At 50.7% G+C, this 55,999-nt stretch carries 53 protein-coding genes, 1 other RNA gene and 2 pseudogenes (2 of these 56 only partly in view); 31 read left to right on the top strand and 25 right to left on the bottom strand.

The annotated features are described in order from the left end of the window. The 3 genes from ACTHTA_RS08395 to ACTHTA_RS08385 all read left to right on the top strand — a co-directional run. Positions 1-640, top strand: the 3' portion of a protein-coding gene (locus ACTHTA_RS08395) for a thiamine ABC transporter substrate-binding protein (RefSeq protein WP_308888015.1). 362 nt of this gene lie to the left of the window's left edge; the window shows 640 of its 1,002 coding nt (coding positions 363-1,002); its start codon lies beyond the left edge, outside the window; its stop codon occupies positions 638-640. A gap of 113 nt (positions 641-753) precedes the next feature. Next, entirely contained in the window at positions 754-1,599 is an 846-nt protein-coding gene (locus ACTHTA_RS08390) for a mechanosensitive ion channel family protein (protein ID WP_308888016.1), read from the top strand. A gap of 75 nt (positions 1,600-1,674) precedes the next feature. After that, positions 1,675-2,142, top strand: a complete 468-nt coding sequence (locus tag ACTHTA_RS08385) for a CinA family protein (protein ID WP_440346559.1) — start codon at positions 1,675-1,677, stop codon at positions 2,140-2,142. 82 nt (positions 2,143-2,224) lie between these two features. Here the strand turns inward: ACTHTA_RS08385 and efeB are convergent, their stop codons facing one another. The 3 genes from efeB to efeU all read right to left on the bottom strand — a co-directional run bounded on the left by efeB (position 2,225) and on the right by efeU (position 5,629). Next, positions 2,225-3,490: an iron uptake transporter deferrochelatase/peroxidase subunit gene (gene efeB / locus ACTHTA_RS08380; protein ID WP_440364531.1), complete on the bottom strand. Its 1,266-nt coding sequence runs from the start codon at positions 3,488-3,490 to the stop codon at positions 2,225-2,227. A gap of 135 nt (positions 3,491-3,625) precedes the next feature. Beyond that, positions 3,626-4,792, bottom strand: coding sequence for an iron uptake system protein EfeO (gene efeO, locus ACTHTA_RS08375; RefSeq protein ID WP_049333129.1), 1,167 nt, complete (start codon positions 4,790-4,792; stop codon positions 3,626-3,628). A 12-nt stretch (positions 4,793-4,804) separates the two neighbouring features. Continuing rightward, entirely contained in the window at positions 4,805-5,629 is an 825-nt protein-coding gene (efeU, locus tag ACTHTA_RS08370) for an iron uptake transporter permease EfeU (protein ID WP_049349150.1), read from the bottom strand. Between the two features lie 381 nt (positions 5,630-6,010). Between efeU and ACTHTA_RS08365 the strand changes: the two genes are divergently transcribed. The 3 genes from ACTHTA_RS08365 to ACTHTA_RS08355 all read left to right on the top strand — a co-directional run bounded on the left by ACTHTA_RS08365 (position 6,011) and on the right by ACTHTA_RS08355 (position 8,030). Next, positions 6,011-7,186 (top strand): cytochrome-c peroxidase, encoded by a 1,176-nt coding sequence (locus ACTHTA_RS08365; RefSeq protein WP_440375758.1) that lies wholly within the window; start codon positions 6,011-6,013, stop codon positions 7,184-7,186. Between the two features lie 139 nt (positions 7,187-7,325). Then, positions 7,326-7,655, top strand: coding sequence for an FKBP-type peptidyl-prolyl cis-trans isomerase (locus ACTHTA_RS08360; protein WP_137041372.1), 330 nt, complete (start codon positions 7,326-7,328; stop codon positions 7,653-7,655). A gap of 126 nt (positions 7,656-7,781) precedes the next feature. Beyond that, a complete protein-coding gene (locus tag ACTHTA_RS08355) occupies positions 7,782-8,030 on the top strand; it encodes a BolA family protein (RefSeq protein WP_003686612.1) in 249 nt (82 codons plus the stop codon). A gap of 145 nt (positions 8,031-8,175) precedes the next feature. Here the strand turns inward: ACTHTA_RS08355 and ACTHTA_RS08350 are convergent, their stop codons facing one another. Both ACTHTA_RS08350 and bioH read right to left on the bottom strand, forming a co-directional pair. Further along, a complete protein-coding gene (locus ACTHTA_RS08350; protein WP_440364576.1) occupies positions 8,176-8,970 on the bottom strand; it encodes a class I SAM-dependent methyltransferase in 795 nt (264 codons plus the stop codon). Positions 8,971-9,025: 55 nt separating this feature from the next. Further along, positions 9,026-9,772, bottom strand: a complete 747-nt coding sequence (bioH, locus tag ACTHTA_RS08345) for a pimeloyl-ACP methyl ester esterase BioH (RefSeq protein ID WP_313971305.1) — start codon at positions 9,770-9,772, stop codon at positions 9,026-9,028. On the opposite strand from bioH, the gene ACTHTA_RS08340 reads away from it, so the two are divergent. The 7 genes from ACTHTA_RS08340 (at position 9,771) to rnpB (ending at position 13,890) form a co-directional block, all read left to right on the top strand. Then, positions 9,771-10,487, top strand: a complete 717-nt coding sequence (locus ACTHTA_RS08340) for a ComF family protein (RefSeq protein WP_308888021.1) — start codon at positions 9,771-9,773, stop codon at positions 10,485-10,487. The genes bioH and ACTHTA_RS08340 overlap by 2 nt on opposite strands. A 64-nt stretch (positions 10,488-10,551) precedes the next feature. Next, a complete protein-coding gene (trmL, locus tag ACTHTA_RS08335) occupies positions 10,552-11,016 on the top strand; it encodes a tRNA (uridine(34)/cytosine(34)/5-carboxymethylaminomethyluridine(34)-2'-O)-methyltransferase TrmL (protein ID WP_070461542.1) in 465 nt (154 codons plus the stop codon). A 48-nt stretch (positions 11,017-11,064) separates the two neighbouring features. Further along, the gene (locus ACTHTA_RS08330) at positions 11,065-11,784 is read left to right on the top strand and encodes a septal ring lytic transglycosylase RlpA family protein (protein WP_308888022.1); all 720 of its coding nucleotides are present in this window, start codon (positions 11,065-11,067) and stop codon (positions 11,782-11,784) included. Positions 11,785-11,882: 98 nt separating this feature from the next. Then, complete coding sequence (gene ruvA, locus ACTHTA_RS08325) at positions 11,883-12,467, top strand: Holliday junction branch migration protein RuvA (protein WP_063068624.1); 585 nt, start codon at positions 11,883-11,885, stop codon at positions 12,465-12,467. Between the two features lie 13 nt (positions 12,468-12,480). After that, entirely contained in the window at positions 12,481-12,714 is a 234-nt protein-coding gene (locus tag ACTHTA_RS08320; RefSeq protein ID WP_137041378.1) for a methionine-binding protein, read from the top strand. Between the two features lie 54 nt (positions 12,715-12,768). Next, the gene (locus tag ACTHTA_RS08315; protein ID WP_440364575.1) at positions 12,769-13,476 is read left to right on the top strand and encodes a hypothetical protein; all 708 of its coding nucleotides are present in this window, start codon (positions 12,769-12,771) and stop codon (positions 13,474-13,476) included. A 52-nt stretch (positions 13,477-13,528) separates the two neighbouring features. Continuing rightward, positions 13,529-13,890: RNase P RNA component class A (gene rnpB, locus ACTHTA_RS08310), an RNA gene on the top strand. Positions 13,891-13,997: 107 nt separating this feature from the next. On the opposite strand, the gene mltA is transcribed toward rnpB, so the two are convergent. Both mltA and ACTHTA_RS08300 read right to left on the bottom strand, forming a co-directional pair. Continuing rightward, the gene (mltA, locus tag ACTHTA_RS08305) at positions 13,998-15,320 is read right to left on the bottom strand and encodes a murein transglycosylase A (protein ID WP_070631519.1); all 1,323 of its coding nucleotides are present in this window, start codon (positions 15,318-15,320) and stop codon (positions 13,998-14,000) included. Between the two features lie 89 nt (positions 15,321-15,409). Beyond that, complete coding sequence (locus ACTHTA_RS08300; protein WP_313971303.1) at positions 15,410-15,997, bottom strand: RDD family protein; 588 nt, start codon at positions 15,995-15,997, stop codon at positions 15,410-15,412. Positions 15,998-16,239: 242 nt separating this feature from the next. Here ACTHTA_RS08300 and asd point away from each other — a divergent pair, with 242 nt between their 5' ends. Then, a complete protein-coding gene (gene asd, locus ACTHTA_RS08295) occupies positions 16,240-17,355 on the top strand; it encodes an aspartate-semialdehyde dehydrogenase (protein WP_440364386.1) in 1,116 nt (371 codons plus the stop codon). An 89-nt stretch (positions 17,356-17,444) separates the two neighbouring features. On the opposite strand, the gene ACTHTA_RS08290 is transcribed toward asd, so the two are convergent. Next, a complete protein-coding gene (locus ACTHTA_RS08290; RefSeq protein WP_313971282.1) occupies positions 17,445-18,242 on the bottom strand; it encodes a factor H-binding protein in 798 nt (265 codons plus the stop codon). 196 nt (positions 18,243-18,438) lie between these two features. On the opposite strand from ACTHTA_RS08290, the gene ACTHTA_RS08285 reads away from it, so the two are divergent. Beyond that, entirely contained in the window at positions 18,439-18,921 is a 483-nt protein-coding gene (locus ACTHTA_RS08285; protein WP_313971280.1) for a dihydrofolate reductase, read from the top strand. Between the two features lie 80 nt (positions 18,922-19,001). Here the strand turns inward: ACTHTA_RS08285 and ACTHTA_RS08280 are convergent, their stop codons facing one another. After that, on the bottom strand, positions 19,002-19,268 hold the full coding sequence (locus ACTHTA_RS08280; RefSeq protein ID WP_003686685.1) for a DUF3079 domain-containing protein: 267 nt from the start codon (positions 19,266-19,268) through the stop codon (positions 19,002-19,004). Between the two features lie 167 nt (positions 19,269-19,435). Between ACTHTA_RS08280 and ACTHTA_RS08275 the strand changes: the two genes are divergently transcribed. Further along, positions 19,436-19,891 (top strand): GNAT family N-acetyltransferase, encoded by a 456-nt coding sequence (locus ACTHTA_RS08275; protein WP_308187071.1) that lies wholly within the window; start codon positions 19,436-19,438, stop codon positions 19,889-19,891. A gap of 70 nt (positions 19,892-19,961) precedes the next feature. Here ACTHTA_RS08275 and dinG read toward each other — a convergent pair whose 3' ends face one another. After that, positions 19,962-22,112, bottom strand: coding sequence for an ATP-dependent DNA helicase DinG (gene dinG / locus ACTHTA_RS08270; protein ID WP_313971279.1), 2,151 nt, complete (start codon positions 22,110-22,112; stop codon positions 19,962-19,964). A 164-nt stretch (positions 22,113-22,276) separates the two neighbouring features. Continuing rightward, positions 22,277-22,495, bottom strand: coding sequence for a DUF2061 domain-containing protein (locus tag ACTHTA_RS08265; RefSeq protein WP_154953779.1), 219 nt, complete (start codon positions 22,493-22,495; stop codon positions 22,277-22,279). 128 nt (positions 22,496-22,623) lie between these two features. Here ACTHTA_RS08265 and ACTHTA_RS08260 point away from each other — a divergent pair, with 128 nt between their 5' ends. Further along, a complete protein-coding gene (locus ACTHTA_RS08260; RefSeq protein ID WP_308888030.1) occupies positions 22,624-23,574 on the top strand; it encodes a D-2-hydroxyacid dehydrogenase in 951 nt (316 codons plus the stop codon). A gap of 258 nt (positions 23,575-23,832) precedes the next feature. Here the strand turns inward: ACTHTA_RS08260 and gnd are convergent, their stop codons facing one another. Beyond that, the gene (gene gnd / locus ACTHTA_RS08255; protein ID WP_308888031.1) at positions 23,833-25,281 is read right to left on the bottom strand and encodes a decarboxylating NADP(+)-dependent phosphogluconate dehydrogenase; all 1,449 of its coding nucleotides are present in this window, start codon (positions 25,279-25,281) and stop codon (positions 23,833-23,835) included. A 478-nt stretch (positions 25,282-25,759) separates the two neighbouring features. On the opposite strand from gnd, the pseudogene ggt reads away from it, so the two are divergent. After that, positions 25,760-27,528: pseudogene (gene ggt / locus ACTHTA_RS08250) on the top strand (gamma-glutamyltransferase). 236 nt (positions 27,529-27,764) lie between these two features. Here the strand turns inward: ggt and lpxC are convergent. Beyond that, positions 27,765-28,679, bottom strand: a complete 915-nt coding sequence (gene lpxC, locus ACTHTA_RS08245) for a UDP-3-O-acyl-N-acetylglucosamine deacetylase (protein ID WP_308888032.1) — start codon at positions 28,677-28,679, stop codon at positions 27,765-27,767. Between the two features lie 650 nt (positions 28,680-29,329). On the opposite strand from lpxC, the gene gap reads away from it, so the two are divergent. Further along, on the top strand, positions 29,330-30,334 hold the full coding sequence (gene gap, locus ACTHTA_RS08240; RefSeq protein WP_003682356.1) for a type I glyceraldehyde-3-phosphate dehydrogenase: 1,005 nt from the start codon (positions 29,330-29,332) through the stop codon (positions 30,332-30,334). A gap of 95 nt (positions 30,335-30,429) precedes the next feature. On the opposite strand, the gene tsaA is transcribed toward gap, so the two are convergent. Continuing rightward, on the bottom strand, positions 30,430-31,104 hold the full coding sequence (gene tsaA / locus ACTHTA_RS08235) for a tRNA (N6-threonylcarbamoyladenosine(37)-N6)-methyltransferase TrmO (RefSeq protein ID WP_308888034.1): 675 nt from the start codon (positions 31,102-31,104) through the stop codon (positions 30,430-30,432). Positions 31,105-31,274: 170 nt separating this feature from the next. On the opposite strand from tsaA, the gene ACTHTA_RS08230 reads away from it, so the two are divergent. The 5 genes from ACTHTA_RS08230 to ACTHTA_RS08210 all read left to right on the top strand — a co-directional run bounded on the left by ACTHTA_RS08230 (position 31,275) and on the right by ACTHTA_RS08210 (position 35,475). Then, a complete protein-coding gene (locus tag ACTHTA_RS08230; protein WP_308888035.1) occupies positions 31,275-31,910 on the top strand; it encodes a nicotinamidase in 636 nt (211 codons plus the stop codon). A gap of 46 nt (positions 31,911-31,956) precedes the next feature. Further along, on the top strand, positions 31,957-32,925 hold the full coding sequence (waaC, locus tag ACTHTA_RS08225) for a lipopolysaccharide heptosyltransferase I (protein ID WP_308888036.1): 969 nt from the start codon (positions 31,957-31,959) through the stop codon (positions 32,923-32,925). A gap of 184 nt (positions 32,926-33,109) precedes the next feature. Beyond that, positions 33,110-33,859, top strand: a complete 750-nt coding sequence (locus tag ACTHTA_RS08220) for an electron transfer flavoprotein subunit beta/FixA family protein (protein WP_308888038.1) — start codon at positions 33,110-33,112, stop codon at positions 33,857-33,859. A 10-nt stretch (positions 33,860-33,869) separates the two neighbouring features. Next, positions 33,870-34,802, top strand: a complete 933-nt coding sequence (locus tag ACTHTA_RS08215; RefSeq protein WP_308888039.1) for an electron transfer flavoprotein subunit alpha/FixB family protein — start codon at positions 33,870-33,872, stop codon at positions 34,800-34,802. Positions 34,803-34,863: 61 nt separating this feature from the next. Next, on the top strand, positions 34,864-35,475 hold the full coding sequence (locus ACTHTA_RS08210; protein WP_308888040.1) for an IMPACT family protein: 612 nt from the start codon (positions 34,864-34,866) through the stop codon (positions 35,473-35,475). 54 nt (positions 35,476-35,529) lie between these two features. On the opposite strand, the gene ACTHTA_RS08205 is transcribed toward ACTHTA_RS08210, so the two are convergent. Beyond that, positions 35,530-35,841 carry a DUF4298 domain-containing protein gene (locus ACTHTA_RS08205; RefSeq protein WP_003747758.1) on the bottom strand — a complete coding sequence of 104 codons (312 nt, stop codon included), beginning with the start codon at positions 35,839-35,841 and terminating at the stop codon, positions 35,530-35,532. A gap of 139 nt (positions 35,842-35,980) precedes the next feature. Here ACTHTA_RS08205 and purD point away from each other — a divergent pair, with 139 nt between their 5' ends. Together purD and ACTHTA_RS08195 are read left to right on the top strand one after the other, a co-directional pair. Continuing rightward, entirely contained in the window at positions 35,981-37,252 is a 1,272-nt protein-coding gene (gene purD, locus ACTHTA_RS08200) for a phosphoribosylamine--glycine ligase (protein WP_440375757.1), read from the top strand. A 71-nt stretch (positions 37,253-37,323) separates the two neighbouring features. After that, positions 37,324-37,893 carry an L-threonylcarbamoyladenylate synthase gene (locus ACTHTA_RS08195; RefSeq protein WP_314590675.1) on the top strand — a complete coding sequence of 190 codons (570 nt, stop codon included), beginning with the start codon at positions 37,324-37,326 and terminating at the stop codon, positions 37,891-37,893. Positions 37,894-38,226: 333 nt separating this feature from the next. Here ACTHTA_RS08195 and ACTHTA_RS08190 read toward each other — a convergent pair whose 3' ends face one another. Next, on the bottom strand, positions 38,227-38,667 hold the full coding sequence (locus ACTHTA_RS08190) for a surface-adhesin E family protein (protein WP_440364635.1): 441 nt from the start codon (positions 38,665-38,667) through the stop codon (positions 38,227-38,229). Between the two features lie 210 nt (positions 38,668-38,877). On the opposite strand from ACTHTA_RS08190, the gene purB reads away from it, so the two are divergent. Further along, positions 38,878-40,248 (top strand): adenylosuccinate lyase, encoded by a 1,371-nt coding sequence (purB, locus tag ACTHTA_RS08185; RefSeq protein ID WP_070749732.1) that lies wholly within the window; start codon positions 38,878-38,880, stop codon positions 40,246-40,248. A 622-nt stretch (positions 40,249-40,870) separates the two neighbouring features. Here the strand turns inward: purB and msrAB are convergent. Next, positions 40,871-42,439 carry a bifunctional peptide-methionine (S)-S-oxide reductase MsrA/peptide-methionine (R)-S-oxide reductase MsrB gene (gene msrAB, locus ACTHTA_RS08180; protein ID WP_308888046.1) on the bottom strand — a complete coding sequence of 523 codons (1,569 nt, stop codon included), beginning with the start codon at positions 42,437-42,439 and terminating at the stop codon, positions 40,871-40,873. Positions 42,440-42,584: 145 nt separating this feature from the next. On the opposite strand from msrAB, the gene ftsY reads away from it, so the two are divergent. Then, positions 42,585-44,117, top strand: a complete 1,533-nt coding sequence (ftsY, locus tag ACTHTA_RS08175) for a signal recognition particle-docking protein FtsY (protein WP_308888048.1) — start codon at positions 42,585-42,587, stop codon at positions 44,115-44,117. Between the two features lie 175 nt (positions 44,118-44,292). On the opposite strand, the gene ACTHTA_RS08170 is transcribed toward ftsY, so the two are convergent. The 3 genes from ACTHTA_RS08170 to ACTHTA_RS08160 form a co-directional block, all read right to left on the bottom strand. Next, positions 44,293-45,519 carry an MFS transporter gene (locus ACTHTA_RS08170; RefSeq protein ID WP_308888534.1) on the bottom strand — a complete coding sequence of 409 codons (1,227 nt, stop codon included), beginning with the start codon at positions 45,517-45,519 and terminating at the stop codon, positions 44,293-44,295. Positions 45,520-45,635: 116 nt separating this feature from the next. Beyond that, entirely contained in the window at positions 45,636-46,034 is a 399-nt protein-coding gene (locus ACTHTA_RS08165) for an extensin (RefSeq protein ID WP_283114150.1), read from the bottom strand. 329 nt (positions 46,035-46,363) lie between these two features. Next, entirely contained in the window at positions 46,364-48,409 is a 2,046-nt protein-coding gene (locus ACTHTA_RS08160) for a TonB-dependent receptor (RefSeq protein WP_308887753.1), read from the bottom strand. A gap of 401 nt (positions 48,410-48,810) precedes the next feature. On the opposite strand from ACTHTA_RS08160, the gene ACTHTA_RS08155 reads away from it, so the two are divergent. Continuing rightward, the gene (locus ACTHTA_RS08155) at positions 48,811-49,479 is read left to right on the top strand and encodes a TetR/AcrR family transcriptional regulator (RefSeq protein WP_308887755.1); all 669 of its coding nucleotides are present in this window, start codon (positions 48,811-48,813) and stop codon (positions 49,477-49,479) included. A 58-nt stretch (positions 49,480-49,537) separates the two neighbouring features. Continuing rightward, positions 49,538-50,197 (top strand): annotated as a pseudogene (locus ACTHTA_RS08150) (IS5 family transposase); the annotation flags it as partial. A gap of 214 nt (positions 50,198-50,411) precedes the next feature. On the opposite strand, the gene ACTHTA_RS08145 reads toward ACTHTA_RS08150, so the two are convergent. The 5 genes from ACTHTA_RS08145 to ACTHTA_RS08125 all read right to left on the bottom strand — a co-directional run bounded on the left by ACTHTA_RS08145 (position 50,412) and on the right by ACTHTA_RS08125 (position 55,257). Continuing rightward, positions 50,412-51,308, bottom strand: coding sequence for a polyprenyl synthetase family protein (locus tag ACTHTA_RS08145; protein ID WP_308887757.1), 897 nt, complete (start codon positions 51,306-51,308; stop codon positions 50,412-50,414). Continuing rightward, a complete protein-coding gene (locus ACTHTA_RS08140; protein WP_308887758.1) occupies positions 51,292-51,519 on the bottom strand; it encodes an exodeoxyribonuclease VII small subunit in 228 nt (75 codons plus the stop codon). The genes ACTHTA_RS08145 and ACTHTA_RS08140 overlap by 17 nt, the downstream gene beginning before the upstream one ends. Before the next feature lie 135 nt (positions 51,520-51,654). Beyond that, the gene (locus tag ACTHTA_RS08135; protein WP_308887759.1) at positions 51,655-53,511 is read right to left on the bottom strand and encodes a ribonuclease catalytic domain-containing protein; all 1,857 of its coding nucleotides are present in this window, start codon (positions 53,509-53,511) and stop codon (positions 51,655-51,657) included. Positions 53,512-53,619: 108 nt separating this feature from the next. Continuing rightward, positions 53,620-54,540 carry a patatin-like phospholipase family protein gene (locus ACTHTA_RS08130; RefSeq protein ID WP_049352487.1) on the bottom strand — a complete coding sequence of 307 codons (921 nt, stop codon included), beginning with the start codon at positions 54,538-54,540 and terminating at the stop codon, positions 53,620-53,622. 99 nt (positions 54,541-54,639) lie between these two features. Then, complete coding sequence (locus ACTHTA_RS08125) at positions 54,640-55,257, bottom strand: tellurite resistance TerB family protein (RefSeq protein WP_049328449.1); 618 nt, start codon at positions 55,255-55,257, stop codon at positions 54,640-54,642. A gap of 151 nt (positions 55,258-55,408) precedes the next feature. Between ACTHTA_RS08125 and rsgA the strand changes: the two genes are divergently transcribed. Next, positions 55,409-55,999 carry the 5' portion of a ribosome small subunit-dependent GTPase A gene (rsgA, locus tag ACTHTA_RS08120; protein WP_308887760.1) on the top strand. The gene runs 276 nt beyond the window's last position, so only the first 591 of its 867 coding nucleotides appear in the window; the start codon lies at positions 55,409-55,411; its stop codon lies off the right edge, out of view.

Raw genomic sequence — 55,999 nt, 5'->3', positions numbered from 1 at the left:
CTACGACAAAAAATGGTTTGAACAGAAAAAACTGCCCCTGCCGCAAACACTGCAAGACCTGACCAAACCGGAATATAAAAACCTTCTGGTGACCCCGTCTCCCGCCACATCCTCGCCCGGCCTCTCCTTCCTCTTGGCCAACATCGGCGGCATGGGTGAAGAAGGCGCGTTCAAATGGTGGGCACAAATGCGCCAAAACGGTGTGAAAGTTGCCAAAGGCTGGAGCGAAGCCTACTACACCGACTTTACCCAAAACGGCGGCGCCTATCCCCTCGTGGTCAGCTATGCCACCAGCCCGGCGGCCGAAGTCCACTACTCCAAAGGCAAATACAGCACTCCGCCCACCGGCAACCTCTTCCTCAAAGGCGGCACATTCCGCCAAGTTGAAGGCGCGGCCGTTTTGAAAGGCGCAAAACAGCCCGAGCTGGCGGCCAAACTGGTGAGCTGGCTGCAAAGCGGCGAAGTGCAAAAAGCCCTGCCTGCCGAAATGTGGGTCTATCCGGCTGCCAAAAACACGCCGCTGCCCAAAGTATTCGAGTTTGCCCAAACCCCAAAACACAGCGATTCCCCCAATCGCGCCGACATCAACACCAAACAAAAACAATGGGTGAGCCGTTGGAGCAAAACCGTTTTACGTTAAGCTGAAAAAGATTTAAGAAAGATTAAAGGCCGTCTGAAAAAACAAATCATTAGTTTTTCAGACGGCCTTGTTTTACAATAACCTTTTAAACAACTTCACACGCACACACAATTATGAATTTCGATCTTCAAGTCCTCTCCTCCTTCTCCGGTTGGGAACAACTCGCCCAAACTGGCATGTCTTTCGGCATGAACCTGCTGGCCGCCTTGGCCATCTTCTTTATCGGCCGCTGGATCGCCACGCGCGTGGTGACACTGATGAAAGCCGCGTTGACACGCGCCAAAGTCGATAAAACGCTGGTTAGCTTCCTCGGCAACGTTGCCAACATCGGCCTGCTGATCCTCGTTATCATCGCCGCACTGGGCAAACTCGGCATCCCGACCACTTCCGTTACCGCCTTGATCGGTGGCGCAGGCTTGGCCGTGGCTTTGTCTTTGAAAGACCAACTGTCCAACTTCGCTGCCGGCGCGCTGATTATCCTGTTCCGCCCGTTTAAAGTCGGCGACTTTATCCGCGTCAACGGTTTTGAAGGCATCGTCCGCGAAATCAAAATGGTGCAGACCTCTTTGAGTACGCCGGACAACGAAGAAGTCGTCCTGCCCAACAGCGTGGTCATGACCAATAGCATTACTAACCGCTCCTCCCTACCCCTGTGCCGCGCCCAAGTCGTTGTCGGTGTCGACTACGCCTGCGACTTGAAAGCCGCCAAAGCCGCCGTATTGAGAGCGGCAACCGAGCATCCATTATGTGTTCAAACCAAAGAACGACCTGCCGTCGTATACATTACCAACCTCGCTGCCAGCGCTATCGAAATCACGCTTTGGGCATGGACGAACGAAGCGGATTTGGCCTTATTCCGATTCGGTTTGAACGAGCAGGTCGTCGAAAACCTGCGCGAAGCCAACATCAACATCCCATTCCCACAATGTGATGTCCACCTCATTCAGCCGAAAGACTGATTTCAACTTTCAGGCCGTCTGAAACCCGGCGGATCGAACACCCGCCCCATTCCACCCTTTCCATAAGGAGCCGCCATGTCCCATCTGCAAACCATCGCCGAACACCTGACCAGCCGCCGTCAAACCGTTACCTGCGCCGAGTCCTGCACCGGCGGCCTGCTTGCAGGTGCGCTGACCTCCCTCTCCGGCAGCTCGCAATGGTTTCATCAAAGCTTCGTCACATACAGCAACCAAGCCAAACAGGAGCGTCTCGGCGTCATGCCCGATACCTTGCTGAAACACGGCGCGGTCAGCCGCGAGACCGTCTATGAAATGGCACGCGGCGCAAAGGCCGTCGCGCAGGCAGATTACGCCTTGAGTATTTCCGGCATCGCCGGCCCTAGCGGCGGCAGCGCGGCCAAACCGGTCGGCACAGTCTGGTTCGGCCTGGCCACGCCCGAAGGTTCGTTTGAGCAAACCGCGCTTTTCACAGGCGACCGCGAAGCAATAAGGGCGCAAGCCGTCGAATACGCATTGGCTTTCTTGGCGGAACATTTGGTTTGATAGAAAAAACTCAGGCCGTCTGAAATCTGGAAATCAGGTTTCAGACGGCCTTTTTATTTATCTATTCAAACCATCGGCGGATTTATACGCCCAAAAGCTCTTTGCCGAGGAAGCTGCCTTTTTCGACACCCGGCAGGACGAAGAAATAGCCGCCGCCAAACGGGCTGATGTATTCCTCCAGCGGCTCGCCGTTGAGCAGGTTTTGCACGAAGATGAAGCCGTCGGCAAGGTTGGCCTGATAGCAGATGAACACCAAGCCGACATCGAGCTGGCCGTTGGCGGCGAGGCCGCGCGAGTAGTTGAAGGCGCGGCGGTAGAGCAGGTGTTTTTTCATGAACTCAGGATCGCGCGGATTGGCAATGCGCATATGGCTGTCTTTGGGCGTGATTTTGCCGTCGGGGTCTTTGGCGAAATCGGCGGTGTCGCCCTCTTTTTTACCGTCCATGGGCGCGCCGCTGTATTTGCGTCGGCCGAAAATATCGGTTTGTTCCTGCATCGGGGTGCGGTCCCAAAACTCGACAAAGTGGCGGATGAGGCGGACGGCCTGATAACTGCCGTTTTTCGCCCATGCCGGTTCGTCCAAGCTGTTGGCGGCAACGCCTGTCCACAGGACTTGATCGGCAACTTTGGGATCTTCGACTTTTGGATTGCCGGAGCCGTCGCGGAAACCTAAAAGGTTGCGCGCGGCAATGGCGCCGGGTTCGGCTTTAGGGAGCCAACCGTCTATGCTCCAACGGATCACGGCAAACTGGGCGGTATTTTTGATGATGTCGCGCAGGGCGGCTTGGCAGGTTTCGGGGGAAAACGCGCAAATTTGCAGGCTGAGGTCGCCGTCGCACCACGATTTTTGGAGTTTGTCGTTGGGGAAGTCGCGCATTTCCTGCAAGTGTTTCGGCTTTTTGTCTTTGAGGCCGAAGCGGTCGTCAAAGAGGCTGCTGCCGACGCCGACGGTAACCGTCAGTCCGTCGGGGCGGAATTGTTTGCCGAGGATGCCGCTGCCCGCAGGCGGAAGTTTGTCGTCGCCGTCTTGGTATTCGCCGCCTTGGGTGAGGAATTCGATGCGGGCGGTCAGGACGCGGAATAGGTTTTCAAGTTGTTTGGCGTCTTTGGCGGTAACGTCAAAGGCACACATAATGCCGAAGAGCTGGTGTGGCGTAACGATGCCTGCCTGATGCTCGCCATAACACGGATAGGCCAGCTCGGAATGTTGATTGTTTTGGGTTTCGGCGGCGGCTTCGCCTTGTTTTTTACCGGCAAAATAACCGGCAACGCCGATGGCACCGGCGGCAAGGGCAGTTTTGAAAAGGGTTCGTTTTTCGGGTTGTGCCGGTTGTTTGTTTTGGCTCATGGTCTGCTCCTTGGCAGGGAACGGAAAGATTGCAATCGTGTGAAGTAAGGTCGGTTTTCAAGCATATTTTGTGTGGGCGACAATAAGATTCAGACGGCCTTTCAATATCCAAAGGCCGTCTGAAAACGCGTTATCTTATTTCAAACCCAAAATGCCGCGCAGTTTGGCCAAATCTTCTGCCAAGGCATTAATCGGCGCCTGCAGGGCTTTGCGGTCTTCTTCGCTCAGTTTGTCGTACAGCTCGAAGCCGTCTTGTTTTTTGTATTTCGCCAAAATGTCTTCAACCTGTTTGAAGTTGGCATCGGTTTTTTCCAACAACGCTTTGTCTTTGGCTTCGATCAGCGGACGGAACAAATCAACGATTTTTTTGGAGCCTTCCACATTGGCTTGGAAGTCGCTCAAGTCGGTATGGCTGTAACGGTCTTCTTCGCCGCTGATTTTGCTGCCGGCCACTTCTTCAATCAGTTCGGACGCGCCGCCGACCACTTTGCCTGGAGGGAATGCCAATGCGTCGATTTCTTTTTGCAGGGCTTCAACATCGGTCATCAGTTTCGCTGCAATTTCCTTCACGCCGGATACGTCTTTTTCTACCCAAAGGGCGTGTTCGATACGGTGGAAGCCTGTAAACCCGGCATCTTTCGCACCGTCTTTAAAGTCGTCTTCACGCGCATCGATGACGGGGTCGAGTTCGCTGAAAAGCTCGGCAATCGGTTCGATACGTTCGTAATGGACGCGGGTGGCGGCAAACAGGGATTTGGCCTTTTCAATGTCGCCGGCTTTAACGGCTTCGGTAAAGGTTTTGGTTTTCGCCACCAGCTCTTTAACCTCGCCTTGAACGTAAGCTTTATAGTCGGCGAGCGGTTGGGACAGTTTTTCCAAATCCGCTTCGTTGGCAGTGTCTTTGAAGCCGCTGTCGGTAACAATCAGCTTACCGCGCGGATTGGTCAACAGGCCGCAAGTCATTTCATATTCGCCCGGCAGCAGGGTAACGGTCATTTTGTCGGATAAACCCGGGGCGATGTTTTCACGCTCGTCCACCACCATCACGCCTTTCAGGATTTCCCATTCCAGCTTGCGGCCACTGTCGTTTTTGATGTTGAACACGACTTGGCCGCTGGGGACGGTCAATTCCATCGGTTCGCAGGCAGTATCGTTCACGCCGATATTGACCGAACCGTCGGCATTGGCGGCAGCGGATGCGCCTGAAGCGGCAGGCGCGGCTTTTTCGGCTTCAGGCGGCTGACACGCGGTCAAACCCAGAGCCAACATTACGGACAAAGCAGTCAGATTGAATTTTTTCATTTTCATTCCTTTTTATTTAGTTAACGTTTTTGCCGGCGCGCTGCCGCGCAAAAACCAAATCATGACGGGAACCAGATACAGCAGCCAAATCAGGACTTCGCCTTCGGTCGGGTGGTCGGTATAGCCGAAGAAACCGCCGAGCAGCACGCCTAAAGGGCTGTCTTCATGCAAATATTTCGATGTGTCGAAAGCGATGTCCTGCATCACATTCCATACGCCGGCCTCATGCAGCGCGCGAAACGAACCGGCCAACAGACCGGCTGCCACCACAATCAGAAACGCGCCCGTCCAACGGAAAAACTTCGCCAAGTTAAGGCGCATACCGCCCTGATAAATCAGCGTACCGATGACAACCGCCGCCAACAGCCCCAACACTGCGCCTATCGGCATAGACCACGTCGGACTTTGCTGGAACACGGCCAGCAGGAAAAACACGCTCTCCAAACCTTCGCGCGCCACGGCCAAAAACGCCATGCCGACCAAGGCCCAACCCTGGCCGCTGCCGCGGTTCAAGGCCGTCTGAACCGAATCCTGCAGATGCTGTTTCATCGAACGCGCGGCCTTTTTCATCCATAAAATCATGTACGTCAGCATCGCCACGGCCACCAGGCCGATGACGCCGACCACCAATTCCTGTTCTTTCTGCGGAATCTCGCCCGTTGCCGAATGGATGCCGTAACCGATGCCCAAACACATGACCGAAGCCAAAAACACGCCCAGCCAAACCTTCGGCATCAGCTCGCTGTGTCCCGACTGTTTCAAAAAACTGGCAACAATACCGACGATCAGGGCGGCTTCGATGCCCTCGCGCAGCATAATCAATAAAGCAATCAGCATAAAAAACTCTAAAGTGAAACGTTTATTTGTTAACGCATTTATAACGCTTTATGTTTAATAACGCAAATTATTTTTATTTTTTAATAACCCCATATTTATTAAGATTTTTTAAAATAGAATAACGGACGTAATCAATAAAAACTAAAAGGCCGTCTGAATTTTATTTTTTCAGACGGCCTTAATTTATCTAAGCAATTGTAAATAAATAATAAAAAAGTTCCATAGTATAAATTTCCCTATCAGTGATATTTTCAAAATTTATCAAATTTAAAAGGTTGATTTACAAAAAAAATTAAAACCGCCTTATCTTTTATAGTTGGCATACTGCTGGTGCAATCAGCAATCCATGACATAACAAACGCATAACAAAGGAACCCTCCTATGCCACGTTTAAAACTCCACCAAATCGCTTTGGCTTTGGCCGTTTCTGCCGCGTTGACCGCCTGCGGTGAGAAAACGGCTCAAACAACCGAAACCCCTCAAGCAGCTTCTGCCGCGAGCGCTGCCGATACTGCCGCAAGCACCGCCGCCGTTTCGGCCCCTCAAAATTCCGCCGATATTTCTGCCGAAGACAAAGCCCTGTTGGAACGCGCGCAAGCTACGTTCAAACCTTTGCCTGACTTAGCCGAAATGCAAAAAGTCCGTCCGTTTACCGAAGAACAGGTCAAACTCGGCCAACAACTTTGGTACGAAAACCGCCTGTCCAAAGGCAACACCGTCAGCTGTAACTCTTGCCACAACTTGGCAACTGCTGGCGTAGACAACATGCCGACCAGTGCGGGCCACAAAAGCCAATTCGGCGCCCGTAACTCCCCAACTGCTCTGAATGCCGCCTTGTTGGGCAGCCAATTCTGGGACGGCCGTGCAGCCGATGTGGAAGAACAAGCCGGCGGCCCATTGCTCAACCCTGTTGAAATGGCCAACGCGACCGAAGCCGATGCCGCCGCCAAAATTGCCGGTATCCCTGAATACCAAGAAAAATTCAAAGCCGCATTCCCTGAAGACGGCGCGGTTTCCTTCAAAAACATCACCACCGCATTGGGCGCGTTTGAACGTACCCTGCTGACCCCGACCCGTTGGGACGACTACCTGAAAGGCAACGTATCTGCCCTGAGCGAACAAGAACGCAAAGGCGTACGCGCATTTATAGACAACGGCTGTATCGCTTGTCACAGCGGCGTCAACTTGGGCGGTACCATGTTCCAAAAATTCGGTTTGGTGGATGGTCCTTACTGGAAACACATCGACGATCCTAAACACGACAAAGGCCGTGCGGACGTAACCAAAAAAGCCGAAGACGAATTCTTCTTCCGTGTTCCCGGCTTGAGAAACGTTGAACGCACCTATCCATACTTCCACAACGGCAGCGTTTGGGAATTGGATAAAGCCGTCAACATCATGGCGAAAGCCCAATTGGGTAAAACTCTGGCTCCGGAAGAAACTGAAAACATCGTTGCCTTCTTGAAAGCCCTCTCCGGCAATGTTCCTGAATCTGCCCGAACCATGCCTGAGCTGCCTGTATCCACCGATGTCAAATCCCGACCTGACAACAAATAAGGTTTAGCACAAAACAAAGGCCGTCTGAAAATCCGTTTCAGACGGCCTTTTTGTTGCCGGGCATATAATCGGCTTTGTTTCACGATTCCACACAATATGGTAATCTTGAGCCAATTTTCACCATACATCCGAAAGGAACATCATGAGCCTGATTATTGAAGACTTGCAAGAAGGCCACGGCAAAGAAGCCGTCAAAGGCAAAGAAATCACCGTACATTACACTGGTTGGCTGGAAGACGGTACCAAATTCGACTCCAGCCTCGACCGCCGTCAACCGCTGACCATCACGCTGGGCGTCGGTCAAGTGATTAAAGGTTGGGACGAAGGCTTCGGCGGCATGAAAGAAGGCGGCAAACGCAAGCTGACCATTCCTTCCGAAATGGGCTACGGCGAACGCGGTGCCGGCGGCGTGATTCCTCCGCACGCAACCTTGATTTTTGAAGTCGAGCTGCTGAAAGTGTACGAATAAGCATTTGACGCTTCAAAAGACCGAGGCCGTCTGAAACCCGAAGTTTGGTTTTTCAGACGGCCTGTTTTCATCAAGATTCGGTATAATGCCCTCTTTTACAAGCAAACCATTTCCCAAGGAACCCCCATGCTTTTACCCGAACAAGTCAAAACCCTGATTGAAGGCGTTACCCCTTGCGAACACGTCGAAGTTGAAGGCGACGGCCATCACTTCTTCGCCGTCATCGTTTCCTCCTCATTTGAAGGCAAAGCCCGCCTCGCCCGCCACCGCCTGATTAAAGACGGCCTCAAGCCGCAACTCGAAAGCAACGAATTGCACGCGCTGTCGATTTCCGTTGCCGCCACTCCGGCCGAATGGGCGGCCAAACAGGCTTAATTTGGAATCAAACAAAAGGCCGTCTGAAAACTTTTCAGACGGCCTTTTTCATACATATTAATCAGCGCAGGCAATCGATACAAACGCCAAACCGCATTCGACAACACACAATCTCGGTGTCAACCTTACCGGCACGACCGCCAAACTAGCCCTGCCGTTTCGGGAAAAACTGCACCACGTTCTCCCCTTGCGGCAACACCAATTTTTTCACGGCATGACCGTACACGGTTTCAAGCGTGATGTTCAGACGGCCTTCGTTGGCAAAAATCTTATCCACACATTCCTTGGCCGCTTGCGGATTGCTGAATTTCAACGCATTCCACAATCCCAAGGTTTCCATGTCCTGCCAAAACGTCCCGGCTTTTTTATAGCTCAACTCAAGCTTGGCCGTGTCGGTTACCGGATCGTAAAAGCCGTTGTCGGCGAGCATATCGCCCAAGTCGTGCATATCAATCAGCATGGGCGCTTCGCATTCGATGCCTTCATGGTTCAGACGGCCTGTCAGCTCGGTCAGGCTGTCGCGGCCAAAGTGCGTGAAAAACAATAATCCGTCGGTTTTCAAAGCAGCGGCCCAGTTTTTCAATACCGGCAAAATATCGTCGGCGCGGCTGAGGCTGAGGTTGGCCCACAACATATCGGCAGATGCTTCGGGCAACGGCGCGGTCAGGGCTTGGCAATGCTGCGGGATGGTTTTGCCGGTCAGCTTCTGCCAAAAACCGCCTTTGCGCGCGGCGGCGGCGGTTTTCAAAAAATCAGCATTCGGATCGTATTCTTCAAACACGGCGTCGGGATAACGCGCGGCCAGCAGGCTGCGGCTGATGTCGGCATCGGCACCAATCAGCATGATGCGTTTGGGTGCATTGCGGACCAGCTGCAGGCGCTCGTCGGTGTCTTGGGCGAGATGGCGGTGAATCTGCCAGCGTTTGTCTTGTTCGGTCATGGTGGGTCGTGTCAGCGGGCTTTGCCCGACAATGTTTTTATGGTTGAAGGCTGTTTCAGACGGCCTTTTCGACAAAATTGCGGTAGATTTCGGCAAATTCGTCGGCATGGCTTAAAAAGGGCGCGTGTGCGGCTTTGTCGATAAGGACCAGCTCGCTATTGCTCAAATGGCGGTGCAAATATTCGCCCATGCGCGGCGGCGTGATCGCGTCTTTCTGTCCAAACACCAGCAATGACGGCGTTTGAATAAGCGGCAACAGCGGACGCGCGTCGGCATGGTTGACCGCTTCAAGCGCGGCCTGTAAGGCGGAAGGCGTGCCGCAACGCGCCAAATCGGGCAACACCCGGTTTAAGATTTCGCCTGAATGGGGCGTGTGCAGCAGTTGCAGTTGTAGAAACTGTTTAATATGTTTGGCATAATCCTGCTGGAATGCGCCGACCATCTTGCCCAGGGCAGGTTGCGCCAAGCCTTCGGGATAATCCGTGTCGGCAGTCAATCGGGCAAAACTTGCCGTCAGGCAGAGCGATTGGATTTTGTCGGGATAAAGCGCGGTCAGATACAGGGCAACCAGTCCGCCCAGCGACCAGCCGAGAATGTGTGCCGGCGTGTCGATTTGTCCGGCGAAGGCTTCGGCAACGGCGGCAATATCAAACGGTTCGGCAAAAGGCGCATCGCCGTGTCCGGGCAAATCAAGCGCGTGGACGTCCCAATTGGCAGGCAGGCGCGGTATCAAATCGTCGAATACATGGCGGTTCGCCGCCCAACCGTGTATCAGATAAACTTTTTTGGCGGAGTGTGGCATGAATGTTCTTTCTTGGTGGCGCAGTTTGAAACAGCTCAATGCGCAACGTTGCGTATTATGCCACGATTCCGTTTCAGACGGCCTTTGCCGAGGCTGCGCAAACGATTTGACGGAATATTTTATCGACGCGGCACAAAGCTGCCCTTTGTGTTTCCGCCATGTTGCGGGCGGGGCAGTGTGCGGCAGTTGTCAGAAAAAGCCGCCCGCATTTGATAGAATGTGGGCCTCGCTGTATTACGAACCGCCCGTCAGCAGCATGATACGCGAGCTGAAACACTTGGCCGATTTGGGCATGAGCCGACCGTTGGCGGATTTGATGTGCCAAAACGCACCGGACTGGCTGACGATGGAACACTTCGATTTCGTCCTGCCCATGCCTTTGAGCAAAGAGCGGCGGCTCAAGCGCGGATTCAACCAAAGCGAGGCGTTGACGGATATTTTGGCAAAACGCTACGGCTGGACGCTGCTGCCGCGCCACGCGGTTTTCAGACGGCATGGCAAGCCGCAAAGTACACTGAAAAGCGACGAACGTCTGCGAAATATCAAGAATGCATTTGAAATCGAAGCCGAATTACCGAAGGCGTGTAATATTCTGTTAATTGATGATGTCTTCACCACCGGCTCGACTTTAAACGAATTGGCGAAAACGCTGAAAAAATCAGGTGCAGGTAAGATTTTTTGCTGGAGTTTGGCGCGTCCGCCAATGAAAAAATAGCTTAAAGTTTTTGACACCCATGGAACATTTCGGCATTATGCCACTCTATAAGTGATTGATTTATATGTTTACCATAGTTTTGTACCAACCCGAAATCCCGCCCAATACGGGCAATATTATCCGCCTGTGCGCCAATACCGGTGCTGATTTGCACTTGGTCAAACCGCTTGGTTTCCCTCTGGATTCGTCCAAAATGAAACGCGCGGGTTTGGATTATCACGAGTTTGCCAAACTGACGGTACATGAGAATTTCGATGATTGCCTCAAGGCACTCGAAGGCCGCCGCATTTTCGCGCTGACCACCAAAGGCTCCACCCGCCCCGACGAAGTTTCCTTCCGCGAAGGCGACGTGTTGCTGTTTGGTCCCGAAACACGCGGCCTGCCTGCCGAAGTTCTCGACAGCCTGCCTGCCGGACAAAAAATCCGCCTGCCGATGATGCCCGACAGCAGGAGCATGAATCTTTCCAATACCGTCGCCGTCATTCTGTTTGAAGCATGGCGACAAAACGGTTTTGCCGGCGGCGTATAACAGGCCGTCTGAAACCGCTGCGTTATCAACTCAAGAACGGAACCCGTTTTGACTTTTACTAAAAAAACCCTCCTTTCCTTAGCCGCCGCCACCATCGGCGTCCTTTCCATCAATGCCGCCATCGCCGACAGCGTGGTCCGAGTCGAAAAACTGCATCCTTCTGCCAACCGCAGTTACAAAGTTGCCGGCAAACGCTACACGCCGCTGACCAAAGTTTCCTCTTTCAGCCAAACCGGCAAAGCCTCATGGTACGGCAACCAATTCCACGGCCGTAAAACTTCCAGCGGCGAGCGTTACAATATGAACGCCCTCTCCGCCGCCCACAAAACCCTCCCTATTCCCAGCTACGCACGCGTGACCAATATGCAAAACGGCAAAAGCGTCATCGTCCGTGTCAACGACCGCGGCCCTTTCCACGGCAACCGCGTCATCGATGTTTCCAAAGCCGCCGCCCAACAGTTAGGTTTCATCAACCAAGGCTCGGCTAACGTCAAAGTTGAACAAATCATCCCCGGCCAAACCGCCGCTCAAACCATTATTTCCCCAAACAACAAAGAATTTTTTGTTGATTTGAAATCCTTCGGTACCCAACGCGAAGCACAGGCTTATTTGAACCAAGCCGCACAAAGCCTGCCGTCAGACAGCAAAGTCATGCTTGAAAAACGCAACTACGAATACGTTGTCAAAATGGGTCCGTTCAGTAGCCAAGAACGTGCCGCCGAAGCAGGCGAACGCGCCCGTCATATGAACCTGGCATCCGCCATCTGATTTCGTCCGCGTTACCGCTGAAGTTTGATACAATACAAGGCCGTCTGAAACCCGATTGCAAGGTTTCAGACGGCCTTTTTTAATCACAGGGGAACACCATGATCAGCAGGCTCACAGGCAAATTGATTGAGAAAAATCCGCCGCAGGTCGTTATCGACGTCAACGGCGTCGGTTATGAAGCCGACGTTTCCATGCAGACTTTCTACAACCTGCCCTCCGTTGGCGAAACCGTCCATCTTTACACCCAGCTTGTCGTCCGCGAAGACGCGCATTTGCTGTTTGGTTTCGCCTCAGCCGAGGAACGCGCCACCTTCCGCCAACTGGTCAAAGTCAGCGGCATCGGTGCCAAAACCGCATTGGGCATTTTATCGGCCATGAATGCCGACGAGCTGGCGCAAGCCATCGCCGAAGAAGACGTCAAACGTCTCTCCTCCGCCCCCGGCATCGGCAAGAAAACCGCCGAACGCATGGTGTTGGAACTGCGCGGCAAACTTGTATCCCATACCGTTTCAGACGGCCTGTTTGCCCCTGATGCCGTTGCCGACGAAAGCCAAGACATCATCAACACCCTGCTTGCCCTCGGCTACAACGAACGCGAAGCCAAAGCCGCCACTAAAGGCATTCCCAAAGGTACGGAAGTCGGCGAAGGCGTGCGCCTGGCCTTGAAAAACCTGCTCAAATAAGGCCGTCTGAAACATGAAGGCATTGGCACTGAGCGTCACCCTCTTGCTGAGCGCGTGCGTCTATACCGAGACTCCGTATGGGCGCACCGCCGTCTTGGACCTGCCCGTCCACTCGCAAACCACCATCAACAAAACCGTGACCATCAACGCCCCGCCGGGAACGACCGTTATTTACCAAGACAGCCAGCCCGTTCACAACCATCCGGCTTATCCCGTCTATCCGCGCCGGGTTTATCATTATCGATAAACAACGCTGACCGTTTGAAACCATATGTTCAGACAGCCTGTTGAGAGACCAACCATGAAATACATCCTTCCCCTGCTTTTATTCCTAAGCGCCTGCACACCGGACACCAAGACCACAGATGCCGCATCCTCCCCAAAAACACACGGCTTCGCACACCGCCTGACCGAAGGCGAAAAACTGCTGACCCAAGCCCTCATCAAACAAGACCTCGCCGCCTACTTCAAACACGAAACCGGCGGCGCATTTGCCGAACAAGCCCCCTTATTCTCGGCCCAACAACTTGCCGAACAGAAAAACATCCCCCAAAACGATGCCATCGGCGTTTACGGCAAAATCATCAAAACCCAAGGCCGCACCGCCTGGCTGCAAACCGACAAGCAAACCCTCAAACTCGATTTGGCCGAACCGCTGCAAGAAGCTCAAGGCGAAGTTACCCTTGTCTGCCAACACGAAAACACCGCATTCCAAGACTGCCAAACAGAAGAAAACTTCGCCCGACGCTTTACCGAACAAATTTTCTCGGCGGTCGAGTCCGGACGCGTATCCGCCCAAACAGACGCACCGGCCGAAGAAATCATGGCCGGCCGCCTTATCCCGTTTTTGAGTGCCGCCAGCGACTTTACCGGCAACTTCAAAGCCTGCGCCACCACCATGACCGAATACTGCACCAGCCGCCTGGCACGCGAAATGCCCGAATCCGCAGTCCGCAAAAAAGCACAGGAATTGGGTTTAACCGAGATAGCATTTAAAAAGAAAAAATAAATATCAGGCCGTCTGAACCTTATGGCGACTGTGCTATAATCCGCGACTCATACAGGTCGGACAGACAGTCGCCGCGTATCGCGTAAGGCATACGGGGAGGAAAGTCCGGGCTCCATAGAGCAGAATGCCGGCTAACGGCCGGGCGCGGCAACGCGACGGAAAGTGGAACAGAAAGCAATACCGCCGATGATTGCCTTCGGGCAAAACAGGTAAGGGTGAAAAGGTGCGGTAAGAGCGCACCGTGCATTTGGTAACAAAGCGCAGCAGGCTAAACCCCATTCGGAGCAAGACCAAACAGAACGCGATGACGCTGCTCGCCGAGCGTTCGGGTAGGTTGCTTGAGCACACCAGCAATGATGTGCCTAGAGGAATGACTGTCCGCGACAGAACCCGGCTTACCGTCCGAGCTGTATGTCCCCATACCGCGGCAGGTTTTTAAAACCTGCCGCATTTTTATAAAAATAAAAAGGCCGTCTGAAACCTGAATCTTGGTTTCAGACGGCCTTTTTTTAAACCGCTGTTTATGGACGGTATTCCGGTTTCATGCCGTTGGGTAGGAGCTGCCATACATAGCCGGTGGTTTTCATTTTGCCGGCCACTTCGCCTGCTTCGTCGCCATAGCCCCAGAAATAATCCACACGGACCGCGCCTTTAATCGCGCTGCCGGTATCTTGCGCCATAATCAGGCGGTTGAGGGCTTTTTTGGTGGTCGGGTGGGCAGTGGCGACAAATAATGGTGCGCCAAGCGTGATGTAGTGACGGTCGATGGCACCGGCGTATTCGCCCATCAACGGCGTACCCAATGCGCCCACCGGGCCGGAATCACTGCTGCCGGTCAGCTCGCGGAAGAAGACGTAGCTTGGGTTTTGTCCCAAAACTTCGGCAAGGCGGCCGGGGTTTTGCTTCATATAGGCCTTGATGCCCTGCATGCTGGTCTGACCCAGCGGCAGATAGCCTTTGTCCGCCATATAGCGGCCGATGGAAACATACGGATGTTCGTTTTTATCGGCAAATCCGACACGGATGTATTTGCCGGACGGCGTTTTCAGACGACCTGAACCTTGAATGTGCATAAAGAAAAGTTCGACCGGATCATCTGCATAACCCAAAATTGGCGCTTTGCCGTTAAGCGCGCCGCCGTTGATTTGGCTGCGGGTGTAGTAAGGAACGAAACGGCTGCCTTCAAAACGGCCTTTCAGCGCAGTGCTGCGTGCTGTAATCGGGAATCTGGACAAATCGGCCGTGTATGTGCCGCTATTGTCGATGACGCCGCTGTTTTGGCCGGTTTGGCGGATGCGGACGGTGGCTTTGCTGCCTCTCAAGTTTGCAGCCAGCGGAACGGAAACAAAATCGTTCGGAATGCCATAAATAGGGAAACGGGATTGGCTTGTGGGCTTGTCGTCGCCGTGCAGGACCGGTTCGTAATAGCCGGTAATGGTGCCGGCAGGATTACCGCCGTTATCGACGCGCCATGCGGTGAAATAGCGTTCAAAGAAGTGCTTGGCTTGGAAATGGTGCGCCGGCGTTTGCATGGCTTGGATACAAACGTCCTGCCAGCCTTGGCGGTTTTTGAGTTTTTCACAGCCTAAGCGGAAAGATTGCAGGCTTTTGGCAAAGTGTTGGGTGCTCCAGTGCGGCAGTTCGTTGTAGGAAACAACGGTGTAGTTTGCTCCTCCCCCGCTCACTGTCGTACCGATGGGGTCAGGCGTACCGGTGGGGCGGTCAGGGCCTTTGATAACGCTGGTGTCGGTTTCGGGAAGGTTTTTAATGCTTTTGCTCGGACAGGCAGCAAGAATGGCTGCGGCAATGCTGACGAGCGTGATGCGGTACAGGTGTTTTTTCATGGAATCAATAGCGTGTCGAAAGGCCGTCTGAAAGCTATTTTTCAGACGGCCTATGTTGGAAAGTGCTGATTTTAACACAAAAAAGCCATTTATCGGCGCGGCGGTAGTTGGACGACAACCGTATCGGCCAGCATATCGTAGAGCGTGCGGCGGTCGCGTTTGACGGAGAAGAGCATGATGAAGTTGATCAGTAAAATCAGTAGGGAACAAATTAAAATGTTTACTTTTAATACAAAGTATGCGGAAATCAAGATGACAAGTACAATCAAGCCCCATGCTAATTCTCGTACTAACACCGTACCAAGAAAACCCGGATTGCTGCCATTGCTTTTTAATACACGAATACCCATGATCTTTTTACCCAAGGATTGACCATAACGGCTCATGTAATAAAGCTGAACAATACCGACAATTAAATATACGATAGTACTCAATCCTCCCACCTTAGCCATATCTGCCCGCATACTGACACTCGTTATAAGATCTGGTGTAAAAGGAATATTTTTCTGCTTGGCAATTACTGCTGCTTCAGTATATAAAATATAATAATAGGGTAAAAAAATAATTACATTAAATAAATAATTCAACAAATATGCCGCGACCCGTGACCATACTGAAGCAATATGGACATCCACTACTTCCGTTTGCGGCAAATCTACCGACTTTATTTCATTCATTTAATCTTTCCTCTATGCAATTAATGAAATGTAGTTTCATTGCCATCTTAACCTATTTTTCCATCATTCTAAAAAATTTCGATAAAAACCTTTACATTTTCCGCAGACGGCGTTAAAACACTTGTTTTCCCCTTTGTTATAGTGGGTTAACAAAAATCTGAACAAAGCGGCAGGCGATGCCGTTCCGATTTTTGTTAATGCACTATAAAACTTATCCGGATTTTCTTCTCAAGGAGTAGCACATGAAAGTAGGTTTCGTCGGCTGGCGCGGTATGGTCGGCTCTGTTTTGATGCAGCGTATGAAAGAAGAAAACGACTTCTCCCACATTCCCGAAGCGTTTTTCTTTACCACTTCCAACGTCGGCGGCGCTGCCCCTGATTTCGGTCAGGCAGCCAAAACATTGTTGGATGCCAACGATATTGCCGAATTGGTAAAAATGGACATCATCGTTACCTGTCAGGGTGGAGATTACACCAAATCCGTCTTCCAACCCCTGCGCGACAGCGGCTGGAACGGCTACTGGATTGACGCGGCGTCCTCCCTGCGCATGAAAGACGACGCGATTATCGTCCTCGATCCCGTCAACCGCAACGTCATCGACAATGGTCTCAAAAACGGCGTGAAAAACTACATCGGCGGCAACTGTACCGTTTCCCTGATGCTGATGGCTTTGGGTGGCCTGTTCCAAAACGATTTGGTCGAATGGGCAACCAGCATGACCTATCAAGCCGCTTCCGGCGCAGGTGCGAAAAACATGCGCGAACTCATCAGCGGCATGGGCGCGATTCACGCCAAAGTGGCAGACGAGCTTGCCGATCCTTCCAGCGCGATTCTCGACATCGACCGCAAAGTGTCCGATTTCCTGCGCAGCGAAGACTATCCGAAAGCCAACTTCGGCGTACCGCTCGCCGGCAGCCTGATTCCGTGGATTGACGTGGACTTGGGCAACGGCCAGTCCAAAGAAGAATGGAAGGGTGGTGTGGAAACCAACAAAATCCTCGGCCGCAGCGACAATCCGACCGTAATCGACGGCTTGTGCGTACGCATCGGCTCTATGCGCTGCCACAGCCAAGCCCTCACCCTGAAGCTGAAAAAAGACCTGCCTGTTTCTGAAATCGAAGCCATCTTGGCAGGCGCGAACGACTGGGTGAAAGTTATCCCCAACGAAAAAGAAGCCAGCATTCACGAGCTGACTCCTGCCAAAGTTACCGGCACGCTGTCTGTTCCTGTCGGCCGTATCCGCAAACTGGAGATGGGCGGCGAATACATCAGCGCGTTCACCGTTGGCGACCAACTCTTGTGGGGCGCTGCCGAGCCGTTGCGCCGCGTGTTGCGCATTATCTTGGGCAGCCTGTAATTTAGGTTAGTATGAAAAAAGCAACGGTTTGAGCCGTTGCTTTTTTTGTCACAAAAAGGCCGTCTGAACCTTTCAGACGGCCTTGTTTCCTATTCTTTCTTACCGGCCAAACCAATTTCTTTGGTGGAACCGCCAACTTTGATTTGCGCTTTACCGGCAATTTCTTCAGCCTGCGGGCCGAAAAGTTTCAAATCGTAACGGCCGTTTTCGATACCGTTCAAACTGGTTTTACCGCTGATGGCGGCTTTGCCATTGTTATTGGCAATACCTGCGGCAAGCAGGTCGACATTATTGTGGGAAGCCATGCTGCTGATTTTGCCGTAACCTTGTTTTTTATCGAAATCAACGGTGTATTTCAGACGGCCGCTGCGGTCGTCGCCGTTAAACGCAATGCCCGAATACTGATAGCTGCCTTGTTTGGGCAAATTGCGGTAAGCGGTTTCATCGCCTTGGACTTCGCCGACGGTGAATGTGTATGTATCGAGGTTTTGCAGCTTGCCCGCGTCATCGGCTTTTTGTTTGGCGTAACGCGCGGCAACAGCGGAATAATTTTGTTTATACACTTGGAAGTCGCCCGTTTCCAAAGTGATGACTTGGCCTTTTACCTTAATTTTTTGGGCGTAGTCGTAAGAGGACACTTTATCGGTTTTCAAAAAGCCGGTATCGAGTTTGCCGCCTTTTTTCAGGGTTTGCGTTTTACCGTTGGCCGTCAGCTCCAACGTACCGTTTTCAGGGACAGATTCGTTCAATTCAATGGACAACACGCCTTTCGGATGCGGATTGAGCGGTTCGGTCACGGCATTCGACAAGCCGCTTGTTGCGCCGCCGCAGGCAGCCAACATCAAAGACAGGGAAGCAGTCAAAGCAGAAACATGAAAAGTTCTCATCATTTTTTCCTTTCCTTTTTATTTGGTATGATATTTATCATATACCTAAAAAAATGAACAATAAATGATTTTTGTCAAAATTAAGTATTTTGAATATTGATTTTATAAATATTGAAACATTTTTAGAATATCGGACATTCAGTCTATCCAGCCTCCCTTCCGCTATAATCATTTTATTTTGCAAACGGACTTCATCATGCCGAAAATCACCCTCATCGCCGCCTACGCCGCCCGCCGCTGTATCGGCATCAACAACACCATGCCTTGGCATTTGCCCGAGGATTTTGCCTTCTTCAAATCCTACACCACCGGCAAACCCGTTATTATGGGCCGCAAAACATGGGAATCGCTGCCGCACAAACCGCTGCCCGGCCGTCAAAATATCGTCATCACCCGTCAAGATTATCAGGCCGAAGGCGCGCAAACGGCGGCTTCTTTAGAAGATGCGCTGACTTTGTGTCAGGGGGTTGAAGAAGTCATCATCATGGGCGGCGCGCAAATTTATGAACAAGCCCTGCCGATTGCCACCGATTTGCGTTTGACCGAAGTCGGTTTGGATGTGGATGGCGATGCGTTTTTTCCTGAGTTTTCCACAGAAACATGGCAAGAAGCCTCTCGGGAAAACCATGTTTCCGCTAAAGGCATCGAATACGCGTTTGTGCATTATGTGAAGGCATAATCTGATAACACAAAGGCCGTCTGAAACCCTGTTTTTCAGGTTTCAGACGGCCTTTTTATTTCATTTGTTTACAGTATGCCTTAAGCCGTTTTGTTTTTCAAAGGCAGCTTGATATGCGGTTTGGCAGGCTTGGGCGCTTCTTTCAGTCCAAGTTCGATTTGCTGCTCTTCGCTCAACAAATTGCTCCAGTCGCCTTTTTTATACCAGTCGCGGCCGTCCAACTCGATGGGGTGTTGGATTCGTTCGCAACCGTTGCCGCATTGCAAATCGTCTTCTTTGCAGTATTTGTCGCAACCCCAGCAGATACGCTCGGGATTTTTCGGGAAAATGGGAAATTTCTTGGCCATGATGTTCTTCTTTTGTTTGTGTGCGGTATGGGCAGAATTATAAGTGATTTGAATGGGGCTGGCGGCGGGTTTATCGTGTTTTACGCTGATTTTTTAAGATGTGTTAATCTTTCAGACGGCCTATACTGTAAAAACTACCCCTATGCGGTACAACAAGAGGAGCCAATATGAACATATGCCGTCTGAAGCCTGAATTTGTCGAGCCTTTAGCCCTCGCGCTGTTTGAGGAATGGCACGATTTTGCGCCGTGGTCGTCTCTAGACAAAATCCGTGCGTATTACGCGCAGTGCCTCGATGGGGATAATTTGCCGCTGGCGTTTGCGGCTGTGGATAACGAAGGGCGGCTGATGGGTTCGGCGGCATTGAAGCGATTTGATATGGCGTGTTTTCCCGAATACGAATATTGGCTGGGCGATGTGTTCGTTTTACCGCAATTTCGCGGTTTGGGTGTAGGCAGGCAGCTGGTTTCGTTTTGTTTGGATAAAGCACACGAACTGGGTTTGCCGCATCTGTTTCTCTATACGCCGGATGTGCAGGCCGTGTATGAAAAGTTCGGCTGGAAAGAAATCACCCAGACTTGGCACAACGGGGAAACCGTATCCGTCATGAAATTGGATTTATAGCTTGAAAAGAATAAAAGGCCGTCTGAACATTTGGTTTCAGACGGCCTTTGTTTTTTTAAATTATCCACAACTACCCTATCCGTTTAAATGGCGGCAGACAGGCCAATAATTGTTGGCCGTAGCGTTGCGTTTTGACGCGGTTGTCAAGGATGGTCACGCGGCCGTAATCCTGTTCGGTACGGATAAGGCGGCCGACGGCTTGGATCAGTTTGATGCTGGCTTCGGGAACGGTGATTTCGATAAAGGGATTGCCGCCGCGTTGTTCAATCCAACGGTTTTGGGTTTTCTCGATGGGATTGTCCGGCATGGCAAACGGCAGCTTGGCAATAATGACTTGCACGCATGCCGTACCGGGCAGGTCGAGGCCTTCGGCAAAACTGTCGAGGCCGAAAATAATGCTGGCTTTACCTTCGGCAATGGCTTGATGGTGTCTTTGTAAAAGAACGGCCTTGGGCAACTCGCCTTGTACAAGCAGAAGCGGCAAGTATTCGTCAGGCAGTCGCAAGGCGACATCCTGCATTTGCTTGCGCGAGGAAAACAACACTAGCGTGCCGATGGCTTCAACCGGCGAAACCAGCTTCGGCAACCATTCGACAATGGCGGCCGTGTGTGCATCAGGGTCTTTGGGGCTGGCGTGTACGGGCGGAATATACAGCTCGCCTTGCGTATCGAAATTAAACGGGCTTTCCAAAGCAAGCGTGGTGGTTTCGGGCAGCCATAATAGGCCGGTTTGGCGCAAAATCAGGTTGAAGCTGCCGAGCGATTGCAGGGTGGCCGAAGTCAACACCGCGCCTGCCGCGCGCCGCCACAGGCTGTTGGCAAGGTGGGATGCGCTGCTGATGGGGCTGGCGTTAAAAATGTAGTCGTTTTTGTCGTCGGCACGGCGGGTTATCCATTTCGCCAACGGCTCTTCGCCCTCAATGGGAACGGTGGAAAGCAAATCCCAAACCGCACTGATTTGTTCGATACGGGCGATAAAAAGGCCGAACTCGCTGGTCAGGCGGTCGAGGAGTGCACCGTCCTGCTCTTTTTCGCGGCGCGCGGCGGAAAGCGCATCGTTCAAGCCGACAACATGTTTGAGCAGGCTGCGCGCGGCAATGGCCGTATTGGAAACTGTGGTTTCCAGGCCTTCAGGGATTTTGCCGTCTTCCCACAACCAAGTCGGTTCGTTGTGTTTCCGCCTGTCATTTTCAGACGACCCCAGACTTAAAGACGGCTCTTCCGCCAAATGGAACTGCCATTCGTGCAAACTGTCGAGCAAAGATGTGGCAGCTTCGTCGGCAAGGTTGGCAAGTTCGGCTTTATCGGTAAGCGCGGCAATTTTGCCGGTCAGCTGCGGCAGTTTTTCCAGCGTCCAAACGGCAATATTCCATGAATGTTCGGCGGCAAAGCGGCTGAGGGCTTTTTTGGGCAGGTGGTGCGCTTCGTCTATGCAATAGAAACTGTTTTCAGGCGCAGGCAGAATCACGCCGCCGCCCATGCTGATGTCGGCAAGCAGAAGATCGTGGTTGGCAACGACGACATCGACGGTTTCCAAGACATCGCGTGCCAGGTAAAACGGGCATTCCGGACGGTTGGGACAGGCGGATTTTAGGCAGCCGTGGCGGTCGTTGGTCACTTTAAGCCAAATCGTGTCATCGATTTTTTCCGGCCAAGCGTCGCGGTCGCCATTAAAGCGGCGGGCTGAAAATTCATCGGCAATGTCGCGCAGCAGGTTCAATTCTTCCGGCTTGGGTTTGCTGTCCCACAACACTTCCGGCGCTTCAAAGCCAAGCAGGTTTTGCTGGGCGTTGTTTTGCGTCAGTTGATAGAGTTTGTAGGGACAAAGATAACGGCCGCGCCCTTTGGCAAGCGCAAAGGTCAGCTCCAAACCGCTTTTTTCGACCAGAAACGGCAAATCGCGGTCAACCAACTGCTCCTGCAAGGCCACCGTCGCGCTGCTGACGATCAACCGTTTGCCGCGCGTTTGCGCCATGATGCCTCCGGCCAAAAGGTAGGCCAATGATTTACCCACGCCGGTCGGCCCTTCAATCACGGCAATGCTCTCGCCCTCGCGTTTGGGCGCTTCTTCGCCTTCTTCACGCGTCAACGTCCGCGAAAAAGCGTTGGCAATCGCCGCAATCATTTCCCTCTGCGAAGCGCGCGGACGGAAACCGGGCAGGTTTTTGCCGATGTTTTGGTAATGGTCGCGGATGGCGTTTTTTTCTAAATCGGTGAGCATTGAGGCCGTCTGAATGGGTTTGCAAGAATAGCGTATTTTAGCATTTTTACCTTCATGAAGCCTTCGTAAAGTCTTACTCTATTTTAGGGTTTGGCATTTTTATGGCGATGGACGAACCACAAAGGCATAATCGGTTTTAATCAAGCAAAAGGCCGTCTGAAACTTTAGCCGCACTGATGCAGAGGTACCCACAATTTTTGCTTGTCTGATTTGTTTTTCTCGTAGCGGTTCCACGCTTTTTCGTGAAAATAAAAGACGACGGTATTGACGATGGGTTCGACCAAAGCCACCGCGCTGGAAATGCCGATACTGCCGGTCAGAATATAGGCGACACTAAATGCAACGCTGAAATGCAAAATAGCAAATGTAATGGTTTTAATCATTCTGTTTTCCTGATACATTGATGTTCTAATCGCTACATAATAATTATTATCAACTAACGCGTATATTTTAAATCCTTTATCCTGATTTAGATTTTATAAATCTATATTTTATTTTTGATAGAAATTTTATGAACCCGATCCATATTGTCGTCCTCGACCGCGATACCCTCGTCAACCGTCCGTTTGACTTTGATTTTCCGCATACTTTAAGCAGCTATGGTTCGACTGAGGCGCATCAGACCGCCGAGCGCATACAGGGCGCGGACATAATCATTACCAACAAAGTCGTGATTTCTGCCGAACACATCGCCGCCAACCCGCAGCTCAAACTGATTGCGCTAGCCGCGACGGGCGTCAACAATGTTGACCTTGCTGCCGCCAAGCAAGCGGGCGTGAGCGTGTGCAACATCCGCGCTTACGGCAATGAATCCGTGGCGGAACACGCGTTTATGATGATGATTACCCTGATGCGCAACCTGCCTGCCTATCAGCGAGACGTTGCAGCAGGCTTGTGGGAAAACTCGCCGTTTTTCTGCCACCTCGGCGCACCGATGCGCGATTTAAACGGTAAAACACTGGCGATTTTCGGTCGCGGCAATATTGGTAAAACGCTGGCAACTTATGCACAGGCGTTCAAAATGAAGGTCGTGTTCGCCGAACACAAACACGCCGAAACCGTCCGCGACGGCTACGTTTCCTTTGACGAAGCCGTCCGCACTGCCGACGCGCTGTCGCTGCATTGCCCGCTCACGCCGGAAACGGCAAACATGATAGGCGAAGCCGAATTGCAGCAAATGAAACCCGGCGCCATCCTCATCAACTGCGGGCGCGGCGGCTTGGTTGATGAAGCCGCTTTGGTTGCGGCGTTGAAATACGGCCAAATCGGCGGGGCAGGTTTTGACGTGTTAACACAAGAGCCGCCGCGCGACGGCAACCCTCTGCTGAAAGCTCGACTGCCCAACCTCATTGTCACGCCACACATTGCATGGGCAAGCCAAGAGGCCGCCAACCGTCTGTTTGACATCCTTGTGGACAACATCAACCGCTTCGTCGCAGGCAATCCGCAGAATCTGGTTTGATACTGAATATGCGAGAGGCTTGTTGATAATTTTGTGAACAATTTAAAAGGTCGTCTGAAAATTTTCAGACGACCTTTTTGTATATTGATATTTTTCAATAGATTAGGTTTGATTTGATTAAATTGGAGCGGGGTTCGGATTGTGGATAAGTTGTGAGCAATCCGTGGATTTTGTCAAAAACCGATGCTTTCAAACGGCAAAGGTCGTCTGAAACCTGAATCTTGGTTTTCAGACGACCTTTTCGCTGATTCAAACAAATCAAATATCGTAAGTGGTCGATGCGGTATCGCCGCCTTTGCCTGTCCAATTGGTGTGGAAGAACTCGCCGCGCGGTTTGTCAGTGCGCTCGTAGGTGTGCGCGCCGAAGTAGTCGCGTTGGGCTTGCAGCAAGTTGGCGGGCAGGCGTTCGGTGGTGTAGCCGTCAAGGAAGGTAATCGCAGAAGCCATGCAGGGCATGGGGATGCCGCATTCGATGGCTTTGGCGACCACTTTGCGCCATGCGGGCAGGCAGTTTTCCAATACGCCTTTGAAATAGGGGTCGGAACCCAAGAACACTAAATCGGGATTGGCTTCGTATGCGTCGCGGATGTTGCCCAAGAACGCGCTGCGGATGATGCAGCCTTCGCGCCACAGAAGGGCGGTGTTGCCGTAATTCAATGCCCAATCGTTGTTTTCGCTGGCTTCGCGGATGAGCATGAAGCCTTGTGCGTAGGAGATGATTTTGGATGCCAACAGGGCTTGGCGCAGGGCTTCGACCCATGCGGCTTTGTCGCCTTCGACGGGGCTGATGGTTTTGCCGAACAAGCTGCCGGTTTGAACGCGTTGGTCTTTGAACGCGGACACGCAGCGGGCGAACACGGCTTCGGAAATGAGCGTCAACGGGATGCCCAAATCGAGGGCGTTGATGCCGGTCCATTTGCCTGTGCCTTTTTGTCCGGCGGTATCGAGGATTTTTTCGACCAAAGGTTCGCCGTTTTCGTCTTTGTAGCCCAAAATCGCGGCGGTGATTTCAATCAGGTAGGAATCCAGTTCGGTTTTGTTCCACTCGTTGAAGATTTGGTGCATTTCATCATAAGACAGGCCCAAACCATCTTTCATAAATTGGTACGCTTCGCAAATCAACTGCATATCGCCGTATTCGATGCCGTTGTGCACCATTTTGACGAAATGGCCTGCGCCGTCTCGGCCAACCCAGTCGCAGCAGGGTTCGCCTTGCGGGGTTTTGGCGGCAATGGCTTGGAAGATGGGTTTGACGGCGGGCCATGCGGCTTCGTCGCCGCCGGGCATGATGGACGGACCGTGACGCGCACCTTCTTCGCCGCCGGAAACGCCCGCGCCGATGAAGCGGATGCCTTTTGCGGCCAGCTCGTGTGTACGGCGGGTGGAATCAGGATAGTTGGCATTGCCGCCGTCAATAATGATGTCGCCTTCGTCCAAAAGCGGAACGAGTTGCTCGATAAAATCGTCAACAACAGAACCAGCGCGCACCATCATCATGATTTTGCGTGGTTTTTCTAATTTATCCACTAAATCTTGCAATGAATAGGCACCGATAATGTTGGTGCCTTTGGCTGCGCCGTTGAGAAAATCGTCTACTTTAACAGTGGTCCGGTTGTACGCCACGACTTTGAAACCGCGATCGTTCATATTCAAAATCAAGTTTTGACCCATAACGGCCAAGCCGATGACGCCGATATCGCCTTTCATTGATGGAAGCTCCATTATTAATTTAATTTATCAGCCGTAACTCTATCTGATTTACAGAAGTTTAACAATCCTTAACTATCTAATTTTTTGAAAAGATGCCTTTACGTTGCGGGCGTTGGCTGCGCGATGGGAAAACAAACTATAAATAAGATTTTAAATAATAAATAGATGATTATATTGAGTTGCGCTTTTTCTTATGTATAACTTTGATTCCTTTTTCAGTTCAATCAGTTGAATGCTAATTTTGGATGCGGATAAACCGCTGTTTGCCTTGTTGGCAGATGTGGATAATTTTGACATTCGGTTTGGCTCTGTGCATAACTTTCCGGCTATACACACAGCCTGCCGGTTTTATACCGAGCCCGAACGGAACTGTATGACGAGATAAACAGTCCAATCGTTTTTCATGTTTCAGACGACCTTTTGTACTTTTCAACAGCAGGTCGTCTGAAAAATAGCTAACTAAAAGGGAGCAGATATGAAATTTTCCTTTGGATTAAACCTGTTGGCAGTTTTGGTTTTGGCGGCGTGCGCGCACAAGCCTATGCAGAAACCTGATGCCGCGCCTGTGCCGATGGCTGTGGATAACCATGCGCCGGAACAAGGGACGGGGCTGACCGAGCAGAAATTGATCCGCGCCAAACATTATATGGCGGCGTCTGCCAATCCGTTGGCGACCGAGGCGGGATACGAGATTTTGAAACGCGGCGGCAGCGCGATAGATGCGATGATCGCCATGCAGACAACTTTGGGACTGGTTGAGCCGCAGTCTTCCGGATTGGGTGGCGGCGCGTTTTTGGTGTATTGGGGCAATAAGGCGAAAAAGCTGACGACGTTTGATGCCCGAGAAACGGCGCCGAAAGCGGCAACGCCGGAACTTTTCTTGGATGAAAACGGCAAACCGATGGGCTTTATAAAAGCAGTGGTCGGCGGCCGTTCGGTCGGTGTGCCGGGGATTCCGAAGCTGCTGGAAGATGTCCACAAGCGTTACGGCAAATTGCCGTGGGCAAGCCTGTTTGAAAAACCGATTACTTTGGCGGAACAAGGTTTTGCCGTTTCTCCGCGTATGGCGAAATCCATCGAGCAAAATTTGGAACCCTTGCAACGTTATCCGCAAACCGCCGCCTATTTCCTGCCTGACGGCAAGCCTTTGGCAGCGGGAACGGTGTTGAAAAACCCTGAATTTGCGCGTTCCGTACGCCTGTTGGCGGAAAAAGGCAGCATGCCGTTTTATCAGGGTGCGCAGGCGCAGAATATTGTCCGTGCCGTTACCGGCGCTGTGGATAACCCCGGCAAAATCAGTTTGTCAGATTTGAAAAACTACCGCGTTATCGAGCGTCAACCGGTTTGCGCACCTTATCGTGAATACGAAGTTTGCGGCATGGGCGCGCCAAGTTCGGGGGCGATTGCTTTGGGCGAGATTTTGGGCGTCTTGCAAAATCAGGATATGAAGGCGTTGGGATCGGAAAATATCCACAGTTGGCGCTGGATAGGCGATGCGTCGCGAATTGCGTTTGCCGACCGAGATCATTACATTGGCGATCCCGCGTTTGTCAACGTCCCGACCCGTGCCTTGATTTCTCAGGCTTACCTGAAACCGCGTGCCGAAGAAATCCGCCAAGCCGACAAGGCGTTGGAAAACATTCAGGCAGGCAAGTTTGGCAAGAAATACGCGCAGGGTATGGCGGTAGAGCTGCCGTCCACCAGCCATTTGGTGGTGGTGGATAAAGACGGCAACGTTGTATCGATGACGACTTCGATTGAAAACGCGTTCGGCTCGGGGCTGATGGCAAACGGCTATCTGCTCAACAATGAATTGACCGATTTCGCTTTCAACCCTGTCGGCGCGGACGGTAAAACCGTTGCCAACAGCGTGGCGGGTGGCAAACGGCCGCGTTCTTCGATGGCCCGACCATTGTGATGAAAGACGGAAAACCTTATATGGCGGTCGGTTCGCCGGGCGGCAGCCGCATTATCGGTTTCGTTGCTAAAACGCTGGTAGCGCATATCGACTGGGGTATGGACATTCAAACGGCAATTTCACTGCCGAATATGCTCAATCGCGGCAGCCAGTATGAAATCGAGGAAAAAACCGCTGCGGCGGACAAAGCGGCAGCCTTGGAAAAACTAGGCTATAAAGTCCAAATCCGCGATTTGAATTCCGGCGTACAAGGCATTGTGATCGGCAAAGACGGTTTGCTCGGCGGTGCCGACCCGCGCCGCGAAGGCAAAGTCATGGGCGATTGATATTGTCGGTTTGACATGCAAAGGCCGTCTGAAACCTAGTTGTTCAGACGGCCTTTTAGTTTGGGAAAATATATGGATAAGATGTGTATAAGAATAATGTTAAATTTTAATATTTTTATTTTTCAATAAGATAAAAGATATGAATATGTGGATAATTACTTATGGAAAACAACATGATTTAGGCCGTCTGAAAGGTTCAGACGGCCTTTTTATTGGACTGTTTTGTCTATTTTCTATCAGGCTGCCGGCAGCTCGTGAAAAGCACTAGGCAAGTCTTCATCATCGGCAAACTCAACCCATTCGTAAGCGCTTTCATCTGCCAAAACGGCACGCAACAGCGCATTATTGATGGCATGTCCTGATTTGTAACCTTCAAATGCGCCGATAATAGGATGGCCGACAATGTACAAATCGCCAATTGCATCCAGGATTTTGTGGCGGACAAATTCATCGGGATAGCGCAAACCTTCCGGATTCAAAACATCCATGTCGTCAATCACGATGGCGTTGTTCAAATTACCGCCCAGTCCGAGATTGTGGGCGCGCATCATTTCTACTTCGTGCATAAAGCCGAAGGTACGGGCGCGGGCAATCTCATCGATATAGGATTTTCCTGCAAAATCAATCTCGAAAGTAGGTGCGCTGCGGTTGAATACGGGATGATCAAATTCGATGGTTAAAGTAACTTTAAAGCCGTCATAAGGCGTAAAGCGCACCCATTTTCCGGTTTCTTTGATTTCAATGGGTTTGAGGATTTTTAAAAACCGTTTTTGGGCTTTTTGATCGATAACGCCCGCATCTTGCAAAAGATAAATAAACGGTAGGCTCGAGCCGTCCATAATCGGAATTTCAGGCGCGTTCAATTCAATCAAGGCATTGTCGATGCCGTAGGCAGACAGAGCCGACATAATGTGTTCAATCGTGCCGATGCGCACGCCTTTATCGGTAACGATGGTTGAAGAGAGGCGGGTATCGTTAATCAAATAAGGATTTAATTTGATTACTTCGCCCATTTCTCCACTTAAATCAGTACGGCGGAACGAAATACCGCTGTTTTCTTCGGCAGGATGCAAAGTCAGAGCGACCCTTTCGCCCGAATGCAGACCGACGCCGGTAACGCTTACTGATTTGGCTAAAGTCCGTTGCAGCATAATTGCTTCCTTTTAAAAAGTCTGATGGGCAAATGATACGTTAAAAAGGAAAAAACAAGCCATCATTTTTAATAGTATTTGCCAATATGGATGTTTTGCAGGGGTGAAATTCAAAATTTTAATTATCCACAATAGCATGTGAAATTGAAGTGGGTAATTTGGGTTTTATCCACAGAAAAATAGAAAAACTAAGATTCTATCCTTTTTTATTCTGGCATTCAGTTGAGGTTGGCCTCAAAGATAAAAAGTAATTATCGAATTGGTTTTAAAGAAAGTTATTCCGTTATCCACAGATAGTTTGGTTCTTCATCAAAATCATCATTTTAAAAATTAAAATATTATGATTTGAAGAAAACACTGAATTATCAACACAAAATCGGCAAAATATGGAAAAATAGAACTAAGTTTATGATTTTCATAAACTTATGAAACTTTTAAGATTTGAAAACGGTTTTTATGAAATAAAATATCAAAATATAGGACTAATCCGATTTGTCTGATATTTTCCTACAAGCAAGAATTTCATGTTTTCTTTATTTAAATCAAACAACTTAAAAGTAATCATTTGTAATCCTAGAAAGTAATTTTATTTCAGGATACAATGGCCTTACTGAAAAATTTTTCCCATTCCATCTAATAGGAGTAGCAAAATGAGTATTAAAGTAGCGATTAATGGTTTTGGCCGTATCGGTCGTCTGGCATTGCGTCAAATTGAAAAAGCCCAAGGTATCGAAGTCGTTGCTGTTAACGACTTGACTCCTGCCGATATGCTGCTGCACCTCTTTAAATACGACAGTACTCAAGGCCGCTTTGAAGGCTCTGCCGAATTGAAAGATGATGCGATTGTTGTTAACGGCAAAGAAATCAAAGTATTTGCCAATCCTAATCCTGAAGAATTGCCTTGGGGCGAGCTGGGTGTGGACGTTGTCCTCGAATGTACCGGTTTCTTTACCAGTAAAACCAAAGCTGAAGCCCATATCCGTGCCGGTGCGCGCAAAGTTGTGATTTCTGCTCCTGGCGGCAATGATGTAAAAACCGTTGTGTACGGCGTAAACCAAGATATTTTGGACGGCAGCGAAACCGTTATTTCAGCCGCTTCTTGTACGACTAACTGTTTGGCCCCTATGGCTGCGGTATTGCAAAAAGAGTTCGGTATTGTTGAAGGCCTGATGACCACTATCCATGCTTATACCGGCGACCAAAACACCCTTGACGCGCCGCACCGCAAAGGCGACTTCCGCCGCGCCCGTGCCGCTGCCTTGAATATCGTACCGAACAGCACTGGTGCCGCAAAAGCCATCGGCTTGGTCATTCCTGAATTGAACGGCAAACTTGATGGTTCTGCCCAACGCGTTCCTGTTGCTACCGGCTCTTTGACCGAACTGGTTTCTATTCTCGAACGCCCTGTTACCAAAGAAGAAATCAATGCAGCTATGAAAGCCGCCGCTAGCGAGTCTTACGGCTACACTGAAGATCAAATCGTTTCTTCCGACGTTATTGGTATTGAATACGGCTCACTTTTCGATGCAACTCAAACCCGCGTGATGACAGTTGGCGACAAACAATTGGTGAAAACTGTTGCTTGGTACGACAATGAAATGTCTTACACTTGCCAATTGGTTCGTACCTTGGAATTCTTTGCCAGCAAAATCTAAAAAATAACGGGCTGAATCAATCAGTCTGTGGATAATTAAAAGGCCGTCTGAACATTTCAGACGGCCTTTTGTGTGTAGAGAGATTTAATTTGCAATCAGATTGTGGATAGTTTAATCACTGTGGCACATTTGTTTTCTATCCTAAACTGCACTTCATAATCCGCAATATTCATCACATAAATTCGTTCAGGAATATCTTGATAGGCAGGGCGAGGATCTTGGGCAATACTTTGCTCAATGAGATGTTTTTCTTCTGTGGATAAATGTTCCGCAAGCGTACTTTCTGCCCAGACTACGTTCAATTCTTCAGGTTTGCCGCTGACAAAACCTGATGATGCGTCAGGTTTGGATTCGATAAAGGGGATGTAGGGTTTGATATCCACTACCGGAGTACCGTCCAATAGGTCTGCACCGCTGCAATAGATGCGGACAGGTTTGCCTGTTTCGATGCGTTCGAGTTTCAGCAGGGATAAACCGAGATGATTGGGGCGGTGCGGGCTGCGCGTAGCAAATACGCCCATTTTTTGTTTGCCTCCGAGCCGTGGCGGACGCACCATTTGCGCCCAACCTTCATCCAATACGCCGTGGAAAATAAAACTTATCCACACATAGTCGAAATCTTCCAAGCCCCGAACGCTGTCTGCGGTAAATTCAGGAGTGAGTTCAATGCAAATTTCTGCCGCAGGAACCAAACCGGGTTGGCGGGCAATGCCGAATTTTTGTTTGTAGGGGGAATGAACGGTTGCAATAGGCGTAATCGAATAGGACATAATTTGTGGATAAATATTCTGTGCAAACTTTCATCATATCACAGATGTTTTCCCACATTTTGCGGTAGTAATTTGTTATAATGCAAAGCATTTATTCCAAATGTCGGTACATTGGTAATAAATGTTCAATTTAAATAATATAAAATAAAATCAATAGGTTAAATTAATTCATGATTGTTTCTATCGATGTAGATGCACAAAAAACGTTTACGCCTTTGTGCCCGAAAGAATTGCCTGTTGCCGAAGGTCATCTGATTGCGGATGAACTTAATGCCCAAGCTGCATTGGCGGATTTACGCGTGATGACGAAAGATGCGCATCATGCCGCGGCAAAATGGCTTGTGGATAATCCTGTTGATATGTTGAAACCGACGGGTTTACCCGATGCGGATTTGACTTGGGTGTCGCATGCGATGGTTGGAACATATGGCTATGAATTGTTGGATGGCCTGCCTTCAGCCAAAGAATACGATTATTGCGTTTGGAAAGGCGTCGATCCTGAGTTACACCCCTACGGCGCATGTTTTCACGATATTGAAGAAAAGCTCAGTACAGGTTTGATCGAATGGTTGCGCTGTCAAAATACAGATACAGTCATTGTCGGCGGTTTGGCAACGGATTATTGTGTGAAGACAACGGTTTTACAGTTGCTTAAAGGCGGGGCTTGGAAAGTCATCGTTAATCAGGCTGCTTGCCGCGGCATTGCTCCGGAAACGGTTAAATCTGCATGGCAGGAAATGCATTCTGCCGGAGCTATTATTTTAGAAAACGCCGAAGAAATAAAGAAATATATTAATAATCAATAGATTATATTTAAAATTCTATTGTTTCACGTGAAACATTTTCCAAAATATGAAGATTTTACTTGTCCGCTTGTCCAGTATGGGCGATTTAATTCATACGTTGCCCGCAGTTGAAGATTTGGCGCGACAATGTCCTGAGGTAGAGCTCCATTGGCTGTGTGAGGCAGGGTTTGCAGATATTGCCCGCTTGCATCCTTTTGTCAAAAAAGTTCATGTAATGAAATGGCGGCAATGGCGCAAACACCTTTTTCAGGCTGAAACGTGGTGTGAAATAGGCCGTCTGAAAACAGATTTACAGGCTGAATCTTTTGATTTTGTTTTAGATAGCCAAGGACTGATTAAAAGCGCATGCTTTGCCAAAATGGCGAAATCCCCTATTTACGGCTTGGATAAACACAGCGCGCGTGAAAGTTTGGCTGCCCTTGCATACAGTAAAACGTTTGCCGTACCGAAAGGCAAAAATGCGGTTTGGCGAAACCGTGAATTATTCGCCCGAGTATTTGGTTATACAATGCCTGAAACGCAGGTATTTGGTTTGTTGGTTCCTGAATCAGGCCGTCTGAAAAATTTGCAATTCCCTTATTACGTTGCTTTGCATGCAACCAGTCGCGACAGTAAATTATGGCCGGTAGAACACTGGCGTGCATTATTGAAAAAGTTGAATGAAGAACAACAATGCAATGTGTATCTGCCGTGGGGAAATGAAACCGAAAAAATGCGTGCCGAACAGATTTCAAGCGATTTACCGTTTGCTTCGGTTTGCGACAAAATGAATTTATTACAGGCTGCATTTTTATTGAAAAACGCAGAGGGTATTATTGGCGTAGATACTGGACTGTTGCATCTTGCCAATGCGTTGGAAAAGCCTGTTGTAGGAATTTATACAGATACAGATCCGGCCAAGACCGGCGTTCAAGTTTCGACTTATGCAAAAAATTTAGGCGGTATTGCTCAAATTCCCAATGTTGACGAGGTTTATCAAACCTTGATGGATTGTGTTGCAGTATATGATAAATAATTGCTGGGGAGTTGGATTTATTTTCTGAGTAAATGCTTTAGAAATGATATAATTCCGCTCTATTTGCCAAGATTTATATAAATTTGGTTTTATCATGTTGGTGAAAACCGAATTGGATTTTATATAAAGAATGTATCAAAAGCAGTATGCTTGATTTGATGGACATTCTTTTTAGGAGAATTGAATGAAAGCACTGGTCGCAGTAAAGCGCGTAGTGGACTACAACGTCAAAGTTCGTGTGAAAACCGATGGTTCCGATGTGGACATCGGTAATGTCAAAATGTCGATGAACCCGTTTGATGAAATCGCGGTAGAAGAAGCTGTCCGTTTGAAAGAAGCCGGAAAAGTAAGCGAGATTGTTGCTGTTTCTCTTGGCGAGAAAAAATGCGAAGAGACGTTGCGTACTGCTTTGGCGATGGGTGCCGACCGTGCGGTTCATGTTGAGACTGATGCAAAGTTGGAGCCTTTGGTCGTTGCAAAATTGCTGAAAGCTGTTGCGGATAAAGAAAATCCGCAAATTTTACTGCTGGGTAAACAGGCAATTGACGATGACGCCAACCAAGTTGCCCAAATGCTGGCTGCGTTGTTGAATGCGGCTCAAGGTACTTTTGCATCAAAAGTGCAAATTGAAGGCGAAGAAGCATTGGTAACCCGTGAAATTGACGGCGGTGAAGAGACTGTTGCGTTGAAACTGCCTGCGGTCATCAGTGCAGATTTGCGTTTGAACGAACCACGCTTTGTCAAACTTCCTAATATCATGGCGGCAAAGAAAAAGCCTTTGGAAAAATTAAGTCCTGCCGATTTGGCTGTGGATATTTCTCCGCGTTTGAATACAGTGAAATTTGCCGAGCCTAAAGCACGTCAAGCCGGTGTGAAAGTGGCTGATGTTGCCGAGTTGGTTGAAAAGCTGAAAAACGAAGCCAAAGTGATCTAAGGAGTATGAAATGAGCGTATTGATTATTGTGGAACATAATAACCAACATTTGAATCCTGCTACTTTGCATGCGGTAACGGCTGCCGCCAAATTGGGTAATGTAGATTTATTGGTTGCCGGCAGCAATGCTGCTGCGGTGGTTGAAGAGGCAAAAAAAGTTGCAGGCGTAGCGAAAGTTTTAGTAGCCGATGCGCCCTATTACGCCGAAGGTTTGGCAGAAGAATTAGCGCCTTTGGTTGTTAAACTGGCTGCGGATTACCGCTATGTGGCTGCAACTGCAACTGCATTTGGCAAAAATCTTCTGCCCCGAGTAGCTGCCCTGTTGGATGTGCCACAAGTTTCGGATTTAACCGAAGTTGTGGATAACTCGACATTTGTCCGTCCGATTTATGCCGGTAATGCATTTGAAACCATTCAATCCAATTCTGAAAAACTGGTGCTGACTTTCCGTGCAACCGCATTTGATGCTGCCGGACAAGGCGGTAATGCAGAAGTGGTCAATGTTGAGGCAACGCCTGTTCAAAACCTGAGCCGTTTTGTAAACCGTCAACTTTCCCAGTCTGACCGCCCTGAATTGACTCAGGCAAAAGTGATTGTTTCCGGTGGCCGTGCATTGGGCAGTGCTGAAAAATTCAATGAAGTGTTGATTCCATTGGCGGATGCTTTGGGTGCTGCGATTGGTGCTTCACGTGCGGCAGTGGATGCCGAGTATGCGCCAAACGATGCCCAAGTCGGACAAACCGGTAAAGTGGTTGCGCCGCAACTATACTTCGCTATCGGTATTTCCGGAGCCATCCAGCACGTTGCCGGTATGCAGGACAGTAAAGTGATTGTTGCCATTAACAAAGATGCCGATGCTCCGATTTTCAATGTGGCAGATTACGGCTTGGTTGGTGATTTGTTTGAAGTTGTACCTCAACTGACTGAAGCACTGAAAAACTAATGTTTCACGTGAAACGTTCAGACGACCTTTGTTATATAAGGCCGTCTGAAAATATTTTGGCATGATTACGACCTATAAAACCATTACCAATCCGACACAGGCTGAATTTAAAGATAAAGGCAGCCGCTTCATCGCATACGCCTATCCGATACGAACGTTGGCCGATGTGAAGAAGTATCTCGATCCATTAAAGGAAGAGCATCACAAGGCAAGACATTGGTGCTACGCCTATCGACTGGGTGTGGATGGAATGCAGTTTCGCGCAAATGATGATGGGGAGCCGTCCGGGAGCGCAGGCCGCCCTATTTTGGGGCAGATTGATTCTGTCGGCGTAACGGATGTGTTGGTTGTGGTTGTGCGCTATTTTGGCGGTACGCTATTGGGTGTTCCCGGTCTGATTCATGCTTATAAGGAATCAACAGCTCAGGCATTGGCGATAGCTGAAGTTGTTGAAAAGAATGTTGAGAAGACAGTTTGGTTGAAGTGTGAATATCCTGTTTTGAATGAGGCTATACGGATTGCCAAACAATATCAGGCCGATATTGTGGAACAGGATTTGCAGCTGGATTGTAAGTTGACAGTGAAAATAGCATTGGCTGATTATGAAGCTTGTATTGCTGCTTGGAAAAATACGCGCCAAATTGAAGTAGATACTGATAAGCCGTTTGAATAAAAGGTCGTCTGAACATATTTGAGAAATCAAAAGTTTCAGACGGCCTTTGATGTTTTAGCCTTGGTATCTGTCTAAAGCATTTACGCTTGAGCGCAGATGTTCCCAAGCCAGTTGATGAAATTCCCCCAGTGCGTTCCATAGGGCATCTTCGCTCATAATGCTGTATTCGCCCTGTGTGCGTAAATCAACATCTGCCCCTTCTTCAATGGCCTGATGGCATGCTTGGTATTCGTTGGTATAGAAGTCATCCATGTCTTGCATGAGGCTTGCAGCATGTTTCCAGCGGGCGATATCTGCTTCCAGTTGCGGCAGTAATTCGCACCATTCGCGGTATTTGCTTTGAATTTCGTCAATACGTTTTTGCATGATTTTCCTTTCGTTGTTTGAAATTAGAGTATGGTTGTCTTGGTGCGATATTATTCTTAATTTGAAACAGCTAGGCAAGATGGAACAATATTCCATCGATTGAATTTTATTTACAACATCTATTCTTCAAGGAGATGGTATGAAATTGCTCGTTATTGGTAATGGTGGACGTGAACACGCACTGGCTTGGAAATTGGCGCAGTCGTCTAAAGTAGAAACTGTCTTTGTTGCACCTGGTAATGCCGGAACGGCAATTGAGCCTAAACTGCAGAATGTAGCGTTGACGGCGCATCAAGATTTGATTGATTTTTGCCGTAATGAAAATATTGCCTTTACCGTAGTCGGCCCTGAAGCTCCTTTGGCGGCGGGCGTGGTGAATGACTTCCGTGCTGCTGGATTGAAGATTTTTGGCCCGACTCAATACGCGGCTCAGCTGGAGAGTTCAAAAGATTTTGCTAAAGCATTTATGGCAAAATATAAGATTCCAACCGCACAATACCAAACCTTTGAAAATGCCGATGCGGCACATGATTACGTTAACCAAAAAGGTGCACCGATTGTTATTAAGGCGGATGGTTTGGCTGCCGGTAAAGGTGTGATTGTCGCCATGACTTTGGATGAAGCCCATGCCGCTATCGACGATATGTTGTTGGGCAACAAAATGGGTAATGCAGGCGCGCGTGTTGTGATTGAAGATTTCCTGCAAGGCGAGGAAGCGAGCTTTATCGTTATGGTGGACGGTAATCATGTTTTGCCGATGGCAACCAGTCAAGACCATAAACGCCTGCTGGATGATGACAAAGGCCCTAATACCGGCGGTATGGGCGCATACAGCCCTGCTCCGGTGGTGACGCCTGATGTGTACGAGCGCGCGATGAATGAAATTATTTTGCCGACTGTGGCCGGTATGAAAGCAGAAGGTCATGAATTTACCGGCTTTTTATACGCGGGCTTGATGATTGATAAAACCGGTGCACCTTATACCATCGAATTTAACTGCCGTTTCGGTGACCCCGAAACCCAGCCGATTATGAGCCGTTTGGATAGTGATTTGGTGGATTTGGTTGAGGCGGCAATCGATGGCAAACTGGATAGTGTTGCTGCCGAATGGAATCCGCAGACTGCAGTAGGCGTGGTGTTGGCTGCACAAAATTATCCTGACTCTCCGAAAAAAGGCGATGTGATCTTCGGCTTGGATAAAGCCAATCAAATCGGTAAAGTTTTCCATGCCGGTACTGCAACGAATGAAAAAGGCGAAGTTGTAACCAACGGCGGCCGTGTATTGTGTGTCGTCGGTTTGGGCGATGATGTTGCCCAAGCTAAAAGCAAGGCTTATGAGGCATTGGAAACAATCCGTTTTGACGGTATGCAATACCGTAAAGACATTGCCGATAAAGCCATCAACCATTAATAATGAATAGAAATAGGCCGTCTGAACACAGATTGTCTGACAATCGCAGTTTCAGACGGCCTTGGTATATGATGATGTTCCCCAGAATTTTATCGGCTGCAGCCCAACGTAGGCTGCAGGCGCATCTTAAAAAAGGCGGTTTGGTCGCCTATCCTACCGAGTCTTGCTATGGCTTGGGCTGTATCCCTACTTTGCCCAAAGCGCTCAATCAACTGATTCATCTGAAAAAACGACCGCAACATAAAGGCATGATTGTCATTGGACATAGCTTGGAACAGTTGCAACCTTTGCTGCAAAGGCCGTCTGAAAATATCCAAACCATGCTGCATGAAGCATGGCCGGCTCCAAAAACTTTTTTATTGCCGGTCGGCAAAAAAGTATTGCCCTCATTGCGGGGAAAAAGACGTAGTAAATTAGCTGTCAGGGTTCCTGCGCACGCAGGTGCAAGACGTTTGTGTCAGGTTTTGGAAATGCCTTTAGTCTCTACTTCATGCAATCGCGCAGGAAAACGGGCGTGCAAAACGGAAAGGGAAGTCAGAAGACAGTTTGGCAGGAAAGTCTGGGTTGTAGGCGGATTGATAGGTAAGCAGAAAACGCCTAGCCAGATTATTGACGGAGAAACAGGGGCAAGGCTGCGTTAAAGAAGAATTGTATTTTCAAAGGAAAGGTATTTATTTGGAGAAGCAAATTTTTTCTAAAAGATTGGAATACCTGTGTGAAAAGCATTTAGTGCAGATTCAGTTTGATGCATAGCAGTCTAGAGGATAAAGCAGTATTTTGTGAAAGAATGCAGCAAACTTTGAGCGTAAATGAATCGCTGTAATAAATTATTTTTGAATAAACAAATTTTGTGGATAAATTTGAAGATAAATTTCCATCAAAACATAAAAAGGCCGTCTGAAACTTGATATTCAAAGCATTCAGACGGCCTTTTAAATATTTAAACTGTGGATAACTTTGTGAATAAGTGTGGATTAAAGCTTATGTCCGCACACAGTTTCGTATTGTTTTTCAGTAATCGTGCCGCTCATGACGCTCATTGGGCGGATGCTGGTCGGCGTATATCTTTGGTTGGAAATCACCCGGCCGTGTTCGTCCATCAGTTGCAGCGCTGCCAGGCGATAGGTTTTGTTCGAGCAATGAATTTCCCAGTTGCCGATGGCTGTTTTATAGGCCGGTGTGTTGACGAAACGTTCCTCTTTCAGTTTGGAAACGGTTTTTTTATCGCGGAAAGTAACCAGTGCACCATTTCTTTTAATGCTGCTCCTATCAATGGCCACTTTGATATTGCCTTCAGAGATGGTACCGATATTGGTCCAGCTGCCGCCGCCGCTCGATGTGGTGGTTGTTTCACAGGCGCTCAACATCAAAGCCGCAAATACGGTTGCAGCTAGGGAAAAACGTTTGATATTCATAAAACCTCATTATTTACAGAAAGTCAGCCGATATTATCCGTGAAGATGGCATATATCGTAAATCGATTTTGCAAAGTTGAACCTCTGAAAAGAATTTTATGAAAAATACGCTGAAAAGGCCGTCTGAAACCTGTCTTTCAGACGGCCTTGGAGTGTAAAATCATGTATAATTGCAAACAATTTGGTTTTCATCCCATAGGAAGATCCGACATGATTAACCCTATCGCTGCACTTTCCCCATTAGATGGCCGCTACGCCAAATCCGTTGAAGCATTGCGTCCGATTTTTTCCGAATACGGCCTGATGCGTGCGCGTGTCAAAGTTGAATTAAACTGGCTCAAAGCCCTTGCCGCCGAGCCTAAGATTGTAGAAGTTCCTGCTTTCAGCGATTTTACGCTTGCCGAAATCGACAAAGTGATCGAAAATTTCTCGCTTGAAGATGCCGCCGCCGTCAAAGCCATTGAGGCGACCACCAATCACGACGTTAAAGCCATCGAATATTGGCTTAAAGAACGCTTCTCCGGCGTGCCTGAAGTGGCTGCTGCCAGCGAGTTCATCCACTTTGCCTGCACCAGCGAAGACATCAACAACCTGTCCCACGCTTTAATGCTGCAAGAAGCGCGTGAGGTTGTTTTGCTGCCGAAACTGGCTGAAATCATCGAAAAACTGACCGGCATGGCGCATGAGTTGGCTGCCGTCCCTATGATGAGCCGCACGCATGGCCAGCCTGCTACACCAAGCACACTGGGTAAAGAAATCGCCAATGTCGTGTACCGCCTGCAACGTCAGTTTAAAAACCTGCAAGCGCAAGAGTTCCTCGGCAAAATTAATGGCGCAGTCGGCAATTACAATGCCCATATGGTCGCTTATCCCGATGTGGATTGGGAAACCCATTGCCGCAACTTCGTTGAAATCAGCCTCGGCCTGACCTTCAACCCCTACACTATTCAAATCGAGCCGCACGACTATATGGCGGAATTCTTCCAAGCCATCAGCCGTGTCAACACGATTCTGATCGACTTTAACCGTGATGTTTGGGGCTATATTTCTTTGGGTTACTTCAAACAAAAAGTCAAAGCAGGCGAAGTCGGTTCTTCCACCATGCCGCACAAAGTCAATCCGATCGACTTTGAAAACTCCGAAGGCAACCTCGGTATGGCCAATGCCGTATTGGGCTTTTTGTCTGAAAAACTGCCGATTTCCCGTTGGCAGCGCGACCTGACCGACAGCACCGTATTGCGCAATATGGGCGTAGGCGTGGGCTATACCGTATTGGGCTTTGCCGCCCATCTGCGCGGTCTGAACAAGCTTGAGCCGAATCCTGCCGCCCTTGCTGCCGATTTGGACGCTACTTGGGAGCTGCTGGCCGAGCCGATTCAAACCGTAATGCGTCGTTACGGCGTGGCCAATCCTTACGAGAAGCTGAAAGACCTGACACGCGGTAAAGACGGCATTACGCCTGAAGTGTTGAAACTCTTTATCGAATCGTTAGAAATTCCGGCAGAAGCCAAAGCCAAATTGCTTGAGCTGACCCCTGCGTTGTATGTGGGCAAAGCCGAAGAGTTGGCAAAACGAATTTGATTTATAAAAAAGCCATTTGAAGATTCAAATGGCTTTTTTTGAATTAAATATATAGTATGAAAATAATGAAGAAAGTTTTAAATGTCTAAATATTTTCTAAGTAAGGAAAATTTGATTGTATGGTTACCAATCGGCTTGTTAGTCAGCATATTACATTTCCATGGAAAAATTCCTTTTAAAAATATATTTGATACTTTCATGGGTTTGACTCCAATATATGTATTATTGGCATATCTTCATTTTCTTAGGTTTTTACAATTATGTAATTTTCCGTATCTTGTTTCTATTCAAATAGAGGCAAGAATTATTGATATTTTAAATAGCATTGTCTCTTTTCTAATTGGATTCTCGATATGTACAAGTTTTTTTATACCCTTTTGGAAAGATAGTTCTAAAGGATATCTCTTTCTTTTATGTTTTAATATTGCGGTTCTAGTGTTTACGATGCTTCCTATATGCTTGAATTTGTGGGGAGAAATTAGAGATAAAAAAATTAAATATATTTTGATATCAGTAATGTATTTAATACTTTCTATCGCATCATTTTATGACATGACTAAATAAATTATAAATTTAAGGCCGTCTGAAATCTTTTTCAGACGGCCTTTTTCGATTCAAACCGTTATTTCACTTTGTCTTTCAATGCGCCGTAGCCGGCTGCGTCCATTTCTTCCAAAGGAATGAATTTCAAACTTGCGCCGTTGATGCAATAGCGCAGGCCGCCTTTGTCTTTGGGGCCGTCGGGGAAGACGTGTCCCAAGTGCGAATCGGCGGCATGGCTGCGCACTTCGGTGCGGCGCATGTTGTAGCTGAAATCGTCGTGTTCGGTAACGGCGGCGGCGTTAATCGGGCGGGTGAAGCTCGGCCAGCCGCAGCCGGAATCGAATTTGTCGGCGGAACTGAACAGGGGTTCGCCGCTGACGACGTCCACATAAATGCCGGGTTTGAACAGATGGTCGTATTCGTGGCTGAAGGCGTATTCGGTTGCGCTTTTTTGGGTCACTTGGTATTGCTCTTCGGTCAGAATGCGTTTGAGTTCGGCATCACTGGGTTTTTTATACGTTGCCGCGTCGAAGCCTTTGCCTTGCGGGGCGGCTTTGCTTTTGCCCGGCAGCGGTTCGTCGGCTTTGCGGATGTCGATGTGGCAGTAGCCGTTGGGGTTTTTAATCAGGTAGTCCTGATGGTATTCCTCGGCGTCGTAGAAGTTTTGCAGCGGCTCGTTTTCGACGACGAGGGGCTGTTGGTATTTTTGCTGCTCACGTTTGAGGGCGGCGGCGATGACGGCTTTTTCGGCAGGGTCGGTGTAGTACACGCCGCTGCGGTATTGCGTGCCGATGTCGTTGCCTTGTTTGTTAAGGCTGGTCGGGTCAACGACGCGGAAATAGTATTGCAGGATGTCGTCGAGGCTGAGTTTGTCGGCATCGTAGGTGACTTTGACGGTTTCGGCATGGCCTGTATCGCGGTAGGACACGTCTTCGTAGCTTGGGTTTTCCGTTTTGCCGTTGGCGTAGCCGGATACTGCGTCAACCACGCCGTCTATGCGTTGGAAATAGGCTTCCAAGCCCCAAAAGCAGCCGCCGGCAAGGTAGATGGTGCGCGTATTCATGATCGCTGAATCCTTTTTCTGTGTGTCGGGTTTGTAGAACGAATTTTTCAGACGGCCTAAATCGGCATTCGGGTCGCGGATTAAAGCCAATGCCTGCGCTTCGTTGATACTGCCTTTGACGATGCGCTGCACGTCGCCGTCTTTGCCGATTAATGCCCACGAAGGGTAAACGCTGATATTCAGGCTTTGGGCGATGGTGCCGCCGTTGTCGGTAACGACGGGCAGCTTAGGATAGTTTAAACCGGCATACCATTTTTGAAAGTCGCCGTCTTTTTTCTCGTGCAGAAAACCGGGCGAGGCAACGGTAATCAGGTTGGCAGAACCGAATTTTGTATCTTGCGCCCATTTTTCGGTTTGTCCCAATTCGGACAAACACAAAGGACACCAACTTGCCCAAAATTTAATCAGGGTGGGTTTGTCTTTTTTCAGAAAAACACTGGCAGGGCGGTTGTCAGGGGTTTTCAACGAGGACAATGCCTGCGGTATGGTTGCGGCTTCGGTATCCATCATTTTGGATGAGCAGGCGCCAAGCGCAAGCAGGCAGCCGAACTTGGTGCAAAGTGAAAATAATGTGCGGGGATTCATCTCTATGTTTCCTGTGTGGATGGTTTGTTTCGTTAGACGTTGGAAATGCCAAAACCTGACAACCTTGATTTTCAGACGACCTTGCCACGTAAAATACGCTACAATACTCCTTATTTCAAGTTTCTAAAATTAAAAGGAAAATTTAATGTTCAGCTTCTTCCGTCGCAAGAAAAAACAGGAAACTCCGGCTCCTGAGGAGGCTCAAGTTCAGGAAACCGCAGCAAAAGTAGAATCTGAAGTTGCTCAAGTAGTTGAAAATATTAAAGAAGATGCCGAATCTTTAGCAGAAAGCGTCAAAGGGCATGTTGAATCAGTTGTCGAATCGGCTGTTGAAACTGTCAGCGAAACCGTCGAACAGGTTCGGGAAGCTTTAACCGAAATGCCGTCTGAAACAGTTGAGAAAGTAGAAGAACACGTTGAAGCGGCAAAAGAAGCGGCCGTTGAAACCGTCAGCGAGGCTCTTGAACAGGTAAAAGAAACCGTTGCCGAGATGCCGTCTGAAGTAGCCGAGGCTGTTGAGGAAGCAGCAGAACAGGCTGAAGCGGCAAAAGAAGCGGCTGTTGAAACCGTCAGCGAGGCTGTTGAACAGGTTCAAGAAATCGTTGCCGAGATGCCGTCTGAAGTGGCCGAGGCTGCTGAGGAAGCAGCAGAACAAGCCGAAGCGGTCAAAGAAGAAGTTGTTGAAGCAGTTAGCGAAGCTGTCGAGCAATTTCAAGAAGCCGTTGGGGAAACACCGGCTGAAGCCCCTGCTCCGGTAGAAGAACACAAGCTCAGTTGGGCTGCGCGTTTGAAACAAGGCTTGACCAAATCACGCGACAAAATGGCAAAATCGTTGGCCGGCGTGTTCGGCGGCGGACAGATTGACGAGGATTTGTACGAAGAGCTAGAAACCGTGCTGATTACCAGCGATATGGGCATGGAAGCCACCGAATACTTGATGAAAGACGTGCGCGACCGTGTCAGCCTCAAAGGCCTCAAAGACGGCAACGAATTGCGCGGCGCGCTGAAAGATGCGCTGTACGACTTGATTAAGCCTTTGGAAAAACCTCTGGTCTTGCCGGAAACTAAGGAGCCTTTCGTGATTATGCTTGCCGGTATCAACGGCGCAGGCAAAACCACATCTATCGGCAAATTGGCCAAATACTTCCAAGCGCAGGGAAAATCTGTGTTGTTGGCGGCAGGCGATACTTTCCGTGCTGCCGCGCGTGAGCAGCTTCAAGCTTGGGGCGAGCGCAACAATGTGACCGTAATTTCGCAAACTACGGGCGATTCCGCAGCCGTTTGTTTTGATGCCGTCCAAGCCGCGAAAGCGCGCGGAATCGACATCGTGCTGGCCGATACTGCCGGCCGTCTGCCGACGCAGCTTCATTTGATGGAAGAAATCAAAAAAGTGAAGCGCGTGTTGCAAAAAGCCATGCCTGATGCGCCACATGAAATCATCGTCGTACTTGATGCCAACATCGGTCAAAACGCCGTCAACCAAGTGAAAGCCTTTGACGAAGCGTTGGGTCTGACCGGCCTTATCGTCACCAAACTCGACGGTACGGCCAAAGGCGGTATCCTTGCCGCCCTTGCCTCCGACCGCCCTGTTCCTGTCCGCTACATCGGCGTAGGCGAAGGCATCGACGATTTGCGTCCGTTTAATGCCAAAGCGTTTGTAGATGCCCTATTGGATTAAACAGACAGGCTGAGGCTTTGTGAACGCAGTTTGCGGGGGGTTTCTGAGCCGTATTTTGCAAAGATCTCGCCTTGCAAGAAGCGGGCGTGGAAATCATAGCGCAAGAGTAGCGGAAAATAACGGAAGGCCGTCTGAAAACCCTATTTCAGCTTTTCAGACGGCCTTTCTTTGAGTCTTACGGCTCGTCTGAATCAAACAGGTCTCGGCACGCATACAGCAGTCCGCCCGCCAATACGGCCAAGCCCACCGCCATCCAATACGCATCGGCATAGCCGACCGCCTTTGCCAGCCGTAGGGCGGCGAAACCGGCCGCGTAACTGCCGAGCAGAACCACGGAGAATTGCAGGCTGCTGTCGAGTGCGGCGGTGGCGCGGTCGGATTTGTCCATCACCAACGCCAGTATCACCGGCAGCAGCAGCGTGTAGCTCAGGCTCAGGGCGATGATTTGCGCGGGCGGCAGCCAAGGGTGGACGCGGGCAAGCGCGTCGATGGCGGTCATGGACACCAAAAGCGGCAGTTGCAGCGCGTAGAGCAGGAACACGAGTTTGCGGCGCGGATAATTGCGCGAAAACCAGCCCGACAGCGGCGTAACAATCAGGCAGGCAACGGGAATCCCCACCGCCAGAATCCCGCCCGTCTGTTTCGGGGAGAAGCCCAAATCCGCCAGCTTGGGCACAAAAGTCGCAGCCGCAAACGCATACGGCGCGGCAACGGCAAACAGCAAAACCAGCCACCGCCAGCCCGTTTCAGGCTGTCGCCAAAAGGAGACCAGCCGCGCCGCCAACGCCGTCAAACCGCCTTGCGCCGTCGGGCTGTCCGGCTCGCGGTAGCACAAGAGTTGCAGTAGCATCAGCAGGGTGAACGCCAGCATAAAGCCCGCCGCCGCCGTCTGCCCGTATTCCTGATACAGCCACAATACCAGTGCGCCGCCGATCATCTTGCCGCCGCGCGCCGCCATCGTCTGAATCACGCCGCCGAAACCGCGTTCGCGGTGCGGCAGGACGATGCACGACAAGCCCAGCATCGCGCAGCCGTACACCGCCGACATGGCCGAGAGCAAAACGCAGCAGGTCAAAAGCAGCGGGAAATTCCGTGTCATGTCGGTGCAGGCCATCAGCCCGAACACCGCCGAAAGCCCCAGCGTCGCCGCCAGCAGCCAGCCGCGAAACCGCCCGAACCGCCCCGCCGGCCGCCGCTCCATCAGCGCGGCAAACAACACCTTCGCCGCTTCGATACCGCCGATTAAATGTATCCAGCTCAGTTGGTTCAGGCTGTAACCGTGGTTTTTCAAAATAGCGACCAGCGCGACCAGATAAAAACTGGTCAGCGTGAATTTGTAGGTACTGCCGCCGATAAGCAGCAGCCAGTCGCGCAGGGCGGGGGATGCGGGGGGTTGCGACATGGGTTGGTTTTCCTTGGGGCGGAGCGTGTGAAGGTAAAGGCCGTCTGAAAATAAAAAAATCAAGCGTGTGCAGCCGATTTGCGGCCGAAAACCGCTATCGGTGTTTGCAGTCTTTTTCAGACGGCCTTCAACGCTTCTTCCGCCCGCAGCAGGGCGGTTTGCTCGTCGGCTTCGACGATATAGTTCACGCCCAGCGCGGGGGCGAGTTTGGACGATTGTTCGCGGAAGAATTGCAGTTGCGCCGCGTCGGGTTCGATGAGGAGCATGGCGGCGCAGTGTTCGGCGAGTTGCGGCCGGTGTGCCTTTATCCATTCGATGTAGGTTTTGCGGTCGGCAATGCGCTGTTCGTCGCTCACCTGCCGCCGCATCGGGGTGCAGACGGTGGCGAAGCGGCGATTTTGGTCTAACAGGGTTTCGAATTCTGCCAGCCAGTCGGAAAAGTCGGCGACGTGGGTCAGGTCGGTCAGGTAGATGGCGCCTTCGGGCAGGGTTTTGACGGGGGTGAAGTAGTGCATGGGATTCCTTTGGGTGTTGGGGAAGCAGGGTAGGTCAATAGTTGGGCATTTATGCTTGGCTTTTTATTAGATTTCTTGTGCCGCCACCCCCGCGCAGGCGGGAATCCAGAATGGAGACTCGAAGGCACTTCTTTATCCGATAAGTTTCTGTGCGGATGAGTCTGGATTCCCGCCTGCGCGGGGGTAGCGAAGCGGACTTGCGTAAGCTAATGACGATAATCGGTTGTTACGGCCGTTTCAGACGACCTTCGTTATTCCAGTCACCGTAGGTAGAGCATTGATGCCCGACCTACGATTGTTTCAGACGGCCTCCATCATTTCAGCTTCGCCTAAAACTTCCATTCCGCGCTCACGCCTACGCTTCTGGGGCGTTGGTAGAGCGCGTCTTGGCGGTCGGCGCTGGAAATGAATATGGGGCGGCGGCGGTTGAACACGTTGTCGGCGTAGAGCGAGACGCGGCCTTGTTTGAAGTTGTAGGCGGTGTAGAGGTTGACTTGGTTGTACGCGCCGATTTTGCCTGATTCGGCATTGTCGGCGGCGGAATAGTAGCCGCCGTAGAAGCGCACGTCGCCGCCGGCTTCCCAGCCTTTGTCGTTCAGGTATTTCACGCCGATGTTGGCGGTGTATTTGGGCGCGCGGCCGAGTTTGTTGCCTTCGATGCCGCTGTTGGGATAGCTTTTGATTTTGGTGTTGAGCAGTCCCAGTCCGGTGGTGAGTTTCAGGCTGTCGGTGGCCTGCCAGTCGGCGGCAAGTTCTGCGCCGTAGGTATGGACTTTTTTGGCGTTGCGGATGACGACGGAGTTGGTGCCGAGATAGAAGGGGAGCTGCATGTCGCGGTAGTGGTTCAGGAACAGGTTGCCGGAGAGTTGCAGGCGGCGGTCTGCGCTGCGCCAGCGGGTGTACCACTCGTAGTTGTTCACATATTCGGGCTCATAAGTGTAGGTTACGACGGGGCGGCCGAAGGTGATGCCCGCGCCGCCGGGGTTGTAGCCGCGCGCGGCTTTGATGCCGCTGACCCATTGGTCGGTGGGTTTGAAGGCGATGTCGATTTTGGGCAGGAACACGGTCTGGCCTTTGTCTAAATCGAGGTGCAGTGCGCCGCTGCCGCCGCGTCGTTTGTGCGTTTCTTTTTCAAGGCGTGCGGCGGCCGTGATGTCCCATTTTTCGCTGGGGCTGTATGCGGTTTCGGCAAACAGGGCGCGCACGCTGTTGCGGTCGTCAAAGGTATTGCGGCCGCCGACGCTGCGGATATCTACCCATTCGTCTTGTTTGCTGCGGAAGTAGTGCAGTCCGGCAAAGCCTTTCAGACGGCCTTTGTTGGAAAAATGCAATACCGGCTCCCATTGCAGTTCGCGGCCTTTGAGTTCGGCGGGCACGCCTTGCGGGCTGACGGTCATCGGCAGGTGCAGCCGCTCGTTGTGGTAGCGGCCGTAAATCAGTTTGTTTTCCAGTTTCAGATAGTCGTTAAGCTGCCACGATACGTCCCAGATGCCCGATGTCGAGCCGGTTACGAACACGGGCTTTTCTTTTAAAAAACGGCGGCTGGTGGTGTTGCCCATGATTTCGTTTTGCGGCGCGCGCGAACGGATGTGGTTCAGTGTCAGGCGGCTGTAAAAATTGGGATGGTTTTCGGGCGTGAGCAGGAGTTTGAAGCGCACATTGGTGTTTTCCACGCGGCGCGGGTTGCCGGTCGGCTCGTAGGACACGAACGGCTCGTAGCTTTCGCGCTGCTGCCGCTCCGCGCTCAGGCGGAAGGCAAGGTTGTTTTTCACAATCGGGCCGGACACTACGCCGGCGATGTTGCGCGTTTTTTGGTTGCCCAAACCCAAGCGCAGCGCGCCTTCCCATTCGTCGGTCGGATCTTTGGAACGCATCACCACCGCGCCCGCCACCGCGTTCTGCCCGCGCACATGGCTTTGCGGCCCGCGCAAGATTTCCACCTGCTGCATGTCCCACAGCGACTGCGTGCCGAAGGCGTATTCGTTGTAAGTGGCGGATCGGCCGTCTATGGACAGGTTCAGGCGCGGCCGCGTGCCCGCGAAAAATGCCACCGCGCCGACGGCGGGGCCGGAGCCGTCCACGCCGCGCACGGTCGGCAAATCGTTGCCGCTGCCCAAGTCCACCGTGTTCACGGTCTGTTTGAGCAAGTCGGTTGCGGAAAGATTGTGGCCGCTGCGGTCGATGTTCGGCGCGGTGAAAACGCGGTTGGATGTGGCGGTTTCAAAGCCGCTGCGGTTGGTGCGTTCGCCGGTGACGACGACTTCTTCCAACTGCACTTGTTCCGCATCTTGCGCCGCATCGGCGGCATAAATCCATTCGGAGGCGAAAGCGGCAGCAAGCAGCAGCGGCAGGCGGCGGAGGGTAGGTCTCTGCATTTCCTTATCCTTTCAGACGGCATACGTCGGGGGCGGATTGAACATCAGACAATCCAACCGCTCCGTCAGTATGCAAATATTTGTTGTTTACACATTTACATAAAATAAACTATTAATGTAAAGTATAAGAAACAAAAAACAGGAATGCAAGTGTTTATCATTCACTTTACTTCCCCCTTTTTACAGTGAACCATCTAAAAACAATTCCCTCTCCCATTCGGCGGGAGAAGGTTGGGGAGGGCGATTCTGCGACTTTTATGAATTTGGCCTGCTAAGCATCCGACAGCCCTCATCCATAGGGCGGAGCGGCGGGATAAGGAAAGAGGTCGTCTGAAACGCCGCCGTATTGCCATTGCCGTCGTGGGGAAATATGATGAGTATCCGACTTGCGGATAACTTTAATGAAAACCCTTTATGAACAAAATCAAAACCTTCCTACCGTTATGACTGCCAGCAAACAACAAACCATCACCGACACCGCCCGCCGCCTGTTCCGCGAACACGGTTTTTCCGCCGTATCCGTAGGCGGAATCTGCGCCGAGGCCGCCGTCAGCCGCGTTACCTTTTACAAATATTACAGCGGCAAAAACGCGCTTTTGGAGGAAATCGTTACCGAACAGAAAAACCGCGTCCGTGCCGAATTTGAGGCACTGCTTGCACGGCAATGCAGCCTGCGCGAAGCCGCCGAAGCCGTTTTCGCCCTGCAACAGCAGTCGTTCGACGAGCTTTATTCCGCCACCTTCCTGCGTGACATCGAAGAAAACACCGATTTGGAGCTGGAGCGGTTTTTCCATGAGTTGAACGAAGAAAAATACGCCTTTATGCGCAGCTTCTTCCACACCCTGCAACAACGCCGCCTGATTCAGCCCGATTTGCCGGTGGAACTCATCGACCTGTTCATCCGTCAGGCGGATATATTGATGCGCCATCCGCAACTGGCCGCGCTTTATGCCGTTGCGCCGCAAAAGCTGCCGCAAGACGTATTAGGATTACTGCTGCACGGTTTGGCAGGGGAGGAAGGTACGGGTGAGGAGATTGATTTTTTGGGGAAGATGAAAGGGATTTGCTGAATTTCTCATAAAACGTCGTCTGAAAACGAATTGTCGATTTTCAGACGACGTTTTAATCCTGTCTGAACTGCTGGAACTGATTAACCGCCAACTGACCGAAAAAAACCTAAAAGTAGAGAAGGCATCCGCCGCCGTCATTGACGCCACCATTATTCAGACCGCCGGCAGCAAACAGCGTCAGGCCATAGAAGTCGATGAAGAAGGACAAGTCAGCGGCCAAACCACACCGAGTAAAGATAAAGATGCCCGTTGGACAAAGAAAAACGGCCTCTACAAACTCGGTTACAAACAACATACCCGTACCGATGAGGAAGGCTATATCGAGAAACTGCACATCACCCCCGCCAATACCCATGAGTGCAAACACCTGTTGCCTTTGTTGGAAGGACTATCCAAAGGTACGACCGTCTATGCCGACAAAGGCTATGACAGTGCGGAAAACCGACAACATCTGAAAGAACACCAGTTGCAGGACGGCATTATGCGCAAAGCCCACCGCAACCGTCCGCTGACGGAAAATCAAACAAAGCGTAACCGATATTTGTCGAAGACCCGTTATGTGGTCGAACAGAGCTTCGGGACGCTGCACCGTAAATTCCGCTACGCCCGGGCAGCCTATTTTGGTCTGCTCAAAGTAAGCGCACAAAGCCATCTGAAGGCGATGTGTTTGAACCTGTTGAAAGCGGCTAACAGGCTAAGCGTGCCTGTTTGCGCCTAAAAGGCGGTCCGGATGCCTGATTAATCAGGTATCCAAGGGGGATTAAGGGGGTATTTGAGTAGAATCAGTGGATATTTGAAACAAAAACAGCCGAAAACCTGTGTTTGGATTTCGGCTGTTGGAGGAAAGGCTTTTTTGCAAAGGTCTCAGGCTGTTAAAAAGGTCGTCTGAAACCCAAAATCAGGTTTCAGACGGCCTTTATTTATTTGCAGGTTTAGTTTTTCCGTGCGGTAACAAACTCGGCCAGTTGGCGCAGGCGCAGGGCTTTGTCGCCGAATGGCTCGATCAGGGCAACGGCTTCTGCAATCAGCGTTTCTGCGTAAGTACGCGCGGTCTGCAGGCCCATCAGTTTGACGTAGGTCGGTTTGTCGTTGTTCGAGTCTTTGCCGGCGGTTTTGCCCAAGGTGGCGGTATCGGCTTCGCAGTCCAATACATCGTCGATCACTTGGAAAGCCAGGCCCAATTTGGCGGCGTAGTGGTCTAAGGTTTGGATTTGAGCCGGTGTTAAGTCTGGACAGGAAAGTGCGCCTAAGGCTACGGCCGCGCGGATGAGTGCGCCGGTCTTGAGGCTGTGCATCTGTTCCAATTCGGCCTGATTCATGGCTTTGCCGACGTTGGCAAGGTCGATGGCTTGTCCGCCCGCCATGCCGAGGCTGCCGGATGCTTGGGCCAGCGTGGACAACATGGCAAGCTGGCGCTCGGCAGACAGACCTGTCGGACGGCTCAATACATCAAAGGCTTGGGTTTGCAGCGCATCGCCGACCAAAAGGGCGGTTGCTTCATCGTATTGCACATGGCAGGTCGGTTTGCCGCGGCGCAGGCTGTCGTTGTCCATCGCCGGCATATCGTCGTGAACCAGCGAATAGACGTGTACCATTTCGATGGACGCCATGGCCTGCTCGACGGCATTTTGGTTTGCTTCGCCCAATTCGGACGCGGCAAGCACTAAGAGCGGGCGCAGCCGTTTGCCGCCGCCGAGAGTAACGTAACGCATGGCTTCATGCAGCGTGTGCGGCACTTGGCTTTCAGACGGCAAAAAATGCGCCAGCAGCAATTCGGTTTGCGCTTGAGCTTTTTGCTGCCATGTTTTGAGTTCATTCGCCGGGTTCAAGGTTCAACTCCTTCAGTTCGCCGGCATCCAATACTTGCAGTTTTTGCTCGACTTCCGCCAATTTGGTTTGGCAGTATCTGACCAATTCGTTGCCTTCCTGATAGGCGGCCAAAGCGTCTTTCAGCGGCATTTCGCTGCTTTGCATGGCCTGGGTCAGGGTTTCGAGGCGGGATAAGGCTTCTTCAAAGGATTGGGGGGCGTTTTTTTTCATGGTATGAAATGATGGGCAGAAAAGGGGAATTGTAGCATTTTTAGATGATGAAGGCCGTCTGAACAGGGGTGAAAACGAAATCAAAGATTTCTGTTTCTGAGTTCAGACGGCCTTTTTTCAAACGGAACAACGTTATCAGCCGGGTAAAACGGCTTTTTGATAGTTGAGCGCGATAAACTGCTTCTCGGCATCCAGTTCGGTGATTTTGAACAATGCCTGCGATTTAGGCAGCGCGTCAAACGGAATACCGGTCGCGCGCGTTACCAGCGGCAGGCCTTCAATGCGGACGAGGTCTTCTTTGAGGATGGTGGCCGTCAGCTCGCTGATGTCTTGCTGTTGCAGATAGACGAGGCTCCAGTAGGCTTCCATTTGGCGTTGGAAGTCGGCGTAGGCTGTATAGGCGGCATCAAAGTCGCGCAACGCGGCGAAAAGCTCGGCATCGCTGTTTTGATACAGCGGCTCGGCAGTGTCGTCGATCAGGCTGATCAGCTGCTTTTGGTTGATGTAGTCGGCGGCGCGGCGCAGCGGCGAGGTAAACCAGCCGTAATGCTGCACGCCCATGCCGATGTGCGGCTCGGATTTGGTGCTCATGCGCACTTTGCCTGCCGGTTGGACGCGGAAGAGGCCGGGCAGCTCGTTTTCGTCCAGCATTTGCGCCCAAGTGCTGTTGGCAAGAATCATCATCTCGCTGACCAGCGTATCGATGGGCGAACCGCGTTCGCGGCAGACGACAGATACGTTGCCTTCCTCATCCAATTCGATGCTGTAATCGTATTGCGGCGCACGGTCAGGCTCGTATTTGCCACGCGCTTTTTGCAAGGAGATGGCAAATTGATAGAACCAAATCAGGTCTTGATGGTGGGCGAACATCATTTCGCCTGCTTCGTCCAAGCCGGTTTTGGCGTTGAAATGCGGCTCGATGGTTTGAATGCGTAGGTTTTCAGCGATGTTGACCGCTTCGATTTTGCAGGTTGGCGCGCCGACGTTGAACTCGCTGTCCACATCGAAATAAATGCTGATGGAAGGGCGGTATGCACCTGCATCAAGGCTGAACGCGGCGATCCAGTTTTCGGGCAGCATGGTGATTTTGCCGCCGGGAAAATAAACCGTGCTTAAGCGTTCCATGATGTTTTTTTCCATTTTGTCGCCTTGTTTAATGGCAAGCGACGGCGCGGCGATGTGGATACCGACGCGTTTCATGCCATTGCCCAAGTCGGTCAGGCTCAAGGCATCGTCCACTTCGGTGGTCGATTCGTCATCAATGGAAAAGGCGGTAACGTCAGCCTTGGGCAAGTCGGGCATTTCAGGAAGCGGAAGGTCGGGGAAGCCTGTTCCTTTGGGGAAATATTTGATTTCAAACCCGTCTTGCAGGTATTGGGGAATGGACGTAATGCCGCCCGTTTTTTTCGCCAGTTCGTAGGCGGAGATTTTCAGCTCGTCGGCGGCTTTGGTAAAGGCTTTGTAGGTCAGCGACTGCTTGTCGGGCGCGTGTAAGATGGTTTTCAAATCCGCCGCGATTTCAGACGGCATCTCGCCGCGTTTCAAGGCTTCCGCCCAAGCGTCGATTTGCGCGTCTTGTTGTTTTTTGCGTTCGATGGCGGCAAGCGCTTGTTTTAAGGTTTCTTCGGGCGCGGCTTTGAACACGCCTTTGGCTTTTTTGTAGAAATACATCGGCGCGGCGTAAAGCGCAATCAAAGTCGCCGCTAGCTCGGTTTTAGTCGGCGCATGACCGTAATATTCTTCGGCAATCGCCTCGGCGGTAAATTCCTCTTCGCCGCATACTTCCCACAATAAATCGGTGTCGATGTCCGCCGCCTGTGCCTGCGCGTTCTCCAAAAATACCGCCATATCGCCGTCAAACTCGGCAAAGACATTGTTTGCCTTCACTTTGGTGCGCTTGCCGTGTTGGGTATCGACTTGATAGGTGGCGTCGTTTTTTTGGACGATGGAGGCAACTTTGAATTGGCCGGACTCTTCGTAAAAGATATTCATTTTTTTAGGATTTTATGATTTGTAGGAAACGCGTGATTTTAGCAGATTTGCACAAGAAAGGCCGTCTGAAAAACATACTTTCAGACGGCCTGTTCAAACGGCGGATGATTAATACTGATATGCCGCCAGTTTGCGTTTGATTTCAGGCAGGGCGGCGCGTGCGGCCTGTTCGCCCAGTTGGATGGCGCGTTGTTTTTGGTCGAAACCGCCAACCGAACCCAGCTCCAAAACCTGTGGTTTGATGACCACATTGGCTTGTCCCAATTCTTGGCGCAACGCAGTTTGACTCATTACGTTGAAGGTTTGGTCAAGATAGGAGAACATGCCTTGGTTGACGTTTTTGGCTGGACGGGCGGAAATATCGACGGCAATGATGAAGTTTGCGCCCAGTTTTTTCGCCGCGCTGACCGGTACGGGTTGCGACAGGCCGCCATCTACATATTTGCGGTTGCCGATGACGACAGGTTGGAACACGTTCGGAATCGAAGCGGAAGCGCGGACGGCCTGTCCGGCATTGCCGACGTTGAACACCACCGGTTTGCCGCTTTCAAAATCGGTCGCAACGGCGGCAAATTTGATGGGGAACTGCTGCATCGGGCGGTTGCCGACTTTGCGGTTGATGTAGTTTTGCAGTTTTTCGCCTTTGATGAAGCCGCTGGTGGACAAGGTCAAATCCACCAAATCGGTTTTACCCAAAATTTCCGCTTCCAATTCGAGGCGGTCGGGCGACATTCCCGAAGCGTACATACTGCCGACAATCGAGCCGGCGGATGTACCGGTAACGATTTTGATCGGAATATTGTTTTCTTTCAAAACCTTAATAATTCCGATATGGGCAAAGCCTTTGGACGCGCCGCCACCCAAAGCCAGCGCAACTGTGGCTTTCGGTTTGGGTGCAGGACGCGAAACCGTATTTTGACCCTGCGCAGAAGGTTTGGATTGCGGCGCGTTGCCACTCGGACAGGCAGCCAATACCAAGACGGATGAAGTGGCTAAAAACGTTTTGAATGTGGAAAAAAGTTTATTCATGTTTAGACAGCCTTTAATATGTCGAAAGGGTTATTCTACTCTGAAATTAAGTCGAAAGGCCGTCTGAAATTAGGTTTCAGACGGCCTTTTAAATCAAGCTTAAGCCAATTCGAGCTGTTTTTCCAAGCTTTCGACCAGCTGGTCGTCCAAATTCAAAGCTTGGGACAAACGGCTCAGGAACACGATTTCCTTGCGCGACAAGTCCGCGCAGACCAATCTGGCCGCCAGATAAGTTTCGGCTGCCAAAGCCTCGTCGCTGCCGACCGCAGCCGCAATTTGCTCGATAGAGGCCGGTTGCGCATATTCAGCCTGCAGCCATGCCGCCATTTCCGCATCGTTGCCGCTTTCACGCTCAATGGCCGCGCGTTCCGCATCGTCAATCAGGCCGTCTGAAGCCGCCGCCGCAATCATCGTTTGCAAAATCACACGGCTGTGGTTTTCACCAATCAGACCGGCAGGTTGGAACGCACTTTGCGGCAATTCTTCCTGCTGGCGGTTTTGTTTCCAGTTTTGATAGCCTTTATAAGCCAGAAAACCCAAAGCAGCGACCGAGCCGGCCTTGACCAGCTTCTTCGTGTTTTTCTTTTTCAACAGCATTGATGCCAAAGCACCCGTCAACGCGCCGCCGCCGAAAGAATTGAGCGGGCTGTCCGCAACCGCTTTGCTACCTTTTTGAGCCGCACCCAAAACCTGATTGAGCAACTGACTGAAATCCATAAAAAAATCTCCTGAAAACAAATACATTGCAAATATAGGGCAGAAACACCAAAAAACCAAGCCAAAGAAAGTTAAAAGGTGCAAACAAGTTTTCAGACGGCCATAGCCGACTTTCGGTACAATCACACCATTCCAAACAATAAACCCCATCATGACCGATACCGCCCAAATCATTACCAGCTATGGCCGCCGCTATATTGTCCGCACCCCCGACGGCCAAACATATGACGCCACCACCCGAAAAAAACGCGTCGATTTCGCCTGCGGCGACCAAGTCCGCATCAGCCCCATCAACGGCGAACAAGTCGTGATTGAAGACTACCTCCCGCGCGAAAGCCTGCTCTACCGCCAAGACGCATGGAAAACCAAACTGATTGCCGCCAACGTTACCCAACTCCTTATCGTAACTGCCGCGAGCCCCTCACCCAGCGAGGCCCTGTTGCAACGCGCCCTCCTCGCGGCAGAAGCGGCCGGCATTAACGCCGTTATCGTCCTCAACAAAGCCGACCTGCCCGAAACCGCCCAATGGCGCGAGAAACTCAAATTCTACGAAACCCTCGGCTACTCCGTGGTTGAAACCAACGCATTGGAAAATGCCGACATCCTGCGTCCCATTTTAGAAGGGCAAACCAACATCCTGCTCGGACAAAGCGGCATGGGCAAGTCCACCCTGACCAACGCCCTACTCGGCAACCAAGCCGCCCGAACCGGCGACATTTCCACCGCGCTTGACTCCGGCAAA

The sequence above is a fragment of the Neisseria sp. P0013.S005 genome, from assembly GCF_051958425.1.
In the GTDB taxonomy this organism is placed as follows: domain Bacteria; phylum Pseudomonadota; class Gammaproteobacteria; order Burkholderiales; family Neisseriaceae; genus Neisseria; species Neisseria subflava.
The sequence above is the reverse complement of the archived record's forward strand: the minus strand, read 5'-3'. Positions and strand labels throughout refer to the sequence as shown.

Bases quoted from the DNA above. Each gene is read 5' to 3' on its own strand.
- ACTHTA_RS08165 (WP_283114150.1), bottom strand. From the start codon at position 46,034: ATGCACTACTTCACCCCCGTCAAAACCCTGCCCGAAGGCGCCATCTAC.
- ACTHTA_RS08315 (WP_440364575.1), top strand. From the start codon at position 12,769: ATGAAATACATCCTTCCCCTGCTTTTATTCCTAAGCGCCTGCACACCG.
- msrAB (WP_308888046.1), bottom strand. From the start codon at position 42,439: ATGAATCCCCGCACATTATTTTCACTTTGCACCAAGTTCGGCTGCCTG.
- ACTHTA_RS08320 (WP_137041378.1), top strand. From the start codon at position 12,481: ATGAAGGCATTGGCACTGAGCGTCACCCTCTTGCTGAGCGCGTGCGTC.
- ACTHTA_RS08285 (WP_313971280.1), top strand. From the start codon at position 18,439: ATGCCGAAAATCACCCTCATCGCCGCCTACGCCGCCCGCCGCTGTATC.
- ACTHTA_RS08205 (WP_003747758.1), bottom strand. From the start codon at position 35,841: ATGCAAAAACGTATTGACGAAATTCAAAGCAAATACCGCGAATGGTGC.
- ACTHTA_RS08280 (WP_003686685.1), bottom strand. From the start codon at position 19,268: ATGGCCAAGAAATTTCCCATTTTCCCGAAAAATCCCGAGCGTATCTGC.
- purB (WP_070749732.1), top strand. From the start codon at position 38,878: ATGATTAACCCTATCGCTGCACTTTCCCCATTAGATGGCCGCTACGCC.
- ruvA (WP_063068624.1), top strand. From the start codon at position 11,883: ATGATCAGCAGGCTCACAGGCAAATTGATTGAGAAAAATCCGCCGCAG.
- ACTHTA_RS08300 (WP_313971303.1), bottom strand. From the start codon at position 15,997: ATGAATGAAATAAAGTCGGTAGATTTGCCGCAAACGGAAGTAGTGGAT.
- ACTHTA_RS08210 (WP_308888040.1), top strand. From the start codon at position 34,864: ATGATTACGACCTATAAAACCATTACCAATCCGACACAGGCTGAATTT.
- mltA (WP_070631519.1), bottom strand. From the start codon at position 15,320: ATGAAAAAACACCTGTACCGCATCACGCTCGTCAGCATTGCCGCAGCC.
- efeB (WP_440364531.1), bottom strand. From the start codon at position 3,490: ATGAGCCAAAACAAACAACCGGCACAACCCGAAAAACGAACCCTTTTC.
- efeU (WP_049349150.1), bottom strand. From the start codon at position 5,629: ATGCTGATTGCTTTATTGATTATGCTGCGCGAGGGCATCGAAGCCGCC.
- ACTHTA_RS08355 (WP_003686612.1), top strand. From the start codon at position 7,782: ATGCTTTTACCCGAACAAGTCAAAACCCTGATTGAAGGCGTTACCCCT.
- ACTHTA_RS08160 (WP_308887753.1), bottom strand. From the start codon at position 48,409: ATGCAGAGACCTACCCTCCGCCGCCTGCCGCTGCTGCTTGCTGCCGCT.
- ACTHTA_RS08365 (WP_440375758.1), top strand. From the start codon at position 6,011: ATGCCACGTTTAAAACTCCACCAAATCGCTTTGGCTTTGGCCGTTTCT.
- ACTHTA_RS08290 (WP_313971282.1), bottom strand. From the start codon at position 18,242: ATGAGAACTTTTCATGTTTCTGCTTTGACTGCTTCCCTGTCTTTGATG.
- gnd (WP_308888031.1), bottom strand. From the start codon at position 25,281: ATGAAAGGCGATATCGGCGTCATCGGCTTGGCCGTTATGGGTCAAAAC.
- ACTHTA_RS08385 (WP_440346559.1), top strand. From the start codon at position 1,675: ATGTCCCATCTGCAAACCATCGCCGAACACCTGACCAGCCGCCGTCAA.
- efeO (WP_049333129.1), bottom strand. From the start codon at position 4,792: ATGAAAAAATTCAATCTGACTGCTTTGTCCGTAATGTTGGCTCTGGGT.
- purD (WP_440375757.1), top strand. From the start codon at position 35,981: ATGAAATTGCTCGTTATTGGTAATGGTGGACGTGAACACGCACTGGCT.
- bioH (WP_313971305.1), bottom strand. From the start codon at position 9,772: ATGCCACACTCCGCCAAAAAAGTTTATCTGATACACGGTTGGGCGGCG.
- ACTHTA_RS08155 (WP_308887755.1), top strand. From the start codon at position 48,811: ATGAAAACCCTTTATGAACAAAATCAAAACCTTCCTACCGTTATGACT.
- ACTHTA_RS08135 (WP_308887759.1), bottom strand. From the start codon at position 53,511: ATGAATATCTTTTACGAAGAGTCCGGCCAATTCAAAGTTGCCTCCATC.
- ACTHTA_RS08125 (WP_049328449.1), bottom strand. From the start codon at position 55,257: ATGGATTTCAGTCAGTTGCTCAATCAGGTTTTGGGTGCGGCTCAAAAA.
- tsaA (WP_308888034.1), bottom strand. From the start codon at position 31,104: ATGTCCTATTCGATTACGCCTATTGCAACCGTTCATTCCCCCTACAAA.
- ACTHTA_RS08350 (WP_440364576.1), bottom strand. From the start codon at position 8,970: ATGACCGAACAAGACAAACGCTGGCAGATTCACCGCCATCTCGCCCAA.
- ACTHTA_RS08275 (WP_308187071.1), top strand. From the start codon at position 19,436: ATGAACATATGCCGTCTGAAGCCTGAATTTGTCGAGCCTTTAGCCCTC.
- ACTHTA_RS08230 (WP_308888035.1), top strand. From the start codon at position 31,275: ATGATTGTTTCTATCGATGTAGATGCACAAAAAACGTTTACGCCTTTG.
- trmL (WP_070461542.1), top strand. From the start codon at position 10,552: ATGTTTACCATAGTTTTGTACCAACCCGAAATCCCGCCCAATACGGGC.
- ftsY (WP_308888048.1), top strand. From the start codon at position 42,585: ATGTTCAGCTTCTTCCGTCGCAAGAAAAAACAGGAAACTCCGGCTCCT.
- ACTHTA_RS08140 (WP_308887758.1), bottom strand. From the start codon at position 51,519: ATGAAAAAAAACGCCCCCCAATCCTTTGAAGAAGCCTTATCCCGCCTC.
- gap (WP_003682356.1), top strand. From the start codon at position 29,330: ATGAGTATTAAAGTAGCGATTAATGGTTTTGGCCGTATCGGTCGTCTG.
- ACTHTA_RS08195 (WP_314590675.1), top strand. From the start codon at position 37,324: ATGATGTTCCCCAGAATTTTATCGGCTGCAGCCCAACGTAGGCTGCAG.
- ACTHTA_RS08215 (WP_308888039.1), top strand. From the start codon at position 33,870: ATGAGCGTATTGATTATTGTGGAACATAATAACCAACATTTGAATCCT.
- ACTHTA_RS08390 (WP_308888016.1), top strand. From the start codon at position 754: ATGAATTTCGATCTTCAAGTCCTCTCCTCCTTCTCCGGTTGGGAACAA.
- dinG (WP_313971279.1), bottom strand. From the start codon at position 22,112: ATGCTCACCGATTTAGAAAAAAACGCCATCCGCGACCATTACCAAAAC.
- waaC (WP_308888036.1), top strand. From the start codon at position 31,957: ATGAAGATTTTACTTGTCCGCTTGTCCAGTATGGGCGATTTAATTCAT.
- ACTHTA_RS08340 (WP_308888021.1), top strand. From the start codon at position 9,771: ATGAATGTTCTTTCTTGGTGGCGCAGTTTGAAACAGCTCAATGCGCAA.
- lpxC (WP_308888032.1), bottom strand. From the start codon at position 28,679: ATGCTGCAACGGACTTTAGCCAAATCAGTAAGCGTTACCGGCGTCGGT.
- ACTHTA_RS08130 (WP_049352487.1), bottom strand. From the start codon at position 54,540: ATGAATAAACTTTTTTCCACATTCAAAACGTTTTTAGCCACTTCATCC.
- ACTHTA_RS08220 (WP_308888038.1), top strand. From the start codon at position 33,110: ATGAAAGCACTGGTCGCAGTAAAGCGCGTAGTGGACTACAACGTCAAA.
- ACTHTA_RS08265 (WP_154953779.1), bottom strand. From the start codon at position 22,495: ATGATTAAAACCATTACATTTGCTATTTTGCATTTCAGCGTTGCATTT.
- ACTHTA_RS08260 (WP_308888030.1), top strand. From the start codon at position 22,624: ATGAACCCGATCCATATTGTCGTCCTCGACCGCGATACCCTCGTCAAC.
- ACTHTA_RS08170 (WP_308888534.1), bottom strand. From the start codon at position 45,519: ATGTCGCAACCCCCCGCATCCCCCGCCCTGCGCGACTGGCTGCTGCTT.
- ACTHTA_RS08190 (WP_440364635.1), bottom strand. From the start codon at position 38,667: ATGAATATCAAACGTTTTTCCCTAGCTGCAACCGTATTTGCGGCTTTG.
- asd (WP_440364386.1), top strand. From the start codon at position 16,240: ATGAAAGTAGGTTTCGTCGGCTGGCGCGGTATGGTCGGCTCTGTTTTG.